The sequence below is a fragment of the Streptomyces sp. NPDC058812 genome (assembly GCF_042744565.1).
GTDB classification, from domain to species: Bacteria; Actinomycetota; Actinomycetes; order Streptomycetales; family Streptomycetaceae; genus Streptomyces; species Streptomyces thinghirensis.
The window spans coordinates 381,822-436,174 of sequence record NZ_JBHYOB010000006.1 but is presented as its reverse complement, the minus strand read 5'-3'; the positions used below and the strand labels follow the sequence as shown (position 1 = coordinate 436,174).

General features: G+C 73.2%; 34 protein-coding genes and 1 pseudogene (1 of these 35 only partly in view). 5 read left to right on the top strand and 30 right to left on the bottom strand.

The window, feature by feature from the left end; all coding sequences use genetic code 11:
• The 29 genes and pseudogenes from ACFW48_RS15815 to ACFW48_RS15675 all read right to left on the bottom strand — a co-directional run.
• Nucleotides 1-18,365, bottom strand: an 18,365-nt coding sequence (locus ACFW48_RS15815) for an amino acid adenylation domain-containing protein (protein WP_386314870.1), incomplete at its 3' end; no start/stop codon positions are given.
• The gene (locus tag ACFW48_RS15810; protein ID WP_386314868.1) at nt 18,362-23,470 is read right to left on the bottom strand and encodes an amino acid adenylation domain-containing protein; all 5,109 of its coding nucleotides are present in this window, start codon (nt 23,468-23,470) and stop codon (nt 18,362-18,364) included. The genes ACFW48_RS15810 and ACFW48_RS15815, both read right to left, overlap by 4 nt.
• A gap of 72 nt (nt 23,471-23,542) precedes the next feature.
• The gene (locus tag ACFW48_RS15805; protein WP_386314865.1) at nt 23,543-23,758 is read right to left on the bottom strand and encodes an MbtH family protein; all 216 of its coding nucleotides are present in this window, start codon (nt 23,756-23,758) and stop codon (nt 23,543-23,545) included.
• 126 nt (nt 23,759-23,884) lie between these two features.
• Nucleotides 23,885-24,886 carry a 2,3-diaminopropionate biosynthesis protein SbnB gene (sbnB, locus tag ACFW48_RS15800; RefSeq protein WP_386314863.1) on the bottom strand — a complete coding sequence of 334 codons (1,002 nt, stop codon included), beginning with the start codon at nt 24,884-24,886 and terminating at the stop codon, nt 23,885-23,887.
• 6 nt (nt 24,887-24,892) lie between these two features.
• The gene (gene sbnA / locus ACFW48_RS15795) at nt 24,893-25,876 is read right to left on the bottom strand and encodes a 2,3-diaminopropionate biosynthesis protein SbnA (RefSeq protein ID WP_386314861.1); all 984 of its coding nucleotides are present in this window, start codon (nt 25,874-25,876) and stop codon (nt 24,893-24,895) included.
• Between the two features lie 211 nt (nt 25,877-26,087).
• A complete protein-coding gene (locus ACFW48_RS15790; RefSeq protein WP_386314858.1) occupies nt 26,088-28,397 on the bottom strand; it encodes an MMPL family transporter in 2,310 nt (769 codons plus the stop codon).
• A gap of 101 nt (nt 28,398-28,498) precedes the next feature.
• Complete coding sequence (locus tag ACFW48_RS15785) at nt 28,499-29,839, bottom strand: condensation domain-containing protein (protein ID WP_386314856.1); 1,341 nt, start codon at nt 29,837-29,839, stop codon at nt 28,499-28,501.
• Nucleotides 29,836-30,120: an acyl carrier protein gene (locus ACFW48_RS15780; protein WP_386314854.1), complete on the bottom strand. Its 285-nt coding sequence runs from the start codon at nt 30,118-30,120 to the stop codon at nt 29,836-29,838. The genes ACFW48_RS15785 and ACFW48_RS15780 overlap by 4 nt, the downstream gene beginning before the upstream one ends.
• A 29-nt stretch (nt 30,121-30,149) precedes the next feature.
• A complete protein-coding gene (locus ACFW48_RS15775; RefSeq protein WP_386314852.1) occupies nt 30,150-31,880 on the bottom strand; it encodes an acyl-CoA dehydrogenase in 1,731 nt (576 codons plus the stop codon).
• Entirely contained in the window at nt 31,877-33,649 is a 1,773-nt protein-coding gene (locus ACFW48_RS15770) for an acyl-CoA dehydrogenase family protein (RefSeq protein WP_386314850.1), read from the bottom strand. Before ACFW48_RS15770 ends, ACFW48_RS15775 begins: the two co-directional genes overlap by 4 nt.
• 515 nt (nt 33,650-34,164) lie before the next feature.
• Nucleotides 34,165-35,292, bottom strand: a pseudogene (locus ACFW48_RS15765) (AMP-binding protein); the annotation flags it as partial.
• Nucleotides 35,293-35,368: 76 nt separating this feature from the next.
• On the bottom strand, nt 35,369-35,803 hold the full coding sequence (locus ACFW48_RS15760) for a MaoC/PaaZ C-terminal domain-containing protein (protein WP_386314848.1): 435 nt from the start codon (nt 35,801-35,803) through the stop codon (nt 35,369-35,371).
• A gap of 176 nt (nt 35,804-35,979) precedes the next feature.
• Entirely contained in the window at nt 35,980-36,705 is a 726-nt protein-coding gene (locus ACFW48_RS15755; RefSeq protein WP_386314846.1) for a 2-hydroxychromene-2-carboxylate isomerase, read from the bottom strand.
• Nucleotides 36,702-37,454, bottom strand: a complete 753-nt coding sequence (gene fabG / locus ACFW48_RS15750) for a 3-oxoacyl-[acyl-carrier-protein] reductase (protein WP_386314844.1) — start codon at nt 37,452-37,454, stop codon at nt 36,702-36,704. Before fabG ends, ACFW48_RS15755 begins: the two co-directional genes overlap by 4 nt.
• A gap of 16 nt (nt 37,455-37,470) precedes the next feature.
• On the bottom strand, nt 37,471-38,016 hold the full coding sequence (locus ACFW48_RS15745) for a 3-hydroxyacyl-ACP dehydratase FabZ family protein (protein WP_386314841.1): 546 nt from the start codon (nt 38,014-38,016) through the stop codon (nt 37,471-37,473).
• The gene (locus ACFW48_RS15740; RefSeq protein ID WP_386314839.1) at nt 38,013-38,441 is read right to left on the bottom strand and encodes a 3-hydroxyacyl-ACP dehydratase FabZ family protein; all 429 of its coding nucleotides are present in this window, start codon (nt 38,439-38,441) and stop codon (nt 38,013-38,015) included. Before ACFW48_RS15740 ends, ACFW48_RS15745 begins: the two co-directional genes overlap by 4 nt.
• Nucleotides 38,438-38,740: an acyl carrier protein gene (locus ACFW48_RS15735; RefSeq protein ID WP_386314837.1), complete on the bottom strand. Its 303-nt coding sequence runs from the start codon at nt 38,738-38,740 to the stop codon at nt 38,438-38,440. Before ACFW48_RS15735 ends, ACFW48_RS15740 begins: the two co-directional genes overlap by 4 nt.
• A 124-nt stretch (nt 38,741-38,864) precedes the next feature.
• Entirely contained in the window at nt 38,865-39,914 is a 1,050-nt protein-coding gene (locus ACFW48_RS15730; RefSeq protein WP_386314834.1) for a beta-ketoacyl synthase N-terminal-like domain-containing protein, read from the bottom strand.
• Nucleotides 39,915-39,931: 17 nt separating this feature from the next.
• Nucleotides 39,932-40,804, bottom strand: a complete 873-nt coding sequence (locus tag ACFW48_RS15725) for an SDR family oxidoreductase (RefSeq protein ID WP_386314832.1) — start codon at nt 40,802-40,804, stop codon at nt 39,932-39,934.
• Nucleotides 40,804-41,811 (bottom strand): beta-ketoacyl synthase N-terminal-like domain-containing protein, encoded by a 1,008-nt coding sequence (locus tag ACFW48_RS15720; protein WP_386314829.1) that lies wholly within the window; start codon nt 41,809-41,811, stop codon nt 40,804-40,806. Before ACFW48_RS15720 ends, ACFW48_RS15725 begins: the two co-directional genes overlap by 1 nt.
• The gene (locus ACFW48_RS15715) at nt 41,808-42,950 is read right to left on the bottom strand and encodes a beta-ketoacyl-[acyl-carrier-protein] synthase family protein (protein ID WP_386314828.1); all 1,143 of its coding nucleotides are present in this window, start codon (nt 42,948-42,950) and stop codon (nt 41,808-41,810) included. Before ACFW48_RS15715 ends, ACFW48_RS15720 begins: the two co-directional genes overlap by 4 nt.
• The gene (locus tag ACFW48_RS15710) at nt 42,947-43,906 is read right to left on the bottom strand and encodes an acyl-CoA thioesterase (RefSeq protein ID WP_386314826.1); all 960 of its coding nucleotides are present in this window, start codon (nt 43,904-43,906) and stop codon (nt 42,947-42,949) included. The genes ACFW48_RS15715 and ACFW48_RS15710 overlap by 4 nt, the downstream gene beginning before the upstream one ends.
• Nucleotides 43,903-44,745: an alpha/beta fold hydrolase gene (locus ACFW48_RS15705; RefSeq protein WP_386314824.1), complete on the bottom strand. Its 843-nt coding sequence runs from the start codon at nt 44,743-44,745 to the stop codon at nt 43,903-43,905. The genes ACFW48_RS15710 and ACFW48_RS15705 overlap by 4 nt, the downstream gene beginning before the upstream one ends.
• The gene (locus ACFW48_RS15700) at nt 44,745-45,731 is read right to left on the bottom strand and encodes a beta-ketoacyl synthase N-terminal-like domain-containing protein (RefSeq protein ID WP_386314921.1); all 987 of its coding nucleotides are present in this window, start codon (nt 45,729-45,731) and stop codon (nt 44,745-44,747) included. Before ACFW48_RS15700 ends, ACFW48_RS15705 begins: the two co-directional genes overlap by 1 nt.
• 5 nt (nt 45,732-45,736) lie before the next feature.
• The gene (locus tag ACFW48_RS15695; RefSeq protein WP_386314822.1) at nt 45,737-46,912 is read right to left on the bottom strand and encodes a beta-ketoacyl synthase N-terminal-like domain-containing protein; all 1,176 of its coding nucleotides are present in this window, start codon (nt 46,910-46,912) and stop codon (nt 45,737-45,739) included.
• Nucleotides 46,909-48,159, bottom strand: a complete 1,251-nt coding sequence (locus ACFW48_RS15690) for a beta-ketoacyl-[acyl-carrier-protein] synthase family protein (protein WP_386314820.1) — start codon at nt 48,157-48,159, stop codon at nt 46,909-46,911. The genes ACFW48_RS15695 and ACFW48_RS15690 overlap by 4 nt, the downstream gene beginning before the upstream one ends.
• Before the next feature lie 60 nt (nt 48,160-48,219).
• Nucleotides 48,220-48,486, bottom strand: coding sequence for an acyl carrier protein (locus ACFW48_RS15685; protein ID WP_310872121.1), 267 nt, complete (start codon nt 48,484-48,486; stop codon nt 48,220-48,222).
• Between the two features lie 94 nt (nt 48,487-48,580).
• Nucleotides 48,581-49,603 (bottom strand): LuxR C-terminal-related transcriptional regulator, encoded by a 1,023-nt coding sequence (locus ACFW48_RS15680; protein WP_386314817.1) that lies wholly within the window; start codon nt 49,601-49,603, stop codon nt 48,581-48,583.
• A gap of 249 nt (nt 49,604-49,852) precedes the next feature.
• The gene (locus ACFW48_RS15675) at nt 49,853-50,977 is read right to left on the bottom strand and encodes an amidinotransferase (protein WP_386314815.1); all 1,125 of its coding nucleotides are present in this window, start codon (nt 50,975-50,977) and stop codon (nt 49,853-49,855) included.
• A gap of 143 nt (nt 50,978-51,120) precedes the next feature.
• Between ACFW48_RS15675 and ACFW48_RS15670 the strand changes: the two genes are divergently transcribed.
• The 4 genes from ACFW48_RS15670 to ACFW48_RS15655 all read left to right on the top strand — a co-directional run bounded on the left by ACFW48_RS15670 (nt 51,121) and on the right by ACFW48_RS15655 (nt 52,825).
• Nucleotides 51,121-51,618, top strand: a complete 498-nt coding sequence (locus ACFW48_RS15670) for a DUF2975 domain-containing protein (protein ID WP_386314813.1) — start codon at nt 51,121-51,123, stop codon at nt 51,616-51,618.
• Nucleotides 51,618-51,842 (top strand): helix-turn-helix domain-containing protein, encoded by a 225-nt coding sequence (locus tag ACFW48_RS15665; RefSeq protein WP_386314810.1) that lies wholly within the window; start codon nt 51,618-51,620, stop codon nt 51,840-51,842. The genes ACFW48_RS15670 and ACFW48_RS15665 overlap by 1 nt, the downstream gene beginning before the upstream one ends.
• A gap of 110 nt (nt 51,843-51,952) precedes the next feature.
• On the top strand, nt 51,953-52,255 hold the full coding sequence (locus ACFW48_RS15660) for a zinc-ribbon domain-containing protein (RefSeq protein ID WP_386314808.1): 303 nt from the start codon (nt 51,953-51,955) through the stop codon (nt 52,253-52,255).
• Nucleotides 52,256-52,411: 156 nt separating this feature from the next.
• The gene (locus ACFW48_RS15655; RefSeq protein ID WP_386314805.1) at nt 52,412-52,825 is read left to right on the top strand and encodes a hypothetical protein; all 414 of its coding nucleotides are present in this window, start codon (nt 52,412-52,414) and stop codon (nt 52,823-52,825) included.
• An 18-nt stretch (nt 52,826-52,843) separates the two neighbouring features.
• On the opposite strand, the gene ACFW48_RS15650 is transcribed toward ACFW48_RS15655, so the two are convergent.
• Nucleotides 52,844-53,344, bottom strand: coding sequence for a MarR family winged helix-turn-helix transcriptional regulator (locus ACFW48_RS15650; RefSeq protein ID WP_386314802.1), 501 nt, complete (start codon nt 53,342-53,344; stop codon nt 52,844-52,846).
• A gap of 347 nt (nt 53,345-53,691) precedes the next feature.
• On the opposite strand from ACFW48_RS15650, the gene ACFW48_RS15645 reads away from it, so the two are divergent.
• Nucleotides 53,692-54,353, top strand: partial view of a zinc-binding alcohol dehydrogenase family protein gene (locus tag ACFW48_RS15645; RefSeq protein WP_386314799.1) — the 5' portion only. 316 nt of this gene lie beyond the right edge of the window; 662 of the gene's 978 nt are visible here — the first part of the coding sequence; the start codon lies at nt 53,692-53,694; its stop codon lies off the right edge, out of view.

The window sequence follows — 54,353 nt, the reverse complement described above, 5'->3', positions numbered from 1 at the left end:
CGCGCCACCCCGGTACCGCCGACGTACAGCTCCCCCGCCACACCCACCGGCACCGGCTGGAGCAGCCCGTCCAGCACGTACATCGTCATGTTGGGGACGGGGCGGCCGATCGGCACGATCTCCGAGGGCTGCGCTTCCGTCACCGGGTAGATGCAGGTGCCGACGGACGCCTCGGTCGGCCCGTACTCGTTGATCATTCCGCCGGGGCCGAGCAGGTCGAGCCACCGGTTGGCGACCTCGCCGGGGAAGGCCTCCCCGCCGGCCACGACCGTCCCGGTCAGCGCGGCGAGGGTCGCCTTGTCCAGCTGGTGGGCGAGGATCTCCAGGTGTCCCGGGGTCAGCTTCAGGAAGCTGTACGGGGCGCCGGCGGCCAGGTGTTCGCCCAGTCGGTCCAGGCCGATGTCCTGGGAGAAGGTGTGCACGGCCTGGCCGGCGACGAGCGGCGCCCACAGGTTCGGCACCACCAGGTCGAAGGCGACGGACGAGAAGAGGGCGGTGCCCCCGGTCCCCCGGGTCAGCCACTCCCGCGCCGCCCAGGCGACGTGGTTGACGAGGCCCCGGTGCGGCAGCTCGACGCCCTTCGGCGTTCCCGTCGAACCCGACGTGAAGATGACGTACGCCAGCCGGTCGATATCATCGGTCCGCTCCGGCGCCGTCACCGGCAACCCCGCGACCGACGGCCGCGAGGCGTCCAGGACCACCCGGGCACCCGACGTCTCGACGATCGCCGCGACCCGCTCGGCCGGATAGGACGGGTCCACCGGCACATACGCCGCGCCCGCCTTCCACACGCCCAGCAGCGACGCGATCAGCTCGGGACCGCGGTCCAGGACCACCGCCACCCGCGACTCGTCACCCACCCCCCGCTCCCGCAGGAAGTGCGCGATCCGGTTCGCGCGGGCATCCAGCTCCGCATAGGACAGGGTGACGTCGCCGGAGCGGACCGCGGTGGCCTCCGGCGTCCGTACCGCCTGCGCCTCGAACAGCTCCAGGACCGACCGCGTCTCGGCCTCGTGACCCGTCTCGTTCCACTCCACCACCTGCCGCCGGTACTCCTCCGCCGGCAGATGCGCCTCCCGCGCCGAACCCTCCGGGTCCGCCGCCATCGCCTCCAGCACCGAACGGAACATGGCCGCGACACCGTCGAGGTGCCGCTGGTCCACGACGTGGTTGTTGGCGTGCAGGTTGATCGATCCGCCGAGTGCCGAGACCCGCAGCCCGAACTCGAGGGCGCCCTCGCCGACCGTGGCCTGGGTGTCGATCAGGCCGTGGTCGATCTGCCGGAAGTCCTGGTAGGTGAAGGGCGCTTCGATGATCCGGTCGCCGGCGGCCAGTTCGTGCTGGATGACCGGCATCGGGAAGGCGCGGTGCCCCCAGAGTTCCGTCTCCCTGCCGTAGACCCGCGCCACCAGTTCGCGCCAGGTGCGGGCCGAGCGGTCGTGGGCGAAGGGCAGCGTGTTGAGGTGCATGCCGTAGACGGCGTCGGCGCCCAGGACCTCGGGCCTGGCGTTGCAGACGAGGCCGGTGAAGAAGCGCTCCTGGTCGGTGAGCAGGCTCATGGTCTTCAGGTGCGCCGCGTGCAGCACGCTCTTGAGCGAGGCGCCGGCGGCCGAGGCCAGGGCGCGCAGCGGCTCCTCCAGGTCCGCGTACGGGATCCTGCTGCGGCAGGCGACCGGCGCCGTGTCCGCGCGCTCGGCCCAGCCGGCCGGCAGGGCGAAGCGGTCGTGGCCCTCGATGATCTCCTGCCAGTAGGCGCGGTCGTCGGCGGAGGCGAGCGCCTCGCGTTCGGCGGCGATGAAGTCGGCGAACCGGACGGCGGCCGTCGGGTCGTCGCCGGGCGCCTCGCCGTTCCTGGCGCGCCGGTACTCGCCGAGCACCTCCATCAGGAGGTTGCTGTGGCTCCAGCCGTCCAGGATGACGTGGCACTGGGTCACCGACAGCCACCAGGCGCCGTCGCCCTCGACATGTGCGCCGAGCCGCAGCAGCGGGGCCGTGGTCAGGTCGAACAGCTCGGCGCGCTCGTCGGCGGTGAACTTCCGCAGGGAGTCGGCCAGCTCGGACTCGGTCAGGCCCCGCAGGTCCCGGAAGGTGACGACGGGTGCGGCGTCCGGGTGCACCAGCTGCATGGGCACGGAGTACGAGGTGAGGTCGAGGGACGTGCGCAGCACCTCGTGGCGGCCGGTGAGCACCGCCGCCGCCGTCCGCAGCGCCTCCGGGGAGAAGGGCTGCTCGTCACGGATCCGGACGGAGACCACGTTGTGGTACTTGTGCCGGCTGTCGCCGCTCTGCATCTCGACGACCATGCCGAGCTGGACCTGCGACAGCGGGTAGGCGTCGGCGAGCCCGGCCGGGAGCCGGTCCCGGTCCTCGTCCGCCACCAGGGCGAACGGCGCCGTCGGCGCCGTGGCGTCGGCGGCCGGGGCGGGCCGGCCGGTGGCCAGTTCGGCGAGCGCGGCCACCGTGCGGGCGGCGAGCACGTCGCGTACGGCCAGGTCGTGGCCCGCGGCGCGCAGGGCGCCGACCACGACGAGGGCCCGGATGGAGTCGCCGCCGAGGTCGAAGAAGCCGTCCTCGACACCGACCCGCTCGACACCGAGGGCATCGCGCCAGATACCGGCGATCTGCTCCTCGGTCGCGGTGCGCGGAGCGACGTAGGCGCGGTCGCTGCCCAGCGCGGCGCCCTCCGGGACGGGCAGGGCCCGCTTGTCGAGCTTGCCGTTCGTGGTCAGCGGCAGCGTGGCCAGCGGCACGAACGCGGCCGGCACCATGTACTCCGGCAGCGATGCCGCCAGGTGCGCCCGCAGCTCGCCCAGGCCCGGCACCTGCCCGGCCTTCGCGGCCACGACGTAGCCGACCAGCCGCTTGTCGCCCGGGGCGTCCTCACGCACCACCACGACCGCCTCGCGCAGCCCCGGATGCGCGCCCAGCACGCTCTCGATCTCGCCCGGCTCGATCCGGAACCCGCGGATCTTCACCTGGTCGTCGGCGCGTCCGACGAACTCCAGGCTCCCGTCGGGCAACCGCCGCGCCAGGTCCCCGCTCCGGTACAGCCGTGAACCCGCCGGACCGAACGGGTCGGGCACGAACCGCTCGGCCGTCAGCCCCGGCCGGTTCAGATAGCCGCGCGCCACACCCGGGCCCGCGACGTGGATCTCGCCCGTCACCCCGATCGGCACCAGGTCCCCGTTGCCGTCGAGGAGGTGGACGCGCAGGTCGCTGAGCGGGCGGCCGATCGGGTTGCCGGCCTGCGGGTCGAGGTCGCGCCTGGTGAGCCGGTGGTAGGTGGTGTGCACGGTGGTCTCGGTGATCCCGTACATGTTCACCAGGGCGGTACGGGCCAGGCCGAGCCGGTCGGTCCACGGCTTGAGGTCGGCGACCTCCAGCTTCTCGCCGGCGAAGACGACGGCGCGTACCGACAGCTGCTTGACCCGGCGGTCCCCGTCACCGGCCGCGGCGACCAGGCCCCGGAAGGCGGACGGCGTCTGGCTGAGGACGGTGACCTCTTCCTCGACGAGGAGGTCGAGGAAGTCCTCCGGGGCGCGTGCCGTGTCCGCCGGTACGACCACGAGGCGACCGCCGTGCAGCAGCGCACCCCACATCTCGAACACCGACACGTCGAAGGCGTAACTGTGGAACAGCGACCACACGTCCGTCTCGTCGAACGCGTAGTGCTCCTGCGCCGTCGACATCAGCCGCACCACGTTGGCGTGGGTCAGCGCCACGCCCTTGGGGCGCCCCGTCGAACCGGACGTGTAGATCGTGTAGATCAGGTTGTCCGGGCTGCCCGCGACCCCCGGATCGTCCGCCTCCTGCGCGGCGATCAGCTCGGCGTCGCCGTCGAGCAGCAGCAGCTCGCCCTCGAAGCGGCCGTCGAGGATCCCGGCCAGCGCCGAGGTCGTCACGACCACGGGGGCCGCCGTGTCCTGAACGATGAACGCGAGACGGTCCACCGGGTTCGCCGGGTCCAGCGGCGCGTACGCCGCGCCGGACTTCAGCACGCCGAGCAGCGCCGGCAGCAGGTCCGGGCCGCGCTCCAGGCAGATGCCCACGAGCGTCTCCGGGCCCACGCCCCTGGCCCGCAGCACCCGCGCGATCCGGTTCGCCCGCGCGTTCAGCTCCGCGTACGACAGCGTCACCTCCCCGCACGTGACCGCTCCCGCGTCCGGCGTCCGTGCCACCTGCTCCTCGAACAGCTCGTGCACCCGGCGGGTGACGGGCTCCGCGGACTCGGTGCTCTGTTCGCCGAGCAGCCGCTCACGCTCGCCCGCGGGCAGGCACATCGCGCGGGCGTCGCCGTCGGCGTCGGCGGCCATCGACTCCAGGACCGCCCGGTACATGCCGGCGAGGCGTTCGGCGTGGGCCCGGCCGAGGACCTGGGTGGAGGTGGACAGGACGATGTCGCCGGCGGTGGCGTGGACGGAGAGCCCGAACTCGGTGGGCGTCTCGCTGATGCGGACGCCGGAGTCGACCAGCTCGTCGTCGACCTGGTGGAAGTCGACGAAGTTGAACAGGACGTCGATCAGCCGGCCCGCGCGCGCCTCTCGCTGGATGGCGGGCATCGGGTAGCGGCGGTGGTCCCAGACCTCCAGCTCCCGCTGGAAGACCTGGCCCACCAGCTCCCGCCAGGTGCGGGCGCGCCGGTCGTGCGCGAACGGCAGTGAGTTGAGGTGCATGCCGTAGACCCGCTCGGCGCCCGCGACCTCGGGCCGACCGTGGCAGACGAGTCCGGTGAAGAAGGCGGCGTCGCCGGTGAGCTGGCTCATCACCTTCAGGTGGGCGGCGTGCAGCACGCTCTTGAAGGAGGCGCCGGTGGTGGTGGCCAGGGCGCGCAGGTCGTCGGCCAGGTCATCGAAGGTGACCTTGACGCGGTGGGAGCCCGCCGGTTTGTCCTTGGCCTCGGCCCAGCCGGCCGGAAGCTCGAACTTGACGTGCTCGGTGACGATGCCGGACCAGTAGGCGCGGTCGTCGTCGTCGGCCAGGGCCGCCAGCTCGCCGGCGATGAAGTCGGCGTACCGGACCGGGAGCTCCTCGTGGTCGACGGGGCTGCCGTCGCGCACCGCCCGGTAGGTCTCCAGGATCTCCATGACCAGCGAGGCGTGGCTCCAGCCCTCCAGGATCACGTGCGACTCGGTGAGGGTGAGCCACCAGGCGCCGTCGCCCTCGATGTGGGCGGCGGCCCGCAGCAGCGGCGCGGTGGACAGGTCGAACAGGTCCTCGCGCTGCGCGGTGACGAAGCCGCGCAGGGCGCTCTCCAGGTCCGCCCGGCCGAGCCCCGTCACGTCGTGCGCCGGGACGGTGACCGGGACGTCCGCGTGGACGACCTGCATCGGTACGGAGTAGCCGGTGGCGTGCACCGACGTGCGCAGCACGTCGTGGCGGGCGACCACGAGCCGGACGGCCTCGGTCAGCGCGGCGGCCGAGAACGGTGTCTCGTCCTTGATCCGGAACGACGTCACGTTGTGGTAGTTGCTGCGCCCGTCGTCGGCGAGCAGCTCCACGACCATGCCGGCCTGGACCTGCGAGAGGGGGTAGGCGTCGAAGGTGCCCGGGGGCACCTTCGCCCGGTCCTCGTCCGTGATGAGTGCGAACGGCCGCACCGCTGCCTCCTCCTGAGTCGTGTCCTGCCAGGTGGCGAGCTGGGCGAGGCGAGCGACCGTGCGGTGCTCGAAGACCTCGCGCACGCCGATGTCGAAGCCGGCCGCGCGCAGGGCGCCGGCCAGCGGCACGGCCCGGATGGAGTCGCCGCCCAGGTCGAAGAAGCTGTCGTGGACGCCGACCCGGTCGATGCCGAGAACGTCCTGCCAGACGGCGGCGATGAGCCGTTCGGCGTCGGTGCGCGGAGCGAGGCGGGTGTCGTCCGGGGCGAGCCCGGTCTGCGCCGGAGCGGGCAGCACGCGCCTGTTGAGCTTGCCGTTGGCGTTCAGCGGGATGCCGTCGAGGGACACGTAGGCCGCGGGGACCATGTAGTCGGGCAGGGCCCGCGCGAGGTGGTCGCGCAGTTCGGCCGGGTCGGGGCCCTCGCCGCCGGCCGGCACGAAGTAGCCGACCAGGCGCTTCTCGCCGGGGGTGTCCTCGCGGACCACGACGACGGCGTCGCGCACCCCGGGGTGGGTGCCGAGCGCGGCGGAGATCTCGCCGAGTTCGATCCGGAAGCCGCGGATCTTCACCTGGTCGTCGATCCGGCCGAGGAAGTCGAGGCTGCCGTCGGGGAGCCTGCGGGCCAGGTCGCCGGCCCGGTAGAGGCGGGCGCCGGGCTCGTTCCCGTACGGGTCGGGCACGAAGCGTTCGGCGGTGAGTCCGGGCCGGTTCAGGTAGCCGCGGGCGACGCCCGGGCCGCCGACGTGGATCTCGCCGGGCACGCCGAGCGGAACCAGGTGGCCCGCGCGGTCGAGGAGGACGGTACGCAGGTCGCCGAGGGGGCCGCCGACCGGGCTGGCGAGCGGCGCCGCCAGGTCCGCCGGGGTCAGCCGGTGGTGGGTGACGTGGACGGTGGTCTCGGTGATCCCGTACATGTTGACGAGCTGCGGGGTGTCGAGGCCCAGCCGCTCGGCCCACGGGGCGAGATCGCCGACCTCCAGCTTCTCGCCGCCGAAGACCACGGAGCGCAGGGCCAGCCGGCCGATGCGCGGGTCGCCGTCGCGGGCGGCGCCGACCAGGGAGCGGAACGCGGACGGCGTCTGGTTGAGCACGGTGACCCGCTCGTCGGCGAGCAGGCCGAGGAAGTCCTCGGGCGAGCGGGCCACGTCCCGGGGTACGACGACGAGCCGGCCGCCGTACAGCAGCGCGCCCCACAGTTCCCAGACGGAGAAGTCGAAGGCGTAGGAGTGGAAGAGGGTCCACACGTCCGCCGGTCCGAAGCGGAACTCCTCGGTGACGGTGAACAGCCGCAGCACGTTGGCGTGGCTGAGGCAGACGCCCTTGGGCTTTCCGGTGGAGCCCGAGGTGTGGATGACGTAGATCAGGTCGTCCGCGGTGGCGAGCGGGGCCGGGTTGTCCGCGGGTTGCGCCGCGAGCGGCGCCGGGTCCTCGTCGAGGACGATCAGCTCACCGTCGTAGCGGCCCTCCAGGGAGCCGGCCGCGGACCGCTCGGTGAGGACGACGGGGGCCTGCGCGTCGGCCGCGATGTAGGCGAGCCGGTCGGCGGGGTAGGCCGGGTCGAGCGGCACGTAGGCGCCGCCCGCCTTGAGGACGCCGAGGAGCGCGGGCACCAGGGCGGCGGAGCGCTCCAGGCAGACGCCGACCAGGGTCTGCGGTCCGACCCCGCGGGCGCGCAGCAGGTGGGCGACGCGGTTGGCGCGGGCGTTGAGTTCGGCGTAGGTGAGCCGGGTGTCCTCGAAGGTGACGGCGACCGCGTCCGGGGTGCGGGCCGCCTGCTCCTCGAAGGCGCCGTGGACGGTGCGGGGGTCCGCGGGCGCCGTGGGCCGGGTGGCCCAGTCGGCGAGCAGCACCTCCCGCTCGCCCGGCGGCAGGTAGGCGGCCCGGGCGTCGCCCCGCGGGTCGGCGGCCATGGACTCCAGGACCGCCCGGTACATGGCCGCGAGGCGTTCGGCGTCCGTACGGGAGAGGCTGGCGGTGCTGGTCTTCAGGTTCAGGTGGCCGGCCAGGGTGGTGACGGCGAGCCCGAACTCGATGCCGCCGGAGCCCATCCCCGACTCGACGTCCACGAGGTCGGTGTCGACCATCCGGAAGTCCTGGTAGTTGAAGACCACGTCGACGAGCCGTCGGCCGGCTCCCGTGCCGTGTGTCCGCTGCATCTCGGGCATCGGGTACTGGCGGTGGGGCCAGAGCGCGACTTCCTGGTCGAAGACCTGGCGCACCAGTTCGTGCCAGGTGCGGGCGGTGCGGTCGACGGCGAAGGGCACGGTGTTGACGTACATGCCGTAGACGCGGTCGGCGCCCGCCGCCTCGGGGCGGGTGTCGGTGACGAGCCCGGTGAAGAAGGACTCCTCGACGGTGAGTTGGCTCATCACCTTCAGGTGGGCGGCGTGCAGGACCGCCTTCAGGGAGACCTGAGCCGTCGACGCGAAGGTGCGCAGCCGAGGCTCCAGGTCGTGCAGCGGCACCCGGACCCGGTAGCTCTCCGCCGGGCCGGTGTGGGCGGTGGGGGCGGGGAGTTCGAACCTCTCGTACGTGTCGGTGATCCGCTGCCAGTACGCGCGGTCCTCCTCGGACTCCAGGGAGGCCAGTTCGGCGGCGATGAAGTCGGCGAAGCGCACACCGGGCGCGGCGGGCGCGGTGACCTCGCCGGGCGCGGCACCGGAACGCAACTGCTCGTAGGTGTCGAGGAGTTCCATCATCAGGGCGTGGTAGCTCCAGCCCTCGGTGATGGCGTGCGACTCGGTGAGGGCCAGGTGCCAGGCCTGGTCGCTCTCGACGAGCGCGGCGACCCGCAGCAGCGGGGCGGCCGACAGGTCGAAGACGTCGGCCTTCTCGGCGGCGACGAACGCGCCGAGCGCCGCGTTCTGCGCGGCGGGGTCCTGCCCGCGCAGATCGTGGACGGCGACCGGCGTGGCGGCCTCGGTGTGCACCAGCTGCATCGGTACGGAGAAGCCGTCGAGCCGGAAGGACGTGCGGAGCACGTCGTGGCGCGCCGTCACCAGCCGGACCGCCCCGGCCAGGGCCTCGGGGTCGAAGGGCACCCCGTCACGGATCCGGTTGACGCTGACGTTGTGGTACTTGGCGGCCGCCGTGTCGGTGAGCATCTCGACGGCCATGCCGACCTGCACCTGGGACAGCGGGTAGGCGTCGTCGAGACCGGTCGGCAGCCGGTCGCGGTCCGCGTCGGTGACGAGGGCGAAGGGGGCGACCCCCGGCTCGGGCTCGGCAGGGGCGGGGCGGCCGGTGGCGAGTTCGGCGGCGGCCGCGACGGTGCGGCCCTCGAAGATCTCGCGGACCCCGAGGTCGAAGCCGGCCTCGCGCAGGGCGCCGATCAGCGAGACCGCGCGGATCGAGTCGCCGCCCAGGTCGAAGAAGCTGTCGTGGACGCCGATCCGGTCGACGCCGAGAACGTCCTGCCAGACCTCGGTGATGCGCTCTTCGGCGCGGGTGCGGGGTGCGACGTAGGCCGCGTCGGCGGCGAGTGCCGCGCGGTCGGGGGCGGGCAGCGCCCGCTTGTCGACCTTGCCGTTGGCGGTGAGCGGGAGGGTGTCGAGGACGACGTAGGCGGCGGGCAGCATGTAGTCGGGCAGGGCGCCCGCGAGGGCCTCGCGCAGGGTGGCGGGGGCCGGGGTGTGGCCGTCCGCCGCGCTGACGTAGGCCGCGAGCTGCTTGTCGCCGGGGGTGTCCTCGCGCACGACGACGACGGCGTCCCTGACCTCGTCGAGGCGGGCCAGGGCCGTCTCGATCTCGCCGAGTTCGATGCGGAAGCCGCGCAGCTTGACCTGGTTGTCGACGCGGCCGATGAACTCGAGCCCGCCGTCGTCGAGCAGCCGCACCGAGTCGCCGGTGCGGTACAGGCGGGCGCCGGGCCCGTCCCCGTACGGGTCGGGCACGAAACGCTCGGCGGTCAGGTCGGGGCGGCCGTGGTAACCGCGGGCGAGGCCCACTCCGGCGACGTACAGCTCGCCGGGGACGCCCGCGGGCACCGGCCGCATCGCGGCGTCGAGCACCCGCAGCACGAAGCCGGGCATGGGGTGGCCGATCGGCGGGGTCACCGCCCCGGCCAGCGGTTCGCTGACGGAGGCGCAGACGGTCGTCTCGGTGGGCCCGTACGCGTTCAGCATGCGCCGCCCGGGCGACCAGGCGGCCACCAGGTCGGGGGTGCAGGCCTCGCCCGCGACCACCAGGGTCGCGGCGGCCGGCAGCCCGCCGTCCGGGGGGAGCACGGTGAGCGCGGTGGGCGGCAGGGTGAGGTGGGTGACCCCGTGTTCGACGGTGAGCGAGGTCAGTCCGGGGCCGGGCATCAGCCGGTCGGCGGGGGCGAGGACCAGCGTCGCGCCGGACAGGATCGTCTGGGCGAGGTCGGCGAACGCCGCGTCGAAGCTGATCGAGGCGAACTGCAGGACGCGGTCGCCGGGAGCGATCCCGAAGGCGCCGGCCTGCGCGTCGGCGAGGTTGCGGGTGCCGCGGTGGGTGACGACGACGCCCTTGGGGCGGCCCGTGGAGCCCGAGGTGTAGATGACGTAGGCGGCGTGGTCGACGTCCAGTGCGACGTCGGGGGCGGTGGCGGGCCGGGCGGCGATCCGGTCGGCGTCCCCGTCGAGGAGGACGACGGCCGCGTCGTGGGCGGGCAGCTTGGTGAGGAGGTGTTCCTGGGTGACCAGGACGGGCAGCGCGGAGTCCGCCAGCATGTACGCGAGCCGGTCGGCGGGGTAGGCCGGGTCGAGCGGCACGTAGGCGCCGCCCGCCTTCATGATGCCGAGCAGGCCGACGACCAGGTCCGGGCCGCGTTCGGCGCTGATGCCGACGAGGGTCTCGGGTCCGACGCCGAGGCCGGTGAGGTGGTGGGCGAGGCGGTTGGCGCGGGCGTCGAGTTCGGCGTACGTGAGGGTGGTGTCCTCGTACACGACCGCGACGGCGTCCGGGGTGCGGGCGACGTGCGCGGCGAACTGCGCGGGGACGGTCCGGGGTTCGGCCGCGGTCGCGGGACCGGTCAGCGCGGCCAGCAGCGCGCGCTCGCCCGGCGGCAGCCGGTCGGCGCGCGCGTCACCGTTCGGGTCGGCGGCCATCGCCTCCAGGACCGCCTGGTACAGGGCGGCCAGCCGCTCGACGTTCCGGGTGCTGAGGGCGTGGGTGTGGCTGCTGAGACCGAGGTGTCCGCCGAGCACGGAGACGTGCAGGGCGAACTCGGTGGCGGCGTCGTGCACCGCGCCCGCCATGTCCACCTGGCCGGTGTCGACCTGGTGGAAGTCGAGGTAGTTGAAGACCACGCTGATCAGCCGGTGGCCGCCGGCCAGCCGCTGGATCGCGGGCAGCGGGTAGCGGCGGTGCGGCCAGGTGCCGGCCTCGCGGGCGAAGACCTGCTGGGCCAGCTCCCGCCAGGTGGCGGCGGAGTTCCGGTCGAAGGGGTGCGGCAGTGTGTTGAGGTGCATGCCGTACACCCGCTCGGCGCCCAGGGCCTCGGGACGGCCGTGCGAAACGATGCCGGTGAAGAACGCCGGCTCGTCCGTCAGCATGCTCATCACCTTCAGGTGGGCGGCATGCAGGACGCTCTTGTACGAGACCCGGGCCGCGGCCGCGAACGCCCGCAGCGGACGCTCCAGCCGGCGCAGGTCGACGCGGGCCCTGGACGGGCGGCGCGGGCCGTCCGCCTCGGCCCAGGAGGCGGGGAGGTCGAAGGGCGCGTACGTGTCGAGGGTGTGCTGCCAGTAGGCGCGGTCGTCGGCGGAGTCCAGGGACTCCAGCTCGCCGGCGATGAAGTCGGCGTACCGGACGGCGATCGGCTCGTGCGCGTCCGCGACGCCGTTGTCCCTCAGCTGCCGGTAGCAGTCGAGGATCTCCATCAGCAGGGAGTGGTGGCTCCAGCCCTCGGTGACGACGTGCGGCTGGGTCAGACCCAGGTACCAGGAGTCGTCGGCGTCGACGAGCGCCGCGATCCGCAGCAGCGGGGCGGCCGTCAGGTCGAAGAGCCGGGCGCCCTCGGCACGCCGGAAGCCGGCCAGCGCCTCGGCGCGCTCCTCGTCGGTCGCCAGAACGCTCAAGTCGTGGACGGCCACCGGGACTTCGGCGTGGGCGTGCACGAGTTGCAGGGGCACCGAGTAGGCGGCCAGCTCGATCGACGTGCGCAGGATGTCGTGGCGGCCGGTGACCGTACGGGCGGCCGCGCGCAGCGCCGCCACGTCGAAGGGGGCACCGTCCGGGTCCTGGATCCGGAAGAGGCTGACGTTGTGGTACTTGTTGCCGCCCTCCTCGGCGAGCATCTCGACGACCATGCCGGTCTGCACGAGGGAGAGCGGGTACGCGTCCTGGATCCCGGCGGGCAGTGCGTCCCGGTCCGCCTCCGGGAGGAGGGCGAAGGGTGCCACACCGATCGACGCGGCCGTCTCGGGCGCGGGCCGGCCGGTGAGGAGTTCGGCGAGCCGGGCGACTGTGCGGTACTCGAAGACGTCGCGCACCCCGATGTCGAAGCCCGTGGCGCGCAGCGCGCCGACCAGGGCGACGGCACGGATGGAGTGGCCGCCGACGTCGAAGAAGTCGTCGTCCACCGAGATCCGCTCGCGCTCCAGGACTCGGCGCCAGACGGCGGCGATCTGCTCCTCGGCGTCGGTGCGCGGGGCGACGTGGCCGTCCTGCCCGGGCTGCCCGCCGTCCGCGTCGGGGGCGGGCAGGGCGCGGCGGTCGACCTTGCCGTTGGCGTTGAGGGGCAGGGCGGCCAGGGCGGTGAAGGCGGCCGGGATCATGTAGTCGGGCAGGCGCAGGCCGCAGAAGGCGGCCGGGTCCTCGACGGGCTGCCCGTCGTCGGTCGTGTAGTAGGCCGCGAGCCCCCGGTCACCGGCGTCCGTCTCGTGGACGGTGACGAACACCTCCCGCACGTCAGGATGTTCGGCCAGTACGGCCTGGACCTCGCCGAGTTCCACGCGGTAGCCGCGGATCTTGACCTGGTCGTCGAGCCGGCCCAGGAACTCCACGTTCCCGTCCGCACGCTGCCGCACCAGGTCACCGGTGCGGTAGAGGCGGGTGCCCGGGACGCCGTACGGATCCGGCAGGAACCGCTCCGCCGTCAGGTCCGGACGTCCCGCGTACCCACGCGCCACCCCGGTACCGCCGACGTACAGCTCCCCCGCCACACCCACCGGCACCGGCTGGAGCAGCCCGTCCAGCACGTACATCGTCATGTTGGGCAGCGGACGGCCGATCGGCACGACCTCTGAGGGCCTTGCCTGGGTCACCGGGTGGATGCAGGTGCCGACGGACGCCTCGGTGGGCCCGTACTCGTTGATGAGCCGGCCGGGCCCGAGTGCGGCGAGCCAGCGGCCCGCGACCTCGCCGGGCAGCGCCTCACCGGCGACCACGACCGTCCCGGCCAGGGACGCCACCGTCTCGGGGTCCAACTGGTGGCCGAGGATCTCCAGGTGCCCCGGCGTGAGCTTGATGAAGCTGTACGGGCCCTGAGCCACCAGGTGCGCACCGAGATCGGCCATGTCGACCGCCCCGGACACCGTGTGCACGGCCTGCCCCACGACGAGCGGCGCCCACAGGTTCGGCACCACGAGGTCGAAGGCGACGGACGAGAACAGCGGCGCCCCGCCCGTGCCCCGCGACGCCAGCTCCCGTGCCGCCCAGGCGACGTGGTTGACGAGGCCGCGGTGCGGCAGCTCTACGCCCTTCGGCGTGCCCGTCGAACCCGACGTGAAGATGACGTACGCCAGCCGGTCGAGATCATCGGTCCGCTCCGGCGCCGTCACCGGCAACCCCGCGACCGACGGCCGCGAGGCGTCCAGGACCACCCGGGCACCCGACGTCTCGACGATCGCCGCGACCCGCTCGGCCGGATAGGACGGGTCCACCGGCACATACGCCGCGCCCGCCTTCCACACACCCAGCAGCGACGCGATCAGCTCCGGACCACGGTCCAGGACCACCGCCACCCGCGACTCGTCACCCACCCCCCGCTCCCGCAGGAAGTGCGCGATCCGGTTCGCGCGGGCATCCAGCTCCGCATAGGACAAGGTGACGTCGCCGGAGCGGACCGCCGTCGCCTCCGGCGTCCGCAGCGCCTGCGCCTCGAACAGCTCAAGCACCGACCGCGTCTCGGCCTCGTGACCCGTCTCGTTCCACTCCACCACCTGCCGCCGGTACTCCTCCGCCGGCAGATGCGCCTCCCGCGCCGAACCCTCCGGGTCCGCCGCCATCGCCTCCAGCACCGAACGGAGCATCCCGGCCAGGCGGTCGGTACCCTCCCGGCTCAGGGCGCTGGGCGAGGCCGTGAGGACCAGGTGGCCGATGCGGGCGGAGACGCCGAGCGGGAACTCGGTCGGGCTGTCGTCGATGCTCGCCAGGTAGTCGACGCGGTCGCGGTCGACCTGGTCGAAGTCGTGGTAGCTGAAGCGCATGTCGATCAGGCGCTCGCCGTCGGCGAGTTCGCGCTGGATGACGGGCATGGGATAGGCCCGGTGCGGCCAGAGTTCGATCTCGCGGGCGAAGACCTGGGCGACCAGCTCGCGCCAGGTGCGGGCCGAGCGGTCGTGCGCGAAGGGCAGCGTGTTGAGGTGCATGCCGTACACCCGGTCCGCGCCGAGGACCTCGGGCCTGGCGTTGCAGACGAGGCCGGAGAAGAAGCGCTCCTCCTCGGTGATCAGGCTCATCGTCTTCAGGTACGCCGCGTGCAGCACGCTCTTGAGCGACGCGCCCGCCTTCGTCGCCAGCGCCCGCAGCCGGTCCTCCAGGTCGTGGAAGGGGACGGGGACGCGGCAGGGCTGTCCGGCGTCCTGGTCGTCGCCGGTCCACAGGGCCGGGACGGACAGCCGGGCGTGGTCGGTGACGATGTCCTGCCAGTAGTCGCGCGAGTCCGGCGAAGCGAGCGTCGACAGTTCGGCTGCGACGAAGTCCGCGAAGCGGGCCGTGGGCCCGTCCGGCGCGGCGGCGACGGGCTCGCCGTCCCGGGCCCGCCGGTACTCCTCCAGGACCTCCATCAGGAAGGAGTGGTGGCTCCAGCCGTCCAGGATCGCGTGGCACTCGGTGTTGGTGAGCCACCAGCTGCCGTCGCCCGCGAGGTGCGCGTGCAGTCGCAGCAACGGGGCGGTGGCCAGGTCGAAGAGGTCGGCGCGCTCGGCGGCCGTGAACTCCCGCAGGGAGAGAAGGAGCGCCTCCTCGTCGAGGGCGCTCAGGTCGCGCACGCCGACGGTCATCTCCGCGTGGGCGTGCACGAGTTGCAGCGGTACGGAGTAGGCGGAGAGGTCCACGGAGGTGCGCAGGACGTCGTGCCGGGCGGCCACGACGGCCGCCGCGTCGCGCAACGCGGCCTCGGAGAAGGGCCGTTCGTCGCGTATTCGGAACGAGGTGACGTTGTGGTACGGGTGCTTGCCGTCGTCGGTCAGCATCTCGACGACCATGCCGAGCTGGACCTGCGACAGCGGGTAGGCGTCCGCGAGGCCCTCCGGGAGACGGTCCCGGTCCTCGTCCGCCACCAGGGAGAACGGCGCGACGGTGGCGGGCCGGGCGGCCGGCGCCGGGCGGCCGGTGACGAGTTCGGCGATGCGGGCGACGGTGCGGTGCTCGAAGACGTCGCGCACGGCCAGGTCGTACCCGGCGGCGCGCAGCCGTCCGACCAGGGTGACCGCCCGGATGGAGTGTCCGCCGAGTTCGAAGAAGCCGTCCTCGACGCTCACCCGGTCGAGGCCGAGCACGTCCTGCCAGACCTCGGCGATCCGCTCCTCCACGACGGTGCGCGGGGCGACGTACGCCGTCGCGCCGACGGCGTCCTGGCCGGGGGCGGGCAGGGCGCGCCTGTCGAGCTTGCCGTTGGTGGTCAGCGGCAGCCGGTCGAGGACGACGAAGGCGGCCGGGACCATGTATTCGGGCAGCGCGGCGGCGAGCAGCGCGCGCAGCTGGGCCGGGGCTGGGGCGTCGGCGTCGTCCGCGGTGACGTAGGCGACGAGCCGGACGTCGCCGGGGGTGTCCTCGCGGACCAGGACGACCGCGTCGCGGACGGCCTCGTGGGCGGCGAGGGCGTTCTCGATCTCGCCGAGTTCGATGCGGAAGCCGCGGATCTTGACCTGGTCGTCGGCGCGGCCGAGGAACTCCAGCTGGCCGTCGGGGAGCCGGCGGGCCAGGTCGCCGCTCTTGTAGAGGCGGGCGCCGGCCGGGCCGTACGGGTCGGGGACGAAGCGCTCGGCGGTCAGCTCGGGGCGGTTGAGGTAGCCGCGGGCGACGCCCGGACCTCCGACGTGGATCTCGCCGGGGACGCCGACCGGCACCAGCTCGCCATTGCCGTCGAGGAGGTGGACGGTCAGGTCGGCCAGGGGCCGGCCGATGGGGTTGCCGGACCGCGGGTCGAGGTCCGCGTCGGTCAGCCGCCGGTAGGTGGTGTGCACGGTGGTCTCGGTGATCCCGTACATGTTCACCAGGGCGGTACGGTCCAGGCCGATGCGCTCCGCCCACGGGCCCAGCTCGGAGACCTCCAGCTTCTCGCCGGCGAAGACCACGGCGCGCAGGGCGAGCCGGTCGACGCGCGGGTCGCCGTCGCGGGCGGCGCCGGTCAGCGCGCGGAACGCGGAGGGCGTCTGGTTGAGGACCGTGACGCCCTGGTCGACCAGCAGGTCGAGGAACTCCTCGGGCGAGCGGGTGACGGCGAAGGGGACGACGACGAGGCGACCGCCGTGCAGCAGCGCGCCCCACATCTCCCAGACGGAGACGTCGAAGGCGTAGCTGTGGAACAGCGGCCACACGTCGGTTGCCGCGAAGGCGTAGTGCTCCTGGCCGCGCGCGAGGAGGCGCACCACGTTCTCGTGGGTGAGGGCGACGCCCTTGGGGCGGCCCGTGGAGCCCGAGGTGTAGATGGTGTAGATCAGGTTCTGGGGGGAGCCGGCCACGCCGGGGGCGGTGGCGGGCTGGGCGGCGAGGAGGGCGGCCTCGGTGTCCAGTTCGACCACGTCGCCCTCGTACCGCCCGTCGAGGACGCCGGCCTGTGCGGCGGTGGTCAGCACCACCGGGGCGTCGGCGTCCTTGACGATGTACGCGAGGCGGTCGGCGGGGTTGGCGGGGTCGAGGGGCAGGTAGGCGGCGCCCGACTTGAGCACGCCGAGGAGTGCGGGCATCAGTTCGATGCCGCGTTCCAGGCAGATGCCGACCAGGTCCTCGGGGCCGACACCCTTGGCGCGCAGCAGGTGCGCGATGCGGTTGGCGCGGGTGTCCAGTTCGGCGTACGAGAGTTCCTGGTCCTCGAAGACGACGGCCACGGCGTCCGGGGTGCGGGCCGCCTGCGCCTCGAAGACCTCGTGGACGCGGCGGGTGACCGGCTCCACGCGCTCGGGGCCGCCGGCGAGCAGGTCCCGCTCGTCGGCGCCGAGGATGGCGGCCGAGGACAGGCGCGCGGCCGGGTCGGTGGTGACGGTTTCCAGGAGGCGCAGCAGGTGGTCCGCCATGCGCTCCACCGTCGCGCGGTCGAACAGGGCGGTGGCGTACTCGAAGCGGCCGGTGAACGAGCCGTCGGCGCCCTCGGTCAGCTGGAGGTCGAGGTCCGTCTTCGCGACGTGGCCGGTGCCGAGGTACGGCTCCGCCGTGAGCCCGGCCAGCTCGAAGGCGGCCGTCCGCTCGCCGTGCATGGTGAACGCCACCTGGTAGAGCGGCGTACGGGACATGTCGCGCTCCGGCTGGAGCCGGTCCACGAGCTGCGCGAAGGGCACCGCCTGGTGGTCGAAGGCGTCGAGCACGGTGGAGCGGGTGGCGTCGAGCAGTTCGCCGAAGGACGCGTCCGCGCTCCAGCGGCCGCGCAGGACGAGGCTGTTGATGCCGTAGCCGATCAGGCCCTGGAGTTCGGGCAGGGTGCGCCCCGAGCCGACGGTGCCGACGGCGACGTCGGTGCGGCCGGTGTAGCGGCCGATCAGGCCCTGGAACGCGGCGAGCACCACCATGAAGGGGGTGGCCTCGTGGTGCCGGCCGGTCGCGCGGACCCGGTCGGCGAGCGGGGCGGGCAGGGTGAAGGCGACGGAGTCGCCGGCAGCGTCCCGCACGGCGGGCCGCGGCCGGTCGGCCGGCAGCTCCAGCGCCTCCAGGTCCGCCAACCGCGCGGTCCAGTAGTCGAGTTGCCGGGCCAAGGCGCCGCCGTTCAGCTCCGCGCGCTGCCAGGCCGCGTAGTCCGCGTACTGCACCGGCAGGGGGGCCAGTGGGTTGTCGGCGCCGCTGGTGAACGCGTCGTACAGGGCGGAGAGTTCCTGGCCGAGGACGCCGGTGGACCAGGCGTCGCAGGCGATGTGGTGGAAGACGACCGACAGCACGTGGTCGTCGGCGGCGCGCCGCAGCAGCCGGGCGCGCACCGGCCACTCGCCCGCCAGGTCGAAGGACCGGCTCATGTCGTCCTCGACGGCACGCAGCAGGCTCCGCTCGTCCGCCACATCGGTGACGTCCAGCGCGATGGGGCGCGGCGCGTCGATGACCTGGACGGGTTCGTCACCGGCGAGCGCGTAGCGGGTGCGCAGGATCTCGTGGCGCTCCAGGAGCGTCTGCCAGGCGCGGCCGAGCGCCCCGGTGTCCAGCGGGCCGCGCAGCCGCAGCACGAGCGGCACCAGGTACTCGGTGCTGTTCGGCTCCAGCCGGTTCAGGAACCACATCTGCTGCTGGCCGTACGACAGCGGCAGGGGGGCGTCGCGGTCCGCGCGCGGCACCGTGGTGCGCCGGCCGGCGCCGCGCCGGCCCGCCATCCGGCGGCGCAGCAGCTCGTCGCGGAGTGCCGCGGTGTCCCGGACCGTCTGAGCCTTGTCCCCGGTCATGCGTCGTACCCCTTCACCAGCAGTTCGTCATTCACGAGTTCCGAGTCGGTGAGCGCGGCGATCTCCGCCTTGATGCGCTCCTCGACGGTGGCCGCGAGGCGCGCGACGGTGGGTCCCTCGAACACCGTGCGCACCGCGAAATCGATCTCGAACTCCTCCTGGATGCGGGAGATCAGCCGGATCGCGAGGATCGAGTTGCCGCCCACGTGGAAGAAGTTGTCGTGCGCGCCGGCCCGGGTGCCGAGCAGCTCGGTCCAGATCTCGGCGATGCGTTCCTCGACGGGACCGCTCGGCGGCACCCGGTCCGCCGGCCCGGTGTCCGTGCCGGGCAGGGGCAGGGCGCGCCGGTCGACCTTGCCGTTGGCGTTGAGGGGCAGCGCGTCGAGCGGGGTCCAGACGGTGGGGACCATGTAGTCCGGCAGCAGCCGGGCGCAGTGCGCGGCGAGGGTGTCGGCGAGGTCGCCCACGGGCTCGGGGCCGCCGCCGGGCTCCGGGTCTCCGGGCTCCGGGTCTCCGTGCTCCGGGTCTCCGTGCTCGGGGACGTAGTAGGCGACGAGCTGCTTCTCACCGTTGTCGGTCGCGTGGACGGTGAGGAACGCCTCGCGCACCGCGGGGTGTCCGGCCAGGACGGCCCGGACCTCGCCGAGTTCGACGCGGTAGCCGCGGATCTTGACCTGGTCGTCGAACCTGCCGAGGAACTCGACGTTGCCGTCGGCCCGTCGGCGGACCCGGTCGCCGGTCCGGTAGACGCGGGCGCCGGGCGTGCCGAACGGGTCGGGCAGGAAGCGTTCGGCGGTCAGGTCGGGGCGGTTCGCGTAGCCGCGGGCCACTCCCGTGCCGCCGACGTACAGCTCGCCCGCGACGCCGGCGGGCACCGGCTGGAGCCGGTCGTCCAGGACGTACATCGTCATGTTCGGCAGCGGCCGGCCGATCGGCAGGATCTCCGTGCCGGCCTCTTCGGACGCCTCGGACACCTCGAAGACGCAGGTGCCCACGGACGCCTCGGTCGGCCCGTACTCGTTGACCAGGCGGGTGTCGGGGGCCAGGGCCCGCCACCGCTCCAGGGTGGCCCGCGAGAAGGCCTCCCCCGCCACGACGAGGACCGGGGCCAGCGCACCGGCCTGGGCCGGGGTCAGCTGGAGGGCGAGCACGTCGAGGTGGCCGGGGGTGAGCTTCACGAAGCTGAACGGTTCGGCCTCGGCCAGGTGCTTGCCCAGCTCCGAGAGGTCGGTGTCCTGCGGCAGCAGGAACAGCCGTTGCCCGGTGACCAGCGGCGCCCACAGGTTGGGGACGACGAGGTCGAAGGCGACGGACGAGAAGAGCGGCGCCCCGCCGTAGTCGCGCGGCGCCAACTCCCGCGCCGCCCAGGCTACGTGGTTGACGAGACCGCGGTGGGTGACCTCGACCCCCTTGGGTGTCCCGGTGGAGCCCGACGTGTAGATCACGTAGGCGAGCCGGTCGAGGTCGTCGGTGCGGGTGGGCCGGGTGGCCGGCGCGGCCGCGATCCGGGCCGCGTCGGTGTCGACGAGGACCGCGCCGTCCCCGGCGGCCGCCGTGTACGCGCTCGACGTGATCACCGTGTGCGCGCCCGCGCTCCGGCGCATCACGGTGAGCCGCTCGGCGGGGCAGGCGGGATCGACGGGCAGGTAGGCGCCGCCGGCCTTCCACACCGCGAGCAGGGCCGTGACCAGCTCGGGCCCGCGGTCCAGGAGCACCGCGACCCGCGACTCGGCGCCGACGCCGCGCTCCCGCAGCAGGTGCGCGAGGCGGTTGGCGCGGGCGTCCAGCTCGCCGTAGGTGACGCTTCGGGAGCCGTACGAGAGGGCGGTGACGTCCGGGTCGGCGGTGGCCCAGGCCTCGACGAGGGCGAGAACGGTCTCGGACTCGGCGCTGACCTCGGTGTCGTTCCATCCGACCAGGAGGCGGCCGCGCTCGTCGGCCGACAGGAAGTCGACCTTGCCGAGCGGCAGGTCGGGCTGCTCGGCGACCTGTCGGAGCAGGCTGGTGAAGTGTCCGGCGAGCTGCTCGACGGTGGCGCGCTCGAAGAGGGCGGCGGCGTATTCGAGTACGCCGTCCAGGGCGCCGTCCCCGGTCCTGCGCATGAACAGGGAGAGGTCGGTCTTGGCGACCTGCCAGGCGGCGGTGAAGGCCGCCATGTCCGCGTCCTCCGTGGCGACACTGGTGACGCCCTCGCTGTGCAGGTCGAAGGCGACCTGGTAGAGCGGGGTGCGGGAGAGGTCGCGCTCGGGCTGTAGCTCGTCGACGAGCCGCTCGAAGGGCAGTTCCTGGTGGGCGAAGGCGGCTCGCGCGGCCTGGCTGACCCGGTCGAGGGCGTCGGCGAAGGTGACGTCGGCGTCCAGCGCGCACCGTACGACGAGGGAGTTGAGGAAGAAGCCGACGGTGCCCTCGGTCTCGGGGCGGCCGCGGCCTGCGACGGGGGTGCCGACCGGGATGTCCCAGCTGCCGCTGTAGCGGGCGACCAGGGTGGCGTACGCGGTGAGCAGGGTCATGAAGGGCGTGGCACGGTGCGCCTTGCCCAGCTCGGTCAGCCGGTCGGCCAGTTCGGGCTCGACACGGAAGGGGACGACGGCTCCGCGCGGGTCGCGTTCGGCCGGGCGGGGATGGTCCAGGGGCAGGTCGACGGGCTCGATGCCGGCCAGTGCGGTGCGCCAGTGGGCCAGCTCGCCGGCGATGAACTCCTCGGTGTGCCGGGCGTGCTGCCAGGCCGCGTAGTCGGCGTACTGCACGGCGAGCGCGGGCAGCCGCGGCGCGCGGCCCTCCTCGAACGCGGCGCACAGTTCCCGCAGCTCACGCTCCAGGACGACGGTGGACCACCCGTCGACGGTGATGTGGTGCAGGGTGAGGAGCAGCACGTCGCCGCCGCCGGTGCGGGCGAGCAGCGCCCGCCACAGCGGCCCCGAGGCCAGGTCGAAGCCGCGCTCGAACTGCTCGCGGAACAGCCGCTCCAGGCCGTCGCGGGAGGTGTCCTCGACGCGGAGCTCGACCGGTCGCGCGCCGGCCTCGCCGATCACCTGGTACGGCTCGCCGCCCCGGTCCGGATAGCGGGTGCGCAGCGCCTCGTGGCGGGCGGACAGCGCGTCCAGGGCGCGCCGCACGGTGTCGGCGCCGGTGCCCTCGGGCAGCCGCAGGAAGAGCGGGGCCACCCACTCGGGGCTGCCCGGGTGCATCCGGTCCAGGAACCACAGGCGGCGCTGGCCGGACGACAGCGGCAGTTCGCCGTCGCGCGGGACGGGCACGATCGGGCTCTCGTCGGCGGCGGGGACCTCGATGAGGCCGGCCTGCCCCTCGACGGTGGTGGCCCGCAGCAGTCCGCGCAGCGAGATCTGCGCACCGGACGCGGCGCGCAGCCTCGCCGCGAGGCGGGTCAGCTGGAGGGAGGTGCCGCCGAGGGCGAAGAAGTCGTCGTGCGCGCCGACCCGGTCCACTCCGAGCAGATCGGCCCAGGCGTCCGCGACGAGCCGCTCGGCGGCGGTGCGCGGGGCGGCGAACGACGGCCGGCCGGCGGCGGTGATCTCGCCCGGGGTGGGCAGCAGGGCCCGGTCGACCTTGCCGTTGGACGTGAGCGGGAAGGCGTCGAGGGTGTGGAAGAACGACGGGACGTGGCTCTCGGGGAGCCGCTCGCGCAGGAAGGCGCGCAGCGCGTCGGCCGACGGGCCGGCGGCCTCGGGACCGGCCGCGGTGAGGTGCGCGGCGAGCCGCTTGCCGCCGCCCTCCGCCTCGTACGGCAGGACGACCGCGCCGGTGACGCCGGGGTGGGCGGCGAGCGCCGCCTCGATCTCGCCCGGCTCGATGCGGACGCCGTTGACCTTGACCTGGTGGTCGAGGCGGCCCAGGTAGTCGAGGGTGCGGTCGGAGCGCCAGCGCACCAGATCGCCGGTGCGGTAGAGGCGGGAGCCGGGCTCGCTCGCGTAGGGGTCGGGCACGAAGCGTTCGGCGGTCAGGTCGGGGCGGCCGAGGTAGCCGCGGGCCACGCCGATCCCGCCCGCGTACAGCTCGCCCGGGGTGCCGATCGGGACCGGGTCGCCGTTCGGGTCGAGGACCAGGACGCGCATCCCGGGGATGGGACGGCCGATGGGTATCGCGCCGCTGGTCCGCGCCGGGTCGACGGGCTGGGCGGTGATGTCGATGGAGCACTCGGTGGGCCCGTAGGTGTTCCACACCCCGAGTGCCGGGCCGGCCTTCTCGCGCAGCCGGGCGACGAGTTCGCCGTGCAGTGCCTCACCGGCGGAGAACAGCAGCCGCAGGGAGCCGCAGCCGCTCCAGTCGCCCTCCTCGACGAGGACGCGCAGGACGGAGGGGACCACCTGGAGGACGGTGACGCGGTGGTCGGCCACCGCGCGCAGGATCGCCGCCGGGTCCCGCTCGGCGCCGCGCGGCGCGAGGACCACGCTGCCGCCGCCGACCAGCGGGGCGAAGATCTCCCAGCCGGCCGCGTCGAAGCCGATGGACGTCTTCTGCAGGACGCGGTCGGCGGGGCCGAGGCCGTGCTTGCGCACGGTCCAGCCGACGCGGTTCGCGATGCCCGCGTGGGTGATGACGACGCCCTTCGGGGTGCCGGTGGAGCCGGAGGTGAAGACGGTGTAGGCGGCGCCGTCCGGGTCCGCGCCGCCCGCGGGGGCGGTGTCCGGCAGCTCGGCGGGCACCTCCTCGGGCCCCGCCCGGCGGGCACCCGCGTCGCGTACGGCGCCTTCGAGTGCCGGGCCGGCCAGTACGACCCGGGCGCCCGACGCGCGGACCAGGCCGGTCAGCCGGGCCGACGGCTGCCCCGGGTCCAGGGGCAGGTAGGCGGCCCCGGACTTCCACACCCCGAGCAGCGCGACGACCAGGTCGGCGCCGCGTTCCAGGCCGACGCCGATGACGGCGTCCGGCCCGGCCCCCAGCCCCCGCAGGAAGTGCCCCACGCGGTTCGCCGCGCGGTCCAGCTCCGCGTACGTCACCGTGCGCGCGCCGTCGACGACGGCGACGGCGTCCGGCGTGCGCAGGGCCTGTGCGGCGAACCTCTCGTGCAGTAGAGGGGTGCCTCCGGCCGCCGACGGCCGGGGACGGATGTCGGGGACGTCACCCGACCGCTGTTCGGCGTTCACGAGATCTCCTGTTCCGGATTGCGAAAGAGAGAAGGTGTGGAGGAAGGCGTGGGGGGCGGGGCGGGGGGCGGGTCAGGCCGCGTCGGCCTCCATGCGCTCACGCAGGCTGCGCGGGCGCATGTCCGTCCAGACCTCGGCGATCCGGGCGAGGCAGTGCTCGCGGGTGCCCTCGGTGCCCTCGGCGCTCCAGCCGGCGGGCAGGTCGCGCTCGGCCCACCAGATCGAGTACTGGTCCTCGTCGTTGCGGACGACGCGGTAGGTGCGGTCGTCGGTCGGCTCGGTCGCCATGTCTGCTCCTTGGAAGGGTGGTCGGGCGGTCGCCCGGTGGTGGGTGGTGCGGGTGGTGGGTGATGCGTGGTGCGGGCGGTGTGTGGTGCGGACGGCACGGATCGTGCACGTGGTGCGCGGGTGTACTCAGGCGGCGGGCGGGGGCAGGAAGCCGTCGACCCGTACCCCCAGGCCCTTGGCGGCCGCCGCGTCGTACACGTCGGCGGCGAGGGCCATGTCGAGCACCCCGAGCCCGAACGGCGAGAAGACCGTCGTCCGGCCCGGGACGCGGACGAACTCCCGTTCGCCGTCGAGCAGCTCGCCGATCGAGGCGTCGATGAAGTCCCGGTTGCCGGTGAGCTGTTCGGCCAGGTGCGGCGAGGTGCGCTCGCGGCACACGTGGTCGGCGTCGTCGACGATGTTGTGGGCACCGAGCAGCGCCTCGGGGTGCAGGTCGCGCAGCGAGACGTGCAGCACCAGCGAGCCCGGCCGCACCGCGTCGAGGCCGGTGTGCGGCACCCCCGCCGTGGTCGCGAAGGAGATCAGCGGGTGCGCGCCGAGCGCCTCGTCGAGCGAGTCGGCGTACACGACCCGCAGCCCGGGCGCGTCGGCGGCGAGCCGGCCGGCGAACTCCTCGGCGCGGGGCCGCGCCTGGTCGAACAGCGTGACCTCGGCCAGCTCCGGGAGCACCGCGCGCAGATGGCGCAAGATCTCCTGGTTGATGACACCGCAGCCGATCAGCGCGACACCGGTCGGGCGGGCGTCGCGGGTCAGCAGCTCGGCGGCGAGCGCGGCACTGGCCGCGGTGCGCATGGCGGAGATCACCGAGCCCTCGACCAGCGCCTCGGGGTGGCCCGTGGCCAGCGAGTTGAGCAGGATCGCGGCACTGGCGCGCCGCAGTCCCGACTCGATGTTCGCCGGGAACGACGAGATCCACTTCATTCCGGCCACCGGACGGTCGCCGCCGCGGTAGGCCGGCAGGCCGATGATGCGGTCCCGGTCGTGTCCGGGGAAACGCAGGAAGACGGAGTGCGGGACCGCGGTCTGCCCGGAGGCATGCAGCCGGTAGGCCTCGGCGACGGTGCGGACGTTGTCCGCCTCGCGGCCGTTGAGGATGCTCTCGACATCGGCGTGCCGGATGACAATCATGGGAAGTCAGTCCTTCCAGAGATGGGAGACCTCGCCGAAATTCCGGTGCACCCAGTCGTCGGAGTAGATGGTGTCGAGGTAGCGGTCGCCGCCGTCCGGAAAAATGAGCACGCAATTCGACCCGTCCGGAATGTGCTCCGCGTATTTCCGCAGGGCCGCGACCGTCGCCCCGGACGAGCCGCCGGCCAGGATCGCCTCGCGGGCGACGAGCCTGCGGCAGGCGGCGACGCATTCGAGGTCGGAGATGTGGACCACCTCGTCGGCGGCCTGGGGGTCCATCAGCGGCGGCACCACGGAGGCGCCGTGGCCGGGGATGAGCCGTACCGTCGACTCCAGCCCGAAGATCGCGCTGCCCAGGGCGTCGACGGCGACGACCGTGGTGCCGAGACCTTCGTCGCGGATGTGGTCGGCGCAGCCCTTGAGGGTGCCGAAGGTCGAGACCGAGGCGAAGAGGTAGTCGACCCGGCCGTCCAGGGACCGGGCTATCTCCCGCATGGTGACCTCGTGGGCGCGCGGGTTGAGGGGGTTGGCGTACTGGTTGGGCCAGAACGCGTGGGCGGTGCTCGCGACCAGCTCGCGCACCCTGCGCAGCCGGGACGGCAGATACTCGCCGGTGGCCGTGTCGCGCTCGGTGACGACCTCGATCTCGGCGCCGAAGGCCTTGAGGATGGCGAGGTTCTGCGTGGTGGTCTTGCCGTCGACCACGCAGATGAAGCGCAGCCCCAAGTAGCGGCAGATCTGTGCGAGTCCGACCGCGAGATTGCCGGAACTGGACTCGACGACGACGGACTCGCCCGGCCGCAGTTCGCCACTGCGCACTGCGTCGACGAGCATTCTCAGCGCCGACCGGTCCTTGATGCTGCCGCCCGGGTTGAAGCGCTCGACCTTGGCGTAGACCTGGGACCCGAAGCCGGGCAGCAGGTTTTCCATGTGGACCAACGGGGTGTTCCCGATGGTCGACAGAATTCCTGAGTACGGTTTCTCGGGCACGGTTGTCCCTTCGTGGCAGGCACTGTTGTGGAAAACCTCTGACCTGACCCTCGAATTCTGTGCGGGACCGCTATACCCCCCCTATACGGCGCGGACCGGCACGCGAAAGGAGCCGGGGTACGCCGGTCGTGGCGTACCCCGGCTCCTTCGCGGGCCGGCTGTGTGCGGCTCTTCCGGGCTCTCGCGGGCTCTTCCGGGGAGGGAGGAGCCGTCAGCGGGTGACGGCCGTCTGTCCGGCCGGCTCCTGGAGGGGAGCCGTCGGCAGCGGCGCGGCGTCCGGGGCGGCGGCCGGCGCGGGGGCGGGCGCGTCGTCGCTGCCCTCCAGGCTGACGCCCGGCAGCCAGCGCAGGGCGCGCGGCATCTTCCAGGTGGCGTCGCCGAACATCGTCAGCGCGGCCGGCAGCAGTACTCCGCGCACGAGCGTGGCGTCGATGAGCACGGCGGTCGCGAGTCCGACGCCCACCATCTTGTAGTCGATGGCGGAGAGCGTGGCGAAGACCGAGAACACCGCGATCATCACGGCGGCGGCGCTGGTGACGACGCCCGCGCTCTTGGTGATGCCCTCCACCACGGCCTGCTTGGTGGACATGCCCCGGCCCCGGTACTCACGTACCCGGCTGAGGATGAACACGTGGTAGTCCATGCTCAGCCCGAACAGGGTGACGAACATGAACAGCGGCAGCCAGCTGACCACCGCGCCGTACGAGCGGAAGTCGAGCAGCGAGGACAGGTGCCCGTCCTGGAAGACCAGGGTCAGCACGCCGTAGGCCGCGCCGATCGACAGCAGGTTGAGGATGATCGACACGATCGGGATCACCAGCGACCGGAAGGCGGCCGCGAGCAGCACGAACGCGAGGACGATCACGAAGCCGAAGACCCACGGGGCGCTGTTCTCCAGTGCCGAGTTGAAGTCCTCCTGCTTGGCGGTGTCGCCGGCCACCGCGTACTCCAGGCCGTCGACCTCGCCGAACGAGGCGGGCAGCGCGTTGTCGCGCAGTTCCTTCAGGGCGGCCACGGACTCGGCGTTCTTGCCGTCGCCGGCCAGCGGCACCCGTACCACCATGAGTTCGCCGCCGGGGATCAGGCTGGCCTCGACGGGCTCCATCAGCTTGCCGTCGCTGCCGGCGACCTGCTCCTTGAGCGTGGAGATCGCGGACTTGACCGCGGCTCCGTCCAGATCCGAGCCGCGCACCACGACCTCGGCCGGCTGCGTGTCCACCGGGAACGCCTTCTCGACCCGCTCAAGGGCCTGCAATGCCGGTACGTCGGTGGGCAGCCGGTGCTTGAGGTCCGGGTCGGAGAGCTTCATGCCGAGTGCGGGTACGGCCAGCAGCGCCAGGGCCACCGCGCCGACGGCGGCCCAGATCACGGGGGCCTTGACGACCTTGCGCACGATCGCGCCCCACACCCGGGAGTCCTTGACCACGGTGCGGCGGGCGCCGAGCCACGGTACCTGCCAGCGGTCGACGCGCTCGCCGAGCCAGGACAGCACGGCGGGCAGCGCGGTGATCGCGCCGAGCATGCCGATGCCGACGACGGCGATGGTGCCGACGGTCATGCCGGTGAAGGTCTCGATGCCGGTGAAGAACAGTCCGGCGAGCGCGACCATGACGGTGAGCCCGGAGACCACGACCGCCTTGCCGGAGGTGCGGCCCGCGATGATGAGGGCGGTGTCGTTGTCATGGCCGGCGGCCCGCTCCTCGCGGGCCCGGCGCAGGTAGAACAGCGAGTAGTCGACGCCCACGGCCATGCCGATCAGGAGCACCACCGACGGGGTGGAGTCACCGATCGCGATCCACTTGCCGAAGAACGTCAGGAAGCCCATGGCCGCCACGACGGAGACCAGCGAGATCAGCACCGGCAGGCCGGCCGAGATGAGCGAGCCGAAGACGACGGTCAGGATCCCCAAGGTGAGCGGGATGGACAGCACCTCGGCGCGCAGGAAGTCGTCGTCCTGGATCTTGTCGATCGCCTGGCTGACGCTGACCTTGCCGGTCTGCGTGATGCCGACGCCCGGGTGCGCCTTCGCCTGTTCGGCGACGGCCTTCTCCATCGGCTCCATCGAGTAGCCGGTCACGGAGAACCGGACGAGCAGCGAACGCCCGTCCTCGGACACCAGCTTCTCGGCCGCTTCGGCGCCGTCGGTCGGCGTGACGACGTCGGAGGCCCAATCGGCGCCGGTCTCGTCCTTGCCGAGTCCGCGCAGCGCCTGCGCGACGTCCGCGGCCGCCTGCCGCATCTTCGGGTTGTCGGCGTAGGCGGGGTCGCCCGCCTCCGCCTCGATCAGCACGTTCTCCTGCGGCGGTGAGAACACGGCCGCGTCGTCCAGCATCTTCTGTGCGCGGCCCGTCTCACCCGGCGCGTGCTCGTCGAGGCTGGTGGAACCCAGGCCCGCACCGATCGCGATGATGAGGACAACCAGACCCAGCCAGCCGAAGGCTGCCCGTTTCCGGTTTCGGACACTCCAGTGGGTGATCCGTTCGACCAACGGCCGTCGGCCGGCCCCGGTTGCCTGATTCATGATGGTGACCTCGTCGGTAGGGGTGGTGGATTCACGCTGGCACCGCCTTCTCATAAACGGCCTATATCCCGAGGCCTCGGGGGGTGGGGGAGGTGCCGCGCTCACCAGTCGTCGTACTGGCCGTCGCCCAGGCTCAGCAGTTCCGCGAGCTGGTCGCCCGCGGTCAGCGGGATGCGCGAGACGACCGCCGTGGGCTCGTCCACCGCCGCCTCGATCATGCGGGTGCACACCGCGGCGAACCGCTCGACGGTCTCCCGGTCGAACAGCTCGTCGGCGTAGCGCAGGACGATCGTCAGCCCGTTCGCGCTGCTGCGCAGTTCGACGTTGACGTCGAACTGGCCCTCCATGTGCGGAAGGTCGAGGAGCGACAGCCGCAGTCCCCCGTAGGTGGTCGGTTCCGCCGCGCCGACCAGGCCGGGGACCGGCAGCCGGTCGGTCGCGAGCAGTGTCACGGCCATGGCGAACCTGGGCACGGGGACGGGGTGACGCAGCCGCCCGAGGCCGGCGAGCAGGCCCAGGTGGGCCTCGCTCACGGTGTCGCCGATGGTGGTGTCGGCGGCGAACCGGGCGCGCAGGGCGAGGGAGCTGACGAGGTAGCCGACCATGTCGGCGGTGCCCTTGCCGATCCTGCTGGACGCGGGGCAGCCGATGAGGAAGTCGTCGAGGCCGGTGGAGCGGTGCACGGCGGCCTGGAAGGCGCCGAGCAGCAGCGCGAAGGGGGTCACCCCGGCGTGCGCGGCCGCGCCGGGCAGCCGGGCGGCGAGAGCCGGGGCGAGCGCGTGGACGTAGGTCGTGCCGCGCAGCGCCGCGGGTCCGGTGGCGGGTCGGTCGGGGGTCAGGGTCGCGGCGGTGGTGCCCTGGCCGAGCCCGGCCCAGTACCGCTCGGCGCGGGCGCGGGCGGGGCTGCCGGCGAGCGCCCGTTCCTGGTCGACGTACCGGCTGTACGGGACGGTGGCGGCGGGCAGCGGCCCACCGCCGAGGGCGTACGCGTCGAGGAGGTCGCGCAGCATCAGCCACTGGCTGGTGGCGTCGCTCGCGATGTGGTGGGCGGCGACCACGAGCGCCGCGTCGGCGGGCCCGCGGCGCAGCAGCACGACCCGGAACGGCCAGGCGTCGCGGAGCGCGAAGGGCCGGGCGCCGGCCTCGCGGGCGAGCGCGGTCACCTCCTCGTCCGTGCCGCCGGGCACCTCGCGCACCTCGAACGGCACGGGCAGGCCGGGCGCGGGCCGGCGTACCGGCTGCCCGTCCTCCTCCTCGTACACGCAGCTCAGCAGCTCGTGGCGGCCGGCGAGGGCGACCACCGCGCGGCGCAGTCGCTCCGCGTCGAGCGGGCTGTGCACGCGCACGCCGAGGACCACGTTGTACGCGGCGCTGGCGGGGGCGAGCCGGTGCAGGAACCACATGGCTTCCTGGCCCGCGGCGAGCGGGAGCGCGGCGGTCACTGCCTGGCCAGCTCTTCCGTGAGGTGGGCGGTGATCGCGCCGACGGTCGGGTGGTCCCAGGCCATGGTCGGTTCGACGGCGATCCCGAAGCGGTCCTCGACGTCGCCGCACAGGGTGAGCGAGTAGACCGAGTCGAGGCCGATGTCGACCAGCGGCGCGTCCTCGTCGATCTCCTCGGTGGAGCACTCCAGGTAGAAGGCGATCCGTTCGACGAGCCAGCCGCGGATGTCGGTGGCGGAGACGGTGTCGGGCGCGGTCGGCCCGGTGGACGCGATGGACATGGCTGAACTCCCGTGGGACGGCGCCCCGCTCAGGCGAGCGGAGCGCGGATGAGGTCGAAGGTGCGGTGCTCTTCGTGACGGTGGAGCAGCTCCGTGTGGAGCTCCTCGGCCGCGTCCCGGGGCAGCGGCCCCGGCTTCAGGCCGAGACGGTCGGCGAGCCGGTGCAGGGCGCAGATCACCCAGGCCGGATCGCGCCGCGGGCCGTCGCCGTGCTGCCACACGCCGAGACAGGCCGCGGCGGCGAGCACGTGCGCGTACCGGTCGGCGAGCAGGAACCCGCGGCGCGAGGCGAGCACCGTGCGGTCGCGGGGCGGCAGTTCGGCGGCGCGGCGCGCGATGCCCCGCAGTTCGCCGGCGAACAGCCGGGCCAGGGCGTTCACGCGGGGGTCGGCGTACTCGGTGCCGGTGACGGCCCGGCTGAGGGTGTCCCGGCCGCGCGCGTTGAGTTCCAGCAGCCCGAGGTCCAGGGGCGGCAGCGGGTCGCCGGGGCGGAAGAGTTCGGCGGGGGCCGCGGCTCCGGGCCGGAACCAGCCGCGGTCCGCGAGCCGCGGCAGCTGCGGCACGATCGTGGCCTGGCAGACGGCGCTGCCCGCATGGGCGAGCGCCACCACGGGCAGGTCGCGGGCGGCCTTCTGGAAGACGGCGTACGGGCCGGTGCGCACGTAGCTGCGGGCGCCCAGCAGCACCGAGAGGCGGTACGAGGACTCCTGGAGCAGCTTGGGCACCAGGTACTTCACGGCGGCGGACTGCACGCTGGTCTCACCCGGCAGCAGGTGCAGCGAGCGGGCGCCGACCGTGGCCAGGGCGTCGCTCACCAGCAGGTCGGCGAAGGCCCCCACCAGCGTGGCGCGCGGGTACGGGAGCCGGGCGACGGGCCGGCCGTACAGGCGCCGCCCGAGTCCGAAGCCGAGCGCGGCCCGCAACTGGGTGTCACCGATGCCGACGACCATGCCGGGCAGCACGCTGCGGGTCACCTGGAAGGCGCGCAGCACGGTCTCCATGGCGCCGCCGGGTGTGCCGAGCACGGAGTCGGCGGGCACCGGGCAGTCGTCGAACTCGATGCCGCCGAGCAGGCAGCCGCGGACGCCCGACGTCGGGTAGCGGATGTCGCGGCGCACCGCGCCGGCGGGCAGCCGGTCGAGGTCGACCAGGAGGTGGGAGTGGCTGCGGCTGCCCGGTCGGTCGCTGGTGCGGGCGAACACCACGGCGGCCTCGGCCCGCGAGATGTTGTTCACGAGCTGCTTGCCGCCCCGCAGCCGCAGGCCCTCGGGCGCGGGGGTGGCGGTGAGGCCGACGCGGGAGAAGTCGCTGCCGTGGGCGAGTTCGGTGTACGCGGCGACGACGCGGCCGCCGGAGAGCAGGATGTCGGCGGCCCGCCGCTGCTGCGCGGCGGAGCCCGACGCCCAGACGGGCAGTCCGGCGATGAAGCTGGTGACGCCGTAGCCGATGCCGAGGGAGCAGTCGCGCCGGAAGACGGTGCGCATGAGGTGCGCGAGCCCGTCGGCCTGCGTGAAGCGGCCGCCCAGGGCGCGGGGCACGAACTCGGCGTTGAGGCCGTATCCGGTGAGCAGCCGCTCGCCCTCGGCGGACAGTTCGCCGTGTTCGTCCGCGGCGAGCACGGCGGCGGTGCCCAACGGGTTGTCGGGGTCACCGGCGGGTCCGACGAGGCGTTCGAGGGCGGCGGCGCGCACCCGGTGGTCCGGGTCGGCCGCGGTCGTCGCGGGCAGCGGCCCGGGTGCGTGCGTGATCGTCTCGCTCATGACCCCTCCTGGGTCGGACGGCCCGCGGCCTCGGCCAGTTCGCAGTGCAACAGCGAGAACAGCAGCCCTTCACGGTGCTGCCGGCGCAGCGTCGGCAGCAGCCGGTCCAGGGCCGGCCCGTCCTCGTCGTCGAGATCGGGCTCACCGCTCAACTGCCGCAGCAGACGGGTGAGTACGGCTTCCAACCAGCCGCTGTCGGACCAGCGTCCGGCGGGGTTCTCCAGCCACAGGTGCAGGGCGGCCGAGGCCGCGTAGAGCAGCGTGTAGTCGCGGGCGAGGGCGAAGGCCCGTTCGGGCACGTCGCGGGCGGAGGGCCGGTGGGCGGCGAGTTCGTCGTGCAGTTCCCCGGCCAGCACGAGCAGCCGCCCGGCCTGCGCGGCGACGGCGCTGTCCGGTTCCCGGTCGCGGACCCGGCCGACGGCGGCCGGCAGCGCCTGTACGACGCTGCAGCCGGACCGGGCGTACAGGGTCAGGGCGTCCGGGTCGAGCGCGGGGGGCGGTGCGTCGAGCCGGGCGGAGGCGGCGACGCCCGCCGGGTCGGTGTGCCCGCCGCGCCAGCCGCGGACGAGGACCGGGAACTGGTTGATGAGGTAGTTGAGGTTGACGACGGTGCTGCCGTCGAAGATGCCGACGATCCGGTGGTCGCGTTCGATCTTCTGGAACGTGCCCTCGGCGTGGTCCGCGACCAGCATGGCGCGCGCCCCGAGGACCTGCCGCAGGCCGGCGATGAGCTGGTCGCCGACGGTGGGGACCAGGTACTTCACGACGGCCGACACGGCGCTCTGTTCCCCGGTGAGGGTGTGGATGCCGCGGGTCGCGACCAGGCTGACGGCCTCGACGGCGAGCAGGTCGGCGTAGGCCTCGGCGAGGGTGCGGCCGGCCTGCGGGAGGTCGGCGAGCCGCCGCCCGTACAGCTCGTGCCGCTCGGCGAAGGCGACCGCGACGCCCAGGGCCTGTCCGGCCATGCCGAGCGTCATCGCGGAGCAGAGCGTGCGGGTGATCTGGAAGCCCTTGAGGATGATCTCGAGTCCCGCGCCCTCGGCGCCGATCAGCGCCGACGCGGGGATCTCGGCGCCCGTGAAGGCGATGCCGCTGATGTCGGCGCCGCGCACCCCGTGGGTGGGCAGCGCCGGGACCGGACGCCAACTCTCCGTGTCCAGCCGGGCCTTGTCGACGAGGAAGAGGCTGAAGCCGCGGGCGCCGCCGGCCGGGTCGGTACGGGCGAGGACGGTCACCAGGTCGGCCCGGGTGGCGTTGTTGATCAGCCACTTCTCGCCGTCGAGCCGGTAACCGCCCGTCCGGGTGCGCTCGGCGGTCAGTTCGCCGGCCAGCAGATCGCTGCCGTGCGACTGCTCCGTCAGCGCGAGCGAGACCACCGCGCCGTCCATGACCCGCCCGGCCAGCCATGCCGCCTGCTCAGGGGTGCCGCCCACCCAGACCGAGACCGCGCCGAGATACGTCTTGGTGTGCGCGAGCGCGACGGTGAAGTCGCGACGGCCCAGCGTGCGGATGATCTGCAGCAGTTCCTCACTGGAGCGCAGTTCTCCGCCCAGGTGCGCGGGCACGAACCACTTCGGCAGGCCGAGCGTGTCGAGCTGCCGGCACACCTCGGCCGGGAACGCCTCCGCCCGGTCCAGCGCGCCGAGCCGGGCGAAGGAGAACTCCAGGGCCGCGTCATGGGGATCGCCGAACCGGCCCTCCAGGTCCTCGGTGAGCCCGTAGGGGGCCCACTCCCCGGCCGTGGTCGCTGTCGTGGCCGCCGTGGTCACCGGCTGTCCGCCTTCCGGGTCCGGGGCGCCCCGGCGTGCGCCAGCGCGTCCTTGAGGTACAGCTCCCGCATGAGGGTGCGCCGGATCTTGCCGCTGGTGGTGCGGCGCACCTCGCCGACCCGCACCAGGGCGACGGCGCCGACCCGGACTCCGAGGCGCCGGCCGAGCCGGGTCCGCGCACTGGTCGCCAGGTGCCGCAGCTCGTCCTCGCCGCGGCGGCCCGCCCGTACTTCCTGGGTGACGACGATCTCCTCGTGCGGGCCCTGCGGGACCGCGAAGGCGGCGGCCGGGAGGTTCCCGAACTCCTCCTCCAGGGCGCCGATCTCCCGCTCGATGTCGTGGGGGTAGAGGTTCCGTCCGTGCACGATGATCATTTCCTTGATGCGTCCGGTGACGTACAGCTCGCCGCCGAAGAGGGCACCGAGGTCGCCGGTGCGCAGGAAGCCGCCGCCCAGCCCGGCGGCGGTGGCGTCGAAGGTGCGCCGGGTCTCCTCCTCGCGCGCCCAGTAGCCCAGCGCGAGGCTCTCGCCGCGGATCCAGATCTCGCCGATCTCCCCGTCCGGGAGGATCCGGGCCGTGGCGGGGTCGACGATCCGCACCTCCAGACCGCGCACGATGCCGCTGCTCACCAGCTCCTGTCCGGCCGCGCCCGGACCGGCCCCGGTGAGACGTCCGGCGGCGAGTGCGGCGGCGTCCACCGCGGTGACCACCGGGGGTGTCTCCACCCGGGTGCCGGTGACGAACAGCGTCGACTCGGCCAGTCCGTAGCCGGGCAGCAGCGCCTCGGGGCGCAGCCCGGCCGGTGCGAAACGGGCGGCGAAGCGGGCCAGGGTCGCGGCGTCGACCGGCTCGGCGCCGTTGCAGGCGTGCGTCCAGCGCGACAGGTCGAGGCCGGCGACCTGGTCGTCGGTCAGCCGCCGCGCGCACAGGTCGTACGCGAAGTTCGGGGCGCAGCTGATGGCGGCGCCGGTCCGGTCGATCAGCCGCAGCCAGGAGACGGGCCGCTTGAGGAAGTCGGTGGGCGGCATCAGGACCGCGGTGCCGCCGAGGTAGAGGGGCGTGAGCATCATCGCGATGAGCCCCATGTCGTGGTACGCGGGCAGCCAGCTGCACCAGGTCTGCCCGCCGTGCCAGCCGTGGCTGGTGCGCATCAGCTCGATGTTGTGGACCAGGGCGGCGTGGGAGACCACCACCCCCTTGGGCTCACTGGTCGAGCCGGAGGTGTACTGGAGGAAGGCCGGCAGCCGCGGCAGTACGGCGGGCGGCGTCCAGCCGAGCACATCGGTGGCCACGGCCTGTTCGAGCGTCGCGTCGTCGAGGATCAGGCTCGCGCCGCTGTCCGCCTCGATGCCCTGGATGCGCGCCTCCTGCGTGCTGTGCCCGCCCTGCGCCGGTACGGGCACCGGGATCACTCCCGCGTACAGGCACCCGAGGAAGGCCCGGATGAATCCGGTACCGGGGTGGAAGGCGAGCAGCACCCGTTGGCCGGGGGCGGTGCGGGAGGCGAGCCACTGGGCCACCGACCGGGCGTCGACGTCCAGTCGGGCGTAGCTGACCAGCTCGTCCGTGGCGGTGTCCGCGGAGGCGAAGCGGACGGCGGTGCGGTCCGGATGCTCCGCGACCCGGCGCCGGAATCCGCTCACGTACCCGTCGAAGCAGATCACGTGCCACTCCTCCTGCGTTCGAAGCCGACTGGTGGGCCCACCCTCGTCGGCACGGCTATCCCGGTCCTATAAATGCGGGGCCGGCCGCGGTCCGGTACCGCAGCCGCAGATCGGCCACACGGCCACGGTTGGTGGTCACCGTCCCCTTGACCTGCAAGCCTTCCGTCGTCTCGGTGATCTCGGCGGCGGCGAACACCCGGTCGCCCGGGTGCACGGGGTGGCGGAAGCGGCACCGGTCCATGGCGACCAGTCCGACCTCGCGGGCGGGCCCCGCCCACTCCTGGACGGCGCGGTCGACCGCCTCGACGAGATAGAGGCCGGGCAGCACCGGAAAGCCCGGGTAGTGGCCGGCGACGGTGGGGTCCGCGGCGGCCTCGGCGACGGTGAAGGCGACGGCGGCGGAGTGCGCGTTGCGGCGCATGACGTCGAAGTCGGCGGCGTTGGCGACGGCCGGCGTACCGGTGGCGGTAGCGGTGGCGGTAGTGGTCATGACGTTCCCTCCTGTGGGAGACCACGTGGGAGTCCACATGGACGACGCGGAAGGCCGCCGTACGGCAGGGGGGTGCCGGACGGCGGCCTGATGGCTGCGAGGCGTGCCCCCGGGCCCGCGAGGGGGGTGCCGGCCGTGCGGGGGCCCGTGGCGCCGGGTGGTCCCGGCGCCCGGTGTCAGCCGCAGCCGCCCGCGTGGCCGTCGTCGAACGACGGGCCGTGCGGGAGCCTCCGGTCCTCGTCGGGGCGCTCGGCGTCCCCGGCTTCCAGGGCCTCGCGGGCGGCGGCTGCCGCCACGAAGTCCCGCAGCCGGTCGACGCCCCAGAACTTGTCGTAGTGGACGGTGAAGAAGGGCACCCCGAACACCCCGTCGCGGTGCACCGCGAGCAGCGCCTCAAGGCCCTCCTCCCGCAGCTGGGGGTCGTCGGACGCGCCCGCCAACTCGGCGCTGTCGATGCCGAGTTCCGGGCCGAACGAGCCGATGGTGGCCGGGTCGCAGATGTTCCGGCCCTCCTCCCAGCGGGCCCGCGCGGCGAGCGCGACGAACCGCGCGCCCTCGCCGTGCCGCCGGGCGGCGAGGTAACCGAGGTGCGGCACCTCCCACACCGGGTCCCGGTCGACGGGCCACCGGAAGCTCAGTCCGCGCGCGGCGGCGAGACGCCGTACGTCCTGGAGGATGTAGCGGTGCTTGGCCGCCGACATCGCGGCGTAGGGGAACTCCCCGCCCGCCGCGTCCAGCATCTTGCGGCTCAGCTCGTCCGGCTCGCAGAACGGGACCCATTCGATGCGCGCGGCCAGTTCCGGGTGGTCGTCGACGAGTTCGCGGTAGGCGAGCCAGGAGTACGGGCTGCGCAGCGAGAAGTAGAACCGCGGCACCACCCGCTTGCGCTTCCCGGTGCTCACAGCGCGATGCCGCCGTCCACCTGGAACACCTGTCCGGTGACGTAGGAGGCCTGGTCGGAGACGAGGAAGGAGACGAGCGCGGCGACGTCGCCGGCCGTGCCGAAGCGGCGCAGCGGGATCCGTCCGAGCATCTCCTTGGTGACCTTCTCCGTCAGAGCCGACGTCATGTCGGTGTCGATGAAGCCCGGGGCGACCGTGTTGGCGCGGATGTCGTACCGGCCGCCCTCCTTGGCGAGGGAGCGGGTGAAGCCGATGATGCCGGCCTTGGACGCCGCGTAGTTGGTCTGTGCGGCGTTGCCCGCGACGCCGGCGACGGACGACAGGGTCACCACCGCGCCGCCGCGCCGTTTGATCATCGGGTAGATCACCGAGCGGCAGACGTTGTACGTGCCGTCCAGGTTGGTCCGTATCACCGCGTCCCAGTCGTCGTCCGGCATCAGGACCAGCGGGTTGTCGCGGGTGATCCCGGCCGAGGTGACCGCGGCGGCGACCGGCCCGAACTCGTCCTCGACGCCCGTGACGAACGCCTTGACCTGCTCACGGTCGGCGACGTCCACCTTGCGGGCGAAGACCCCGCGGCCCAGGGCCGCGACCTCCTTCGCCACCAGCTCGGCGGCGGACTCGTCGGAGCGGTAGCAGAACGCGATGTCGTAACCGTCGCTCGCGAGCCGGTTCACGACGGCGCGGCCGATGCCGCGCGACCCGCCGGTGACCAGGGCGACCTTCGCTTCCGAGGCCTCAGCAGTCATTGTTGACGCCCTCCTTTCACACAGGCAGGCCCGCGGGCGCGGGCAGCAGTTCGGTGACGTCCTTGAGGGCGACGACGAAGGCGCCGACGCTCAGCAGCCGCCGGCCGCCGACATGGGTCTCCCCGGTGAGGATCGCGGTGTCCCCGGCCTGCTTGAGCAGGCGCACGGAGTGTTCGAGGACCTCCCCCGGGTACGCCTGGCCGTCGAAGGCCACGTCGTTGATGGCACCGGCCAGCTCGACCTTGCCCGCGAGCACGTCCGGGTTGGGCTGCTCCCAGGTGGACAGGAGCACGGCGGACTGCGCCCACGACTCGATGACGAAGGCGGTGGGATACGCGTAGTCGGCGGGCCCCGCGTGCTGCCCGAGCTGCGCGTAGCAGGGCTCGTTGCCGGAGATCGCCTTGTACGTCGTCATGCGCACGCCGGGAACGACCTCGCCGACACGGTCGACCAGCAGGATGGGGACGCGGTGCGGGATGGTGTTCTTGATTCGGTCGATCCCGTGGAAGCCACCGGTCCCGTCGATCCCGTGACGTACCTCCTCGGGTGCGGACGCGTTCACTGGGCCTCTCCTTCGGGCGTCGGCGTCGTCGCCGCGGAGGTGCGGCGGTAGCGCAGTCTGATGTCGGCGACGGCTCCGGACACGGTGAGCGCGGACGCCTTGGCGGTCAGCAGCCCGCCGTCCTCGCCGGCGTCGACCGTCACCTCGGTGGAGACCCGGTCGCCGGGGAAGACCGGGCGGCGGAAGCGGCAGCGGTCCATGGCGACCAGTTCGAGGCCCGCGCCGAGACCGGCGCCGTCCGCCCACAGCCGGACGGTGCGGTCGGCGGCCTCGACCAGGAACACGCCCGGCTGCACCGGGAAGCCCGGGTAGTGACCGATGAGCACCGGGTCGTCCGGCTCGGCGACGAAGGCGGTGGTGGCGCCGGACGGCTCGTTGCGCAGCAGCTCCAGGCCGTCCGCGCCGAGCGCGCTCGCGCGGCTCACGCGGCCCGCCCCTTCTCCTTCAGCTTCTTCTCCAGCAGGTCGTAGGTGCCCTGGAGGGAGGTGATGGCGACGAGTTCGGACTCGGCCATCTTCACCGCGTACTCCCGCTCCAGGCGCACGGTTATCTCCAGGGCCATCAGCGAGTCCACGTCGAGGTCGTCGACGAAGTGGGCGTCGTCGGTGACCTCCGCGACGTCCAGGTCGAGGATCTCCGCGACGAGGACGCGCAGGCCCTCCTTGTCGAGGGCGGGGGTGGCGGTGGTGGTGGCGGTGGGGTTGCTGACGGTGGTCTCGGTCATGGTCGTCTTCCGTTCGAGGATGGGTCGGACAGGTGCGGCTGGAGCGGCTGGAGCGGCGTACAGGGCCCGGACGAGCAGGCGGCGGGTGCGGTAGGCGCGGCGGCGGGCGGTCGGCAGCACGGGTTCAGACCCGCAGCAGCGTGCAGCCCACCTGGCCGTCCGGGTCGACGGAGGTGACCAGGGCCACCTCGCCGGGGCCGGTGACGCTGAGCGCGGCGGCCAGCTGGAAGGCCGCGGACGCGGCGGAGGCGTCGCCGATGAGCCGGCGCAGGCGCAGCCGGCGGGGCCGGTGCGGGCCGAAGACCTCGTTGAGGGCGGCCTCCTCGCGTCCGCCGAGGGCGCCGCCGGTGTCGCTCGGCACGATCAGCGAGACGTCCTCGGGCTCCGCGCCGGCCTCCTTGAGCGCCTCGGTGACGGCCCGTACGACGGCCTGCTGGGCGCTCTCCGGCTCCGGGAAGCCGAGGAAGCGGCTGCCGAGCAGGGTGGCCTGCGGGCGGCGCCCGTACGACTCGGCACGGGAGCGCGGTTCGAGGAGGAACAGCGCGCAGCCCTCGCCGAGCGGTCCCGCCGAGCGCCGGGCGGCGTCCTGCCTGCCCCGGTACTCCAGCCAGGCGCGGTCGGCCGAGTACTCCTCGACGGCGCCGCACAGCACGGCCTCGCAGTGCCTCTGCCTCAGCAGCCGCGACGCGTAGTTGAGGGCCAGCAGCCCGGTCAGCGCGCCGCCGGCCACGGTGGCGTTGGGGCCGCGCAGCGTGTGCCAGATGGCGCTCTGCCCGGCCGCCCGGTTCATCACCGTGTTGGGGAAGCGGGCCGGGTCCACGTGGAAGGGCTTCTCCCCGGTGAGGGAGTCACGGGTGAAGTCCATGATGCTCTGCACGCTGCCGTGGCCGGTGCCGAGTACCATGCCGACGTCGTCGGGCCGGTCCTCGGCGAGGCCGCCGCCGGCGGTCTCCAGGAGCATGCCGGTGGTGGCGACGGCGATGGCGGTGGCCCGGTCCATGGAACGGGTGCCCTTGCGGCCGAGGATCGCGCGCACGTCGAAATCCGGTATCTCACCGGCGCGCCGGTACGGCCCCTGCCCCGACGCGGTCGTGGCGTCCCGGCCGGCGCGCACCCCGTCGGCGAACGCCTCGGCGCCGAGCCCGTAGGGCGATCCCGTGGACCACCCGGACACGACAAGACTGTCTGCGGTCATCGTCCCTCGCCCTTCAGTTCGTTGTCGGCGGTGTCGGTGGTGCCGGTGGGGGCAGGGCCCCAGGCCCCGGCGGCGGCGTGCAGTTCGGCGCCGTCCACGCCGATGGTGTTGCCGCTGATCCAGGACGAGTCGGTGCGCGAGAGCACCGCGATCGCCTCGGCGACGTCGTCGGGCCTGGTCAGCCGGGAGTGCGGGTTGTTCACCGCGGCGCGCGCGACATAGCCGGCGTGCTCGGGGATGGCCTGCAGCGCGGGCGTCAGCGTGACGCCGGCCCGCAGGGCGTTGACGGCGATGCCCTGCGGCGCCAGCTCACAGGCGAGCTGCCGGACGTGGGCCTCCAGGGCGCTCTTGGCCGCGGAGACCGCGCCGTAGCTGGGCAGCGCCTGGACGACGCCCGCGCTGGTCATCGCGTAGATCTTGGAACCGCTGCGCAGCAGTCCGGCCCGGTGCAGGTCCTGCGTCCAGTAGACGAGGCTGTGGGCCATGACGTCGAGGGTCATCTCCAACTGCCGGGAGGTGATCGGCCGCTCCCAGCCCTCGCGGGGCAGGAACGGCACGAGCGTGCCGAAGGCGAGGGAGTGCACCAGGATGCGGATGCCGCCGGTGGAGCCGGTCAGTTCGGCGATCTCCGGAACGAGCCGGTCGCGGGTGGCGCGGCTCGCGGCGTTCGCGTTGTGGAACGACACCTCGACGCCGTGCCCGCGGATCTCGTCGACGAGTGCCGCGACCTCCTCGTCCCGGGCCGCGGTGTCGAAGTGCACCCCGACGACGTTGACCCCCTCGCGGGCCAGGCCGAGGCTGATGGCCCGGCCGATTCCGCTGGAGGCTCCGAGTACCAGGCACCAGCTGCCTTCAAGGGATTTCAGCATCAGTGGGTCCCCCGCTTCTGGGAAGTGTGCGACGTCCCGGAATCCCGGTTCGGGTCCGGTCCGGTACGGACGAGTGCCAGCGCGGCGTGCCCCTCGCGCGTGGCGGTGGTCAGCAGCCGGGTGCCGGGCGGGCCGGTGAGCGACCCGGCCAGCGCCTGGGCCGCGGCCAGACAGCCCGACCCGGCGGGGGTCACGCGTCCGGTCGCGCCGGCCGCGCGGTCCACGGCGGCGGCCACCGCCGAGGCGAACGGCGAGCCGTCCAGGACGTGGTGGACCTCCACGGTGGTGTCCAGGTCCGACAGCAGCCGGCGTACGGCCCCGGAGACCAGCCCGGCGGGCGGCTCCCGGCCGGGCGGGACGAACATCGAGCGTGCGGCGACCGTGCCCCGGACGCGGGCGCCGCGCGCCTCGGCGGCGGACCACGGCTCCAGGGTCAGGGCGACGGCGCCCTGTTCGCCGTCACCGGCCGGAAAGCCGTCACCGGCCCGGGACTCGGGCAGCCGGTGCTCGGCCGCGCCGACCAGGAGCGTGTCGCAGCGGCCGGCCGCGAGGGCACGGCCGCCGGCCTCCACCGCCTCCAGGGCCGCGACTCTCGGGCTCGCCAGCGTCAACGCGAAGGCCTTGAGGCTCAGCTCGGAGGTGAGGCGGGAGCCGAGCAGGCTCACCGCGAAGAAGGGCGCCGTCGCGGGCGACAGTCCGGCCGCGCCGCCCTCCAGGGCGATCCGGCGGTCCATGGTGTCGAAGAGTCCGGCGAAACCGCCGTTGAGCGCGAGCGCGGCACCTCTGCGGTCCGCGGGCACCGCGTCGGTGCGGCCGCCGTCGGCGAGCGCGTCGCGGGCCGCGGCGAGGAGGTACTGGGCGGCGGCGGGCAGGTACTTGTAGCCGCGCGGCCCGAGCCGGACCCGGTGGTCGAACCAGTCGCCGTCCTCGGCACCGGCCTCGGGGGCGACACCCCCGACCCCGGTCACGGCCCACATGGTCGCGCTGGTCGCGCTGGTCCCGCTCATGCCGCCGCTCCTTCCAGGACCAGTGAGGAATTGCTGCCGCCGAACCCGTAGGCGTTCACCAGGACCCGCCGGCGGTCGCGCGGCAGCGGAACCGGGGCGCGCTGCGGCAGCCACACGTCGCACCCGGGGTCCTGCTCGCGCAGCGGCACGTTGCGCGGGACGTGCCCGTCGCGCAGGATCAGCGCGCCGGCGACCGCGCCGAGCGCGGCCGAGGCCCCGCCCGCGTGGCCGAGCAGCGCCTTGAGGCTGTAGAGCGGCACGTCGGGCGTCCGCTCGCCGAAGACCCGGTGCAGCGCCTGGCTCTCCACCTCGTCGCCGAGCCGCGTCCCGGTGCCGTGCGGGATCACGCAGCCGATGGCCGTGGCACCGCCCGCCGGGCCGACGGCCTCGCGCATGGCCCGTACGATCTGCTCGCCGTCCGCGTGCGGCGCCGTCACGTGGCCCGCGTCGCAGCTCCAGCCGGAGCCGGCCAGGGCCAGCGGGGCCGTGGCGCCGCGGGCCGCGGCGTGGGCGGCGGACTCGACGACGAGGATGCCCGCGCCCTCGGCGAAGACCGTGCCGGCCCGGTCGGTCTCGAAGGGCCGGCACCGGTCCGGGTCGACCGCGCCGAGCCGGTTGAAGCAGCCGAGCGCGACCCGCGAGTAGGCGTCGGAGCCGCCGGCGAGCACCACGTCGGCCTCGCCCGCGCGCACCATGTCGTACGCCATGCCGAGCGCGTAGCCGCCGGCCGAGCAGGCGTTGCCTATGTCGTGGGCGACGCCCGCCAGGCCGAGCCGCGTGGCGGTCGCGGAGGCCAGCCGGAACGGCGCGGTCCATCGGTCGCCGCCCCGCTCGCGCTCGTTGGGACCGGGCTCGCCCATGCAGCTGCCGAGGACGACCGACGCCTCGGACAGTCCGGTCAGGCCCGCGTCGGCGAGCGCTTCCCGGGCCGCCGCGACGGCGAACCGGGTGGCGCGCGCCGCCCGCAGGTCGGGGTCGGGCACCAGGTTGATCCGCGGCAGGTCCATCACGGCGAGCGGGTCGGCCGGCTCGTCCGGCCGGCGGATCCGGGCCGCCGTCATGGCACGCCACAGCGCGTCCGTACCCCCACCGTGGCAGGTGACGGCACCGATCCCGGTGACCACGACCTCGCCGGTCATGCCGACTTGCCCTCCAGCGCCGCGTTCATGCGGTCGTCGAAGGAGACCAGGCTCCAGTCGCGGCGGTTCTCGATCACCGCGTAACCGTGGGTGATCCGCCCGGTCGCGGTGTGCACCAGCGCCCCGTCACGGACGACGTAGGTGTCCATCCGGGAGGTGTAGGTGAAGCCCTTGAAGATCTCCTCGACGGTGAGGACCACGTACAGGTCCTCCTCCATGCGCGCCTCGTCGAGGACGGTGATGCGCGAGTGCGGGACGACGGGGATCCAGTTCTGCTCGTCGAGCAGGGTCTTGATGGAGACGCCGCGGTCGGCGACGAGCTGGTCCTTGGCCTCCTCCATCAGGCGCAGGTAGCCCGACATCTGGATGCGCTCGGTGAAGTGGCAGTACCAGTACGGGATCCGGAACTTCCAGGCGAAGGAGTTGGTGCCTGCCGTCAGCTCCTTGACCAGGTCCGCGGATTCCGGGTTCACCTCGGGCGCGTCCACGTCCCAGGCGGGGGCCGCGGCCAGCCGCTCGACGGCGTACGGGGCGAGGGACGCGGGCACCGGCTCGTTGCCCCCGCCTCGCGGGTCGAGGCGCAGCTGGACGCGGACGGTGGAGGTCACGGCCTTGAGGAGGGTCTCGCGCTGGACGTGCAGCACCACCGACAGCAGCAGTTCGCCGTCCTTGGCCCTGCGGTGCGGCCTGACCTCGGCGCGTGCCACGTCGTCGATGTGGAAGGCGTGCAGGATGCGGGTGTCGATGTCGACGATGTCGGTGCACAGGCCGTACGTCTCGTACACCGTGCCCGGCAGGAAGCCGTTCTGCCGCAGATGGTTCAGCACGGCTTCCTCGACGAGGTAGTTGACGTGCTTGAAGCCGATCCAGGTGCAGATGTTGGACCCCTCGTAGCGGGGCCGTATCTCCAGGGAGGTCGGCTCCTGGAAGGTGAGAGCGGTGCTGTTCGCGGTCACGTCAACTCCGGTACTTCGGTGAGGAGGCGGGCGGGATGAGAGGAAGAGGTGGGTGTCAGGGAGGACAGGAAGCCGTGCACCGCCCCGACGAACAGCTCGGGCTGCTCGGCCATCGGGAAGTGCCCGGACCGTTCGAAGATCCGCAGCCGCGCGTCCGGCAGCGCCCCGGCGAGGGCACGGGCGTCCGCGGGCCGGGCCGCGAAGTCGTGCTCGCCGGCCACGACGAGGGTGGGCAGGCCGATGGCCGCGGTGTCGAGGAAGGGACTGCGCAGGTAGGCGTCGAAGAACCGCATCCAGCCGTACGGGCCGATCCGGTCACGCACCCGCAGGGCCATCGCCTCGCGCAGCTCGACGGGGATCCGGCCGTCCGAGCCGACCCGCAGCCCCTCGTCGAGGATGCGCTGGAAGCCGTGCAGGTAGTAGACGGCGGTGTCCCACTCGAACTCCTCGGGAGTGCCGCGGTGGAACGGGGACACGAGGACGACGGCGCCCGGCCGCCCGGCGGGGCGGGAGACGAGGAGTTCCAGTACGGCGTTGGCGGCGAAGGAGTGCGCGATCAGCAGATCGACCTGCCCCGGTACGGCGTCCAGCGCCTCGGCCACCCAGGGCACCGGGTCCGGGTCGTGGCTCCACCGGGTGTCGCCGTGGGCGGCCCAGGGAAGTTCGGCCTCCCACAGCTCCAGCTCACCCCCGGCCAGCTCCGTGAACCGCCGCCAGACGGCGGTCGATCCGGCGAGGCCGTGCAGGAGCAGCACCCGCACCGGCCGCCGGGCGTCGTCGTGCGGCGCCCGGCGCAGCCGTACCCGTACGCTGCCCTCGCGGTCCTCGTCGGCCCTCATCACGCGCTCCCCGCCGGGGTGAGGATGAGGGCCGCCGCCGCGTCGTCCCGGCCGGTGTCCCCGGTACCCGCGCTGGCGAGCACCACGGCCCCGGCACCGTCCGGCGCGGCACCGGCCAGCCAGGCCGTGCCGGCCACGCACTGGAGCACACCGAGCGCCCCCGAGCTGGGGCCGAGCAGTTCGGACAGATCGCGTACGCCACCGACCGGCACCGACCCGAGGGAGGCGCCGGGGGCCCGGAGGCCTTCCGGGTGTTCGGGCACGCACCACAGGCCGACGGCGCGCGGTTCACGTTCGCGGACGTCCGCGACGGCCCTGGTGTGCTCGGCCCGGCGCGCGTAAGGACCCAGCTCGGCCAGGGGCCGCGCCCCGCGCGCCGCCGCCGAGGCGGCCGACTCGAGCACCAGGGCGGCCGCCCCGTCGAAGAACTCGTCCTGCTCCGGCGCGAGATGGCGGACCGCCGGGTTGTCCGGCTCCACCCCCACCACGAGCACCCGCTCGACCCGGCCCGAACCGATCAGCAGCCGGGCCCAGTTGACCGCGTCGAGGCCGGAGGTACGGCCGTTGCACAGGGTCAGGTTGGCGCCGCGCAGGCCGTGCGTGATGGCCAGCCAGGAGGCGACCACGTTGCTGGAGGTCGCGGGCAGCAGCATGGGGCTGGTGCCGAGGTAGGTGTCGCGGGCGATGGTCGCGACCGTCTCGCAGACGGTGTCGACGTTGCCGAAGTTGGTGCTGACGACGGTGCCGACGGACTCGCCGGGAACGGTCGGCGCGCCGTCCGCCCCGATCAGCCCGGCCGCGGCGAGCGCCTCCTGGCCCGCGACCATGGCGAGCTTGGTGGCCCGGTCCTTGTACCGCAGGCCCCGGCCGGTCAGCCGGTCCACCGGGTCGGCCGGCGCCTCACCGGGCCGCCGGTCGCCGAGCAGTTCCTCGGGGGTGTCGAGACCGCGGACCGCCGTACCGAGTCCGGTGACCACGACGTGCATCCGGCTCACCGCCCCTCCTCCGTCTCGTGTTCCGCGTACCGCTCGACGATCGCGACGGCGTTGAGTCCGCCGAAGCCGAAGGAGTCGATCTGGGCGATCCGCAGCTCCTCGTCGGGGCGCACCGCCTGCCCGCGCACCAGCCGGAATCCGGCCACCGACTCCACCGGGTCGTCGAGTCCGACGATCGGCGGCACACTCCCGCGCCGCATCACGTCGACGGCCGCGACCAGGCTGTGCAGCCCGGACGCACCGGCGGTGTGCCCGGTCATCGACTTGATCGCGGTCATGTACGGGGACGGCTCGACGCCGGCGAAGACCGAGCCGAGGGCCGCGGACTCCGCCTCGTCGTTGAGCGGGGTGCCCGTGCCGTGCAGCATCACCAGGTCGATGTCGGCGGAGCCGACGCCCGCCCGGCGGTGTGCCTCCCGCACGGCCGCGGCGATGTTCTTCGCCTCGGGCGCCGAGGGGTGGTAGGCGTCGCAGTTGACCGCGACACCGCGCACCCGTGCCTGCACGGTGGCCCCCGGGCCGGGCCCGTCGGCCTCCCTGCGCAGCACGACGGCGACCGCGCCCTCGCCCTGCAGCATGCCGCGCCGGGCCCGGTCGAACGGACGCACCCGGTCCGGGGCTTCGGGGTAGCAGCGGTCGAGCAGCCCGTACGTGCTCTCCGAGATGGTGTCCACGCCGGCCACCACCACCGTGTCGGCCTGCCCGAGCTCGAGCAGGTCGGTGGCGAGGGCCAGGGCGTAGAGCGACGCGGAGCAGGCGTTGGCGACGGTGTGGGTGTCGGCGGCGCCGAAGCGCCTGCGCAGCATGGTGCCGAAGTGCAGGTCCGCCACCTCCACCGGCGTCCCGTCCCGCCAGGACAGCTCGACCGAGCGCAGCTCGCGCAGGGTCGTCCCGACCAGGACCGGCACCGACGACAGGTCGTCGCCGAGGCCGGCTTCCCGGGCGGCCGCCTCGACGGCCCGCTCCAGCCAGCGGGTGGCCCGCAGGGGTTCGTCGACACCGGGGGCCGGCCGGTCGTCGATCTCGTAGGCGACCTGGGCGCGGAACTTGCCGCGGTCGTAGCCGCGCAGTCCGGCGAGGCCGCTGCGGCCCGCCACCAGCGACTCGTAGATCTCGTCGGTGTCGGAACCGATGCTGGCGACGGCTCCCGTCCCGGTCACGATCCAGCTCATGCCGCGCTCCGGTACTTGCCGAGGATGACCACCGCGTTGTTCCCGCCGAAGGCGAGCGCGTTGTTCTGCACGATGTTCAGCTCGGCCTCACGGGCCTCGTTGGGTACGCAGTCGACACCGCACTCGGGATCCGTCTCGTTGTGGTTGACGGTCGGCGGGATGAAGCCCTGCGTGAGGGCCACGGCACAGGCCGCGGCGGCGACCGCGCTGGCCGCCCCCATGCTGTGGCCGATCATCGACTTGATGGAGACCGTCCGCGGCATGGCGTCGGCGCCGAAGATCTGCCGGATCGCGCCGACCTCGGTGATGTCGTTGGCCCTGGTGCCGGTGCCGTGCGCGGAGACGAAGTCGATCTGGTCGGGCGTCACCCCCGCGTTGCGGTGGGCGATGTCGATCGTGCGGGCGATGCTGTCCCGGTCGGGTGCGACCGGGTGCAGGGCGTCGCAGGCAAGCCCGTAACCGAGCACTTCCGCGTAGATCCGGGCGCCCCGGGCGAGCGCGGAGTCCAGGCTCTCCAGCAGGAGGATCCCGGCCCCCTCACCGGTGAGGATGCCCTTGCGGTCCTTGTCGAAGGGCTGGCAGGCCTCGGGGGCGATGGTGCCGAGCCGGTAGAAACCGGTGAAGGTCTTGCGGCACAGCGCGTCCGCCCCGCCCACCAGGGCGACGTCCACGTCGCCGCTGCGCAGTGCGTCGTAGCCGTAGCCGACCGCGTAGTTCCCCGCCGCGCAGGCGGTCGGGATCGTGACGGCCTCGACGTCCTCCAGGGCGAATTCCCGGATGATGCCGGAGGAGAGCCGGCCGGCCGGCACCCGGCGGGCGACCACCGGGTCGTAGGACTCGGGACCGGTGGCGAGACCGGTCTCGACGAGCTGGTCGAGGTCGCGGGACTCGCCGTCCGTGGTGCCCACGGACACCAGGGAGCGGCGGGCCCGCACCTCGTCCACGGTCAGCCCGGCGTCCTCGATGGCCATCCGGGTGGCGGCGACGGAGAACTGGCTGGCCCGCCCGAGCTCGTCGGGGTCCACCCGGTGGATCCACCGCGCCGGGTCGAAGTCCGCGACCTCGCACCCGTTGGCGTAGTCGAACCCGGTGGTGTCGAACGCCGTGATCGGCTTGACTCCGCCGCGTCCTTCGCGGAGTCCGGTGGTGAACGCGTCGATACCGATGCCGATACTGGTGACGACGCCGAGTCCGGTGACGACCACCCTGCGGGGGGTGGCGTCCGGGCCTCGCATACCTGTGTTCATCGAAGCTCACCCTCTGGCTGACTCAGCCGGCTGATCGGGGCAGGGCCGGAGCACTGCCGGTCAGCCGCGGGCGGAGGCCTCTTCGACGACGGTGTACACGCCGACGAGGTTGACCATGCGGCTGAGCTCGGCCTGGTCGATCGTCACGCGCTGGGTGCGCTCGAGGGCGGCGAGGATCTCGATGGCGCGCAGCGAGTCCGCGTCGTGGTCCTCCTTGAAGAGGCTGACCTCGGTGACCTCGTCCTCGTCGATCTCAAGGATGTCGCAGACGACCTCCTTGATCTCCTGCTTGCGTGCGGCGTCCAGACCGGTGGTCGCGTTGCTCATGTCGACTCCCTGAGAGATCGGTGAGGATCCGGAGTCGTGCGACTCCGCCCATCCGTTCGGTGAGTCGATGTTGAGGCGGGGCGCTATGCCAGCTCTATACGGATGATTCGCCCTGTTCAGGGGCGTCGGCCGAGTTCTCGTCCAGGGGCTCGGCGGACTCGGCGGGCTCGACGGGCTCGCCCGGGTGCGCGGCCCGGCCCTCGTCACCACCGAGCCAGCCGTACTCGACGGCGCGCATCCCGGCCTGGAAGCGGCTCTTGGCGCCGAGCCGGCACATCAGCTCCGCGGTGATCCGGCGTCCGGTACGCACCGACACACCCAGCCGGCGGGCGACCACCTCGTCGGTGAGCCCTTCCCCGAGCAGGCGCAGAACGGTCTGTTCCTGACCGGTGAGTTCGTTGTCCTCGGCGGGCTGCCGCGGCCGCTTCTCGCCGCTGAGCGGTACGGCCTTGTCCCATACCCGGTCGAAGAGTTCGCAGAGGTTGGCGAGAATCCCGGCGCTGCGGAACACCATGGCGCCGGCCGCGGAATCGTCCGGGTCGATGGGCACGACCGCCTGCCGGCGGTCGAAGATGAGCATCCGGGAGGGCAGCGAGGCCGTGGTGCGCACATGGTTTCCCGAACGGAGCAGCCAGCGCGCGTAGTCGACCGACTCGGGGTCGTTGTAGATGCTGTCGAGGTAGATGGTGTGCATCACGACGCCACGGCTCTGCAGGGTCCCGCTCAGCGGCCGGCCCGCGGCGCGGCTGGCGGCCGACTGCCCGCCGCCGGGATGGAACGCCAGGAGCGAGTCATGGCAGTTGTGGCTGAGTTCCTCGATCCGGGACCGGATCTCGTCGATTCCCTCGATGCGCTCGGTCTCGATCTGGGACGACTCCTGTTGCACCGCGGCGTAGTCGTGGACGAGTCGCGAGACCTCGACGCGCGCGTCCGTCATCTGCCGTTGCCGCTCCAGGAAATCGGCTTCCTGCCGGGCGAGCAGCGCCTGCAGTCCGACGCCCGGCGGGACCGGTCTCAGCGTGCCCGGCGCCTCCCAGGAGGGCCTGACCAGCGACAGCCGTACGCACTCGTCGAGCGCGGAGCGCACCCGCTCGGCCGGCCACTTCAACGTGTCCACCAGGTCTTCGACCGAAATCCCCGGATGTGCCAGCACGGCCCGGTAAAGCTCTACCGAGTTCTTTCCCAGCCCCAGGAGCTCAAGCATGCGGTCCCCCCGCGTCATGAAGGCCGCTGCCCCTGCGACCTCCCCCCGGCACAGAGTAGCCCCGGCGGGCGATAGGTTGTTCGTTTGTTTCGGGGCCACGCCGTGCTCCGTGCCGGTGCGCCCGGTTCCGGTTCCTCCCCCGGGTCGCCCGGCGTACGGCCGTCAGCCGGTGTACGTCTCGAGCGTGCCGCGGCGCCGCACGTCGAGGGTCGCGCAGTGGAACGAGCCGCCGAACGGCGCGTAGTGCAGCAGGTCGCAGGGGATCGGCTCGAAGCCCCAGCTCTCCAGGGCGCGCAGCATGCCGGTGTGGTGCCGGTCCGCGATGACCCGCTTGTCGTCGATGACGAGGACGTTCATGCTGAGCCACTTGCCGCACATCGAGGTGATCTTGAGCATGCGGTCGTCGATCGGGTCGGGTTCGGGGGCGGTCAGGATGTCCCACGAGCGCAGCACGTCCGGGAGGTGGTCGACGTCGACGTACTCCGGGTTGACCAGTGCCCTGCCGGGCGCGAGGGGGACGAACGTCGTGTCGATGTGCATGGGCGCGCGGCAGCGGCTCTCGATCTCGTGGATGCGGTAGCCGGGGCCGAGGTGGCGGCGCAGCCATTCGATGCCCATGCGGTTGGTGACGTTGCTGCGGGTGACGAAGAGGTCGCGTCCCGCGCGCACGAAGTCCGCCGCGTCGAAGACCGGCTCGAACTCGGTGAGGATGTGGCGCATCGGCTCGCCCGCCGCGGGGACGCGGAAGTCCGGCTCGAACAGCTCGTCGGTGAGCTGGGGCTTCGGGGCGGCCGTCCAGCGCGCGCCGCGCCGGAAGTAGTCCTTGAGGATCGGGCGGTAGGAGTGCGTCTCGAAGTACCGGCACGGCCAGGCCATCGGGGTCTCGATGATCTCGTCGCCGATCACGAGCAGGCAGTCGCGCGGGCAGGTGTTGCAGAAGCCGCGTGACGACCAGTCGGGGGTGCTGAAGCGCTGCCGGTGGTCGACCGCGTCCGGACGCGTGACCGTGACGCCGAGCGACTGCAGAAGGGCGACGAACCCGTCGAGCTCCCGCTGCGCCCGTTCGACCAGGACGCGCGGATACCTGAAGCCGGCGGCGAGTCCCTGGAAGCGGGCCGCCCACGGTGGGACGTTGCAGGTCACGACCGGGTGGTCGGAGGGAATCGTCGCGCCTTCCAGCCGGCCGACGACGACCTCCTCCAGCGGGTCCCACTCGTTGTGGGAACTGACCGGCGAGACGGCGGGTTCCGCCGCCTCCGCGATTCCGGGTTCCTGCGCCACCGCCATGACTGAACGCTCCCGATCGCTGGCTCTCCGTGCTTACGGGGTGCCCCGAACCGGACGGATGACACCCGCCCTTCCGAGCCGGACCTTGCTCAAGCTATCGTTTCTCGATAGGTTTCCATCGTGGGTCGATTGAAGGAGGGGCGATGGGACAGCTGACAGTGCTCGCGTTGCGAAGCGTGCTGGGCATGCTGCTCGCGGGTTCGGTGTTCATTCAGGCCGTGCTGGTCTGGCTGCTGGTGGCCGGATCGGGTGATCCCGACGCCGCCCTGGCGTCCGTACGCACGCCGGTCTTCCTGATCGTCGTCCTGGGTGCCGCGGCAGCCGAGGTCGTGCTGGTCTGCGTCTGGCGGCTGGTGACGATGGTGCGGCGGGGCACCGTGTTCTCCCACGGTGCCTTCCGGTACGTCCATGTCGTGATCGGTGCCTTCGTCGCGGCCGCGCTCCTGGTGTTCGCGCTCGCGGTCGTCCTGGCCCCGGGCGAGGCCGTCGCGCCCGGCATCGTCCTCATCCTGGGCGGGGTCGTCGTCGCGGTCCTGGGCGTCGCGCTGGTCGTGCTCGTCCTGCGGATGCTGCTCGCCCAGGCCGTCGCGCGCGACATCGAGGCGGCGCGGATGCGGGACGAGCTGGCAGAGGTGATCTGATGCCGATCGTCGTCGACATCGACGTGATGCTGGCCAAGCGCAAGATGTCCGTGGGCGAGCTGGCGGAGCGCGTCGGGATCACCCCAGCCAACCTGGCCGTGCTCAAGAACGGCCGCGCCAAGGCGGTGCGCTTCACGACGCTCGCCGCGCTCTGCGACGTACTCGAGTGCCAGCCGGGAGACCTGCTGCGCTGGGAGGCGGGGGGCGCGGACGCGGGCGGGTGACGCCGGCCGCCGCCGGCCGCGGGTGGCCTCCGGGGCCCACCCGGGCGCAATCTGGGAGAAGATCTGCGTGCCCTGCGCGCCCGCGGGCACCGACCCGGAAGGACCGCCCCGTGATCATCTTCGGCACCAAGGGATACCTCTACCAGCTCGCGATACTGACACTGGTGTGCGGCCAGTGCGGCAACCCCTCCGCGCACACGCTCAGGAAGCGCGTCACGAAGTTCACGCTGTTCTTCGTGCCGCTGTTCCCGTTCTCCACGAAGTACCTGACGCAGTGCACCTTCTGCGGCGCCGAGCAGCAGGTGACGAAGGAGCAGGCGGAGCAGCTCCAGACGCAGGCCGCGAGCGGCCAGGGCGGCCCCGGCGGTCAGGCGTACGGGCAGCCGCAGCAGCAGCCTTACCAGCGGCCGTGACACCCGGACGCCTCCAACGGCTCCCCCACCCGGATCTGGGGCCCGGCTGGAATGCCGCTCGTGAAGGCGTCCAAGCGCGTCGCCCTGTGTGAGGGGCGTCTGCAACGCTCGGCGGGAGACCACGAACGTCTCGATTCTCGTGACGGGGAGTTCCGCATGCCCGACGCCGTGTCTTCCGCCATGTCTTCCGCCGCGTCTTCCGCCGTTTCCTCCGCTCCTTCCTCCGCCGGGTCCTCCGCCGGGTCCTCCGCCGGGTCCTCCACCGGGCCCTCCACCGGGCCGATTCCCCGGGCCGCCACCGGGACACTCCTCAGACAGCTCGTCCTGGCGGCCGGACCGCTCAACGTGCTCCAGGCCGGCTGCCCCTCCGCGTCGTTCACCACCCGGCTCGCGGCGGCGTTGGGCGAGACCGGGCGCGGCCGGTTCGCGGGAAGCGGCGTGGGCCCACCGGGCGCGGTGCTCGTGCGGCCGGACGGGTACGTCGCCTGGCGGTCGGCCGGCCAGGACCCGGCAGGCGATCCGGCCGGGACGCTGACGGCGGTGCTCAGGCGGGTCCTGGCGCTGGACTGAACGCCTGCCGCCGGCCGCTCAGCCGCTTCCGGGGGCCTGCTGCAGGTCGGCGATGGCGTCGACGTACTTGATGAGCAGCCGGGCGAACTCCAACCGCTCGGCCTCCGGCCAGTCCCTGGTGATGTGCTCGAAGGCGGACCGCTGGTGACTGCGGAAACGGGCCAGCATCTCGTGGCCCTCCTCGGTGAGCTGGAGGATGGTGCGGCGTCCGTCCTGCTGGGAGGCGGCCCGGATCAGATAGCCCGCGGAGATGCAGTCGGAGACCATGCGGCTGGCCACCGAGGGGTCGACGGCGAGACGCTCCGCGACGACCCCGACGGTGATCTCCCGCCCCGGGTGCTCCGGGCCGTCGTGAACGATATTCAGCACCAGGGTCCGCGTCATGTCCTTGCGGGACACCTGCTTCTCGACGTTCAGGGCCGCGGTCCGCCGCAGCCGCGAGAACGCGGGGCCGACGGCGTCGAGCAGCGGCTCGGCCGCTCGCGGCGGTCGCTGAGTCGAAGTCTCCATGGCTCCCATCCTAGGCGGGTTGATTGCGTCCGACGAGCATCTGCATGCCCTCCCGTCCCTGCATGACGTCAGGCATATACCTGCTCGTGGGCATTCACTCGCCTACTGGGCCGGCTCCGCGACGGGGCCCGCTCCTGGAGCAGCGGGCACTTCGCCGGACTCGACACCTGGGTCGATCGACTTCTCCGCGCTCGGGTCGGCACGGGACAGCCGTACCGCCATCTTGCACCTCCTGCACAAGCATGTAGACTCGCAAACACGTGCATGACATCATATAACTGGTAACCCGGTTCCCTGGGCGGGACCGCGGGCTCGGCCCGCGGTTCGACAACTCCTCTTCCTAGGAGACACACACCATGCGAATCGTCCGCCACTACGAGCACGGGGCTCCCTCGGTGCTGCGTATCGAAGAGGCGGAGAGGCCGCAGCCCGGACCGGGCGAAGTGCTGATCCGCTCCGAAGCCGTCGGCGTCACCTTCGCCGAGGTCCAGCGCCGCCAGGGCATCCCGATCGGCGGGCACGCCACCCTCCCCGGGGCCCCCGGCGGCGACGTCGCGGGCACCGTCGAGGCGCTCGGCGAGGGCGTCACCGACCTCCGGGTCGGCGACCGCGTCGTCGTCGACGTCGACCACAGCGCCTACGCCGACCACGTCGTCGCCGACGCCGGCTGGGCCATCACCATTCCGGACACCATGGACGCCGCGGAGGCGACCCTGCTGCCCAGCCCGGCCCAGACCGCGTACCACGCCATCAAGGAGTCCGGCCAGCTCAAGCCCGGTGAGTCGATCCTGATCGACGCCGCGTCCGGTGGCGTCGGCCACCTCGCCGTGCAGATCGCCAAGGCGATGGGCGCCGGCAAGGTCATCGCCACCGCCAGCACGCAGGCCAAGCTGGACTTCGTCCGCGGACTCGGCGCCGACGTCACCGTCAACTACACCGACGACGACTGGGACGAGCAGGTCAGGGCCGCGACCGACGGCCGGGGCGTGGACGTCGTCCTGGAGACCGTCGGCGGCGA

Excerpts from the sequence above, each read along its gene's own strand:
- ACFW48_RS15805 (WP_386314865.1), bottom strand. The coding sequence starts at position 23,758 with ATGGCGACCGAGCCGACCGACGACCGCACCTACCGCGTCGTCCGCAAC.
- sbnB (WP_386314863.1), bottom strand. The coding sequence starts at position 24,886 with ATGATTGTCATCCGGCACGCCGATGTCGAGAGCATCCTCAACGGCCGC.
- ACFW48_RS15790 (WP_386314858.1), bottom strand. The coding sequence starts at position 28,397 with ATGAATCAGGCAACCGGGGCCGGCCGACGGCCGTTGGTCGAACGGATC.
- ACFW48_RS15780 (WP_386314854.1), bottom strand. The coding sequence starts at position 30,120 with ATGTCCATCGCGTCCACCGGGCCGACCGCGCCCGACACCGTCTCCGCC.
- ACFW48_RS15775 (WP_386314852.1), bottom strand. The coding sequence starts at position 31,880 with ATGAGCGAGACGATCACGCACGCACCCGGGCCGCTGCCCGCGACGACC.
- ACFW48_RS15760 (WP_386314848.1), bottom strand. The coding sequence starts at position 35,803 with ATGACCACTACCGCCACCGCTACCGCCACCGGTACGCCGGCCGTCGCC.
- fabG (WP_386314844.1), bottom strand. The coding sequence starts at position 37,454 with ATGACTGCTGAGGCCTCGGAAGCGAAGGTCGCCCTGGTCACCGGCGGG.
- ACFW48_RS15735 (WP_386314837.1), bottom strand. The coding sequence starts at position 38,740 with ATGACCGAGACCACCGTCAGCAACCCCACCGCCACCACCACCGCCACC.
- ACFW48_RS15725 (WP_386314832.1), bottom strand. The coding sequence starts at position 40,804 with ATGCTGAAATCCCTTGAAGGCAGCTGGTGCCTGGTACTCGGAGCCTCC.
- ACFW48_RS15720 (WP_386314829.1), bottom strand. The coding sequence starts at position 41,811 with ATGAGCGGGACCAGCGCGACCAGCGCGACCATGTGGGCCGTGACCGGG.
- ACFW48_RS15715 (WP_386314828.1), bottom strand. The coding sequence starts at position 42,950 with ATGACCGGCGAGGTCGTGGTCACCGGGATCGGTGCCGTCACCTGCCAC.
- ACFW48_RS15705 (WP_386314824.1), bottom strand. The coding sequence starts at position 44,745 with ATGAGGGCCGACGAGGACCGCGAGGGCAGCGTACGGGTACGGCTGCGC.
- ACFW48_RS15700 (WP_386314921.1), bottom strand. The coding sequence starts at position 45,731 with ATGCACGTCGTGGTCACCGGACTCGGTACGGCGGTCCGCGGTCTCGAC.
- ACFW48_RS15695 (WP_386314822.1), bottom strand. The coding sequence starts at position 46,912 with ATGAGCTGGATCGTGACCGGGACGGGAGCCGTCGCCAGCATCGGTTCC.
- ACFW48_RS15690 (WP_386314820.1), bottom strand. The coding sequence starts at position 48,159 with ATGAACACAGGTATGCGAGGCCCGGACGCCACCCCCCGCAGGGTGGTC.
- ACFW48_RS15685 (WP_310872121.1), bottom strand. The coding sequence starts at position 48,486 with ATGAGCAACGCGACCACCGGTCTGGACGCCGCACGCAAGCAGGAGATC.
- ACFW48_RS15675 (WP_386314815.1), bottom strand. The coding sequence starts at position 50,977 with ATGGCGGTGGCGCAGGAACCCGGAATCGCGGAGGCGGCGGAACCCGCC.
- ACFW48_RS15670 (WP_386314813.1), top strand. The coding sequence starts at position 51,121 with ATGGGACAGCTGACAGTGCTCGCGTTGCGAAGCGTGCTGGGCATGCTG.
- ACFW48_RS15665 (WP_386314810.1), top strand. The coding sequence starts at position 51,618 with ATGCCGATCGTCGTCGACATCGACGTGATGCTGGCCAAGCGCAAGATG.
- ACFW48_RS15655 (WP_386314805.1), top strand. The coding sequence starts at position 52,412 with ATGCCCGACGCCGTGTCTTCCGCCATGTCTTCCGCCGCGTCTTCCGCC.
- ACFW48_RS15650 (WP_386314802.1), bottom strand. The coding sequence starts at position 53,344 with ATGGGAGCCATGGAGACTTCGACTCAGCGACCGCCGCGAGCGGCCGAG.